The sequence below is a fragment of the Enterobacter cloacae complex sp. 342H5 genome (genome assembly GCF_050030905.1).
Lineage (GTDB): Bacteria > Pseudomonadota > Gammaproteobacteria > Enterobacterales > Enterobacteriaceae > Enterobacter > Enterobacter intestinihominis.
In genome coordinates this window covers 4,462,712-4,520,019 of record NZ_JBLGVB010000001.1, presented here as the reverse complement: position 1 = coordinate 4,520,019, position 57,308 = coordinate 4,462,712, and the positions used below count along the sequence as shown (strand labels likewise).

Below are 57,308 nucleotides of genomic sequence, written 5' to 3'. Positions count from 1 at the left end.
GTTGAAAAATTAGCGGATGACCTGTGGCTGGGGGTGAAAGGCCAATCAAACCGGGAGATAGCTGGTTCTCCCCGAAAGCTATTTAGGTAGCGCCTCGTGAACTCATCTTCGGGGGTAGAGCACTGTTTCGGCTAGGGGGCCATCCCGGCTTACCAACCCGATGCAAACTACGAATACCGAAGAATGTTATCACGGGAGACACACGGCGGGTGCTAACGTCCGTCGTGAAGAGGGAAACAACCCAGACCGCCAGCTAAGGTCCCAAAGTCATGGTTAAGTGGGAAACGATGTGGGAAGGCACAGACAGCCAGGATGTTGGCTTAGAAGCAGCCATCATTTAAAGAAAGCGTAATAGCTCACTGGTCGAGTCGGCCTGCGCGGAAGATGTAACGGGGCTAAACCATGCACCGAAGCTGCGGCAGCGACACTATGTGTTGTTGGGTAGGGGAGCGTTCTGTAAGCCGTTGAAGGTGTCCTGTGAGGGGTGCTGGAGGTATCAGAAGTGCGAATGCTGACATAAGTAACGATAAAGCGGGTGAAAAGCCCGCTCGCCGGAAGACCAAGGGTTCCTGTCCAACGTTAATCGGGGCAGGGTGAGTCGACCCCTAAGGCGAGGCCGAAAGGCGTAGTCGATGGGAAACAGGTTAATATTCCTGTACTTGGTGTTACTGCGAAGGGGGGACGGAGAAGGCTATGTCAGCCGGGCGACGGTTGTCCCGGTTTAAGCATGTAGGCGGAGGTTCCAGGTAAATCCGGTACCTTGTTAACGCTGAGGTGTGATGACGAGGCACTACGGTGCTGAAGTGATAAATGCCCTGCTTCCAGGAAAAGCCTCTAAGCATCAGGTAACACGAAATCGTACCCCAAACCGACACAGGTGGTCAGGTAGAGAATACCAAGGCGCTTGAGAGAACTCGGGTGAAGGAACTAGGCAAAATGGTGCCGTAACTTCGGGAGAAGGCACGCTGATATGTAGGTGAAGTCCCTGCGGACGGAGCTGAAATCAGTCGAAGATACCAGCTGGCTGCAACTGTTTATTAAAAACACAGCACTGTGCAAACACGAAAGTGGACGTATACGGTGTGACGCCTGCCCGGTGCCGGAAGGTTAATTGATGGGGTTAGCGGCAACGCGAAGCTCTTGATCGAAGCCCCGGTAAACGGCGGCCGTAACTATAACGGTCCTAAGGTAGCGAAATTCCTTGTCGGGTAAGTTCCGACCTGCACGAATGGCGTAATGATGGCCAGGCTGTCTCCACCCGAGACTCAGTGAAATTGAACTCGCTGTGAAGATGCAGTGTACCCGCGGCAAGACGGAAAGACCCCGTGAACCTTTACTATAGCTTGACACTGAACACTGGTCCTTGATGTGTAGGATAGGTGGGAGGCTTTGAAGCGTGGACGCCAGTCTGCGTGGAGCCAACCTTGAAATACCACCCTTTAATGGCTGGTGTTCTAACGTAGACCCGTAATCCGGGTTGCGGACAGTGTCTGGTGGGTAGTTTGACTGGGGCGGTCTCCTCCCAAAGAGTAACGGAGGAGCACGAAGGTTGGCTAATCCTGGTCGGACATCAGGAGGTTAGTGCAATGGCATAAGCCAGCTTGACTGCGAGCGTGACGGCGCGAGCAGGTGCGAAAGCAGGTCATAGTGATCCGGTGGTTCTGAATGGAAGGGCCATCGCTCAACGGATAAAAGGTACTCCGGGGATAACAGGCTGATACCGCCCAAGAGTTCATATCGACGGCGGTGTTTGGCACCTCGATGTCGGCTCATCACATCCTGGGGCTGAAGTAGGTCCCAAGGGTATGGCTGTTCGCCATTTAAAGTGGTACGCGAGCTGGGTTTAGAACGTCGTGAGACAGTTCGGTCCCTATCTGCCGTGGGCGCTGGAGAATTGAGGGGGGCTGCTCCTAGTACGAGAGGACCGGAGTGGACGCATCACTGGTGTTCGGGTTGTCATGCCAATGGCACTGCCCGGTAGCTAAATGCGGAAGAGATAAGTGCTGAAAGCATCTAAGCACGAAACTTGCCCCGAGATGAGTTCTCCCTGAGACTTTAAGTCTCCTGAAGGAACGTTGAAGACTACGACGTTGATAGGTCGGGTGTGTAAGCGCAGCGATGCGTTGAGCTAACCGATACTAATGAACCGTGAGGCTTAACCTTACAACGCCGAAGCTGTTTCGGCGAAGAGACAGACAATCAAATTTCAGCCTGATACAGATTAACAGAATTTGCCTGGCGGCTTTAGCGCGGTGGTCCCACCTGACCCCATGCCGAACTCAGAAGTGAAACGCCGTAGCGCCGATGGTAGTGTGGGGTCTCCCCATGTGAGAGTAGGGAACTGCCAGGCATCAAACAAGTGAAGAGGCCATCCGCAAGGATGGCCTTTTTGCGTTTATACGTCGAAAAACGGTAGGCCGGGTAAGGCGAAGCCGTCACCCGGCAGATTTCAGACTGCACACCACGCCAAAATAAACTCTGCAATCCCCTCCACATTATTCAAATCCAGAACCGGTACTTCCAGCGTCAACGCAGCGTCACTGGCCACAGCAATCACATGTTCATCCAGCGTTAACTCACTTACATCATGCCCGGCACCGTTTCTGAACAGCAGGATCTTCGCAACAGCCTCGTGCTTAAACCCCTCAACCAGCACCAGATCCAGCGTGGAATGATCCATCCGGCTGACAAGATAAGCGAGATCCAGCGGTGCTTCATCCGGAGTTTCTGTCATTAACGCCCAGCGCTGGTTACTCGCCACCATCGTTTGTGCAGCGCCAGCCTTACGCAGCTCATAGCTATCTTTCCCCGGCTTATCGACATCCATGTTATGGTGCGTGTGCTTAATCAATCCGGGACGAATACCTTTAGCGCAAAGTGCAGGTATCAGCTTTTTTAGCAGCGTAGTCTTCCCGGTGCCGCTCCAGGCAGAGATCGCTAATACGGGTATCATTTCTTCTCCTGCATCATCTGCAAATCTTCCGTCGTGTTTACATTCACAAACGCCGATTTCATGTCGCTGAAATCAACGGAATGCCCTCCCGACTGGCGCATAAATACCATGACGCGTCGCTCTCCTGCGGCCAGGTAATCTTCCAGCGCAGATATTAACGAGCGATTAATCAATGCGATCGTCGGATGGTCGCGTTCGCCGTCGTGTACCCAGACGACGGGAGCACCCTCGCACCGCTGCACCAGACGTTCAACCAGACAGGACGGGATGAAGGGCGTATCACATGAACAAAAGAGAAACCACTCTCCGTGCGACTGCTGCATAACGGAAAGCATTCCCGCCAGCGGGCCGGGGTAGTCCACAAGCTTATCCTGATAAACCGGATATCCACTGCGCTGATAAATATCAACATGTCGGTTAGCGCTGATCGCCATCGACGACACCTGATTTGCCAGGGTATCAGCAACATGCTGCCATAAGGGGGTGTTGTTCAGGAGCTGAAGACCTTTATCTTTTCCGCCCATTCGCGTTGCCCTGCCTCCGGCTAGAACGACCCCGATGATTTCCTGGCATTGATTCACGAATATCGCCTCTTTTATTGTGGGATTGACCCTGCTAACGTGTCTTTCTAAATGAAAGGAGCACTACCATGAAATGTAAACGTCTTAATGAAGTCATTGAGCTTCTCCAGCCGGCCTGGCAAAAAGAGCCAGAGCTGAATCTGATGCAATTTTTACAGAAACTGGCGAAAGAGTCAGGTTTTGATGGCGAACTGGCAGACCTTTCTGACGACATCCTGATCTACCACCTCAAAATGCGTGACTCGGCTAAAGATGCTGTTATTCCTGGTATTCAGAAAGATTATGAAGAGGATTTTAAAACCGCATTACTGCGCGCCCGAGGCGTAATTAAAGAGTAAAAGCTTGTAAGCGGAGCCACCGAAATCGCCACAAGATGATATCCTGAATCATTCGTATAATTTCCGGATGATCGGATGAACGACCAGGCTTTTACTTTCCAGACACTACACCCGGATACCATTATGGATGCGCTGTTCGAGCAGGGTATTCGGGTGGATTCCGGGTTAACCCCTTTAAACAGCTACGAAAACCGTGTCTACCAATTTCAGGACGAAGAGCGCCAGCGCTTTGTCGTAAAGTTTTACCGGCCACAGCGCTGGTCCGCAGAACAAATTCAGGAAGAGCATCAGTTTGCCCACGATCTGCTGGATGACGATGTTCCCGTTGCGGCACCGCTCAAATTTAATAACCAAACGCTGCTGACCCATCAGGGTTTTTACTACGCGGTATTTCCGAGCCTGGGCGGAAGACAGTTTGAGGCAGATAATATCGATCAGATGGAATGGGTTGCCCGTTATCTGGGGCGCATTCATCAGACGGGACGTAAAAAATCGTTTGTTGCCCGACCGACGATTGGTGTTCAGGAATATCTTATTGAGCCGCGAGAGGTATTCGAAACATCGGCGCTGATCCCAAAGGCGCTTAAGAATAATTTCCTCACGGCGACCGATAAGCTTATTGATGCTGTAAAAGCCTGCTGGCGGGATGATATTACCGCTCTACGCCTGCACGGTGACTGCCACGCCGGGAATATTCTCTGGCGCGACGGCCCGCTATTTGTCGATCTTGATGACGCTCGTATGGGACCTGCGGTGCAGGATCTGTGGATGCTGCTCAACGGTGATAAAGCCGAGCAGCGCATGCAGCTTGAGACCATAATTGAAGCTTATGAAGAATTTAGCCCCTTTAATTCAGACGAAATTGCCCTGATAGAGCCTTTACGTGCGATGCGATTTGTTTATTATCTCGCGTGGTTAATCAGGCGTTGGGAAGACCCGGCTTTTCCCCGAAATTTCCCCTGGCTTACCGGGGAGGATTACTGGCGCAACCAGATATCCACATTTACCGAGCAGGTTAAGGTTCTACAGGAACCCCCTCTGCAATTAACGCCGATGTATTAATTGGACACACCCAGGAGAGAGTTAATCATGAAAAAAATTTGGCTGGCGCTGGCTGGTATGATTCTGGCATTTAGCGCAACTGCTGCGCAGTTTACCGACGGCAAGCAGTACATTACGCTGGACAAGCCTGTAGCTGGCGAGCCTCAGGTGCTGGAGTTCTTCTCCTTCTACTGCCCGCACTGCTACGAGTTTGAGCAGGTACTTCATGTTTCTGACAACGTGAAGAAAAAGCTGCCGGAAGGCACCAAAATGACGAAATACCACGTTGAGTTCCTTGGCCCATTGGGTAAAGATTTGACTCAGGCATGGGCGGTTGCGATTGCGCTGGGTGTGGAAGATAAGATCACCGCGCCTATGTTTGAAGCCGTACAGAAAACCCAGACCGTACAAACTACGGCAGATATCCGTAAAGTGTTTGTTGATGCCGGTGTGAAAGGTGAAGACTACGACGCTGCCTGGAACAGTTTTGTGGTGAAATCTCTCGTGGCACAGCAGGAAAAAGCTGCCGCTGACTTCCAGTTGCAGGGCGTGCCAGCGATGTATGTTAACGGTAAATACCAGGTAAATATGCGTGGTATGGACACCACCAGTATGGATATCTTCGTACAACAGTACGCTGATACCGTGAAACACCTGGTTGAGATGAAGTAACAAACATAAAGAAAACGCCGGTCATTGACCGGCGTTTTTGTATGAAGATTTTAACTCCGCTATCTGTTCGTCTTTCTCTTTCCAGAGTGTATTGAGCCAAAGCTGGAAACGACGTTTGAAGTTTTTATCGTTAACGTAATCACCGTGCAGTTCCGTATCGATGGGCAACAGATCAACGCGGACTACGATACGCGTCAGCTTGCCGCTGAGCATATCGTAGAACGGCGTCCTGTCGTTTTCCGGATAGCAGAGCGTTACGTTCAACAATTTATCAAACTGCTCACCCAGCACGTTGAGGGCCATTGCGATACCCGCTGCCTTTGGCGGCAACAGGTGCTGATACGGAGAGCGAGTCTGCTGGCGCTTCTCTTCGGTAAAGCGCGAACCTTCGACGAAATTAACTATGGTGGTGGGATGCGCGCGAAACTTCTCGCAAGAACGGCGCGTAGTTTCCACGTCCATACCGCGGCGTTCCGGATGACGAATCAGATAGCTGCGTGAATAGCGTTTCATAAACGGCATATCCAGCGCCCAGCAGGCCAGACCAATGAAAGGCACCCATGCCAGTTGCTGTTTCAGAAAGTATTTGTTCATCGGAATATGTTTGCGAAACAGCACGCACAATACAACGATGTCGGCCCAGCTGTGATGATTGCAGATCAGCAGATACCAGTTCTTTTTATTCAGCTTCTCGAGGCCCTGAACGTCCCACTTTAACCAGGGGTTCAGATACAACAGGATCGCCAGCCCTTCACACCAGCAGTACATCATAAAATTACAAAAAGCAGACACTGCACGCCATACCGGAGGGACGGGCAGCAGGAGCTTAATTATTCCGGCAACGATGATTGGCACAGAACAGGCGATGGTAACCAGAATAGTTAAAATGACGCTTAGCAATAAGGTTATCGCAGCGAGTATTTTCGACATAATGAATTTTTTCAGATAGTTAGCTGTAATTAAGCAGCCGGCTATCCGGTGCTGGGCGCCGATCTTATCAGATATTGGCCCAGACCAGGGCGCTTTCACACGAAGAGGCTGCGGCTTTTCCTGCCATGCAGCGAAATTTTCTATATAGACAGGGTGCTTACGTCTTATATCCACATAGACTAAATAACCATCAGCGGGGTGGGATCTTAAGTGATCTAATTTCAACTAATTGATTTTATTTGATAAATAAGTTTTCAGTATCAGTTTTATAGAACTGTTATTCACCTGTATTAAAAATATGCACAAACTTATCCACAGTTTGTTTTTGCGAGCGATCTTCACGATCGCAAAATCTTTTTCTGTATAAAGCGCTAAAACCTGATGTTTTCATCCTTCTGTGGCATCCTTTACCCATAAATTAATTAAAGGCACGGACATTATGGTTCAGATCCCAGAAAACCCACTTATACTCGTCGATGGCTCTTCTTACCTTTATCGGGCGTATCATGCGTTTCCTCCTCTGACCAACAGCGCAGGGGAACCTACCGGCGCAATGTACGGCGTGCTGAATATGCTGCGCAGCCTGATTCTGCAATACCACCCAACCCATGCGGCCGTGGTGTTTGATGCGAAGGGGAAAACCTTCCGCGATGAATTATTTGAGCATTACAAATCTCACCGTCCTCCCATGCCTGACGATCTGCGTGCGCAGATTGAACCGCTGCACGCTATGGTCAAAGCGATGGGGCTGCCTTTGCTGGCTGTCTCGGGCGTTGAGGCTGACGACGTTATTGGCACCCTGGCGCGCGAAGCTGAAAAGGCTGGCCGTCCGGTGCTGATCAGTACCGGTGATAAAGACATGGCGCAGCTGGTAACACCTGGGATCACGCTGATTAATACCATGACCAACACCATTCTTGGCCCGGAAGAAGTGGTTGCCAAATATGGCGTGCCGCCAGAACTCATTATTGATTTCCTCGCCCTGATGGGGGATTCCTCGGATAACATCCCTGGCGTGCCGGGCGTGGGCGAAAAAACAGCTCAGGCGCTGCTGCAAGGGTTAGGTGGGTTGGATACGCTGTACGCTGAGTCCGACAAAATTGCCGGACTTACCTTCCGTGGTGCAAAAACCATGGCCGGAAAGCTCGCCGATAACAAAGAGGTGGCTTACCTCTCTTATCAGTTAGCCACCATCAAAACCGACGTCGAGCTGGAGCTTACCTGCGACCAGCTTGAAGTGCAGGAACCCGCCGCAGAAGAACTGCTTGGCCTGTTCAGAAAATACGAATTTAAACGCTGGACCACGGATGTCGAAGCCGGGAAATGGCTTCAGGCGAAAGGGGCAAAAGCTGCGGCGAAGCCGAAAGAAACTATCGTTGTCGATGCCGAAGAGCAGGCAGAAGAAGAAGCGGCAGCGCTCTCATTCGATAACTATGAAACCATCCTTGAGGAGTCGCAGCTCGTCGCCTGGATTGAAAAGCTGAAAAAAGCACCGGTATTTGCGTTCGATACCGAAACGGACAGTCTCGATAACATATCTGCCAATATGGTGGGCCTGTCATTCGCGACGGAGCCGGGTATGGCAGCCTATGTTCCGGTAGCGCATGACTATCTGGATGCGCCGGAGCAGATCTCGCGCGAGCGCACCTTAGAACTGCTGAAGCCGATTCTGGAAGACGAGAAAGCGCTGAAGGTCGGGCAAAACCTGAAGTACGACCGCGGTATTCTGCAAAACTACGGCATTGAACTGCGTGGTATCGCTTTTGACACCATGCTGGAATCTTACATTCTGGACAGCGTGGCGGGCCGCCATGATATGGATTCCTTATCCGATCGTTGGCTGAAACACAAAACCATCACCTTTGAAGAAATTGCCGGTAAGGGCAAAAATCAGCTGACCTTTAACCAGATCGCGCTGGAAGAAGCAGGCCGCTACGCCGCGGAAGACGCTGATGTTACGCTACAGCTGCATCTCAAAATGTGGCCGAAATTGCAGAAGCACGAAGGGCCGCTGAATGTTTTCCAGAACATTGAGATGCCGCTGGTGCCTGTGCTGTCCCGCATTGAGCGTAACGGCGTCAAAATCGACCCAACGGTGCTGCATAATCACTCTGGCGAGCTGGCGCAGCGCCTGACCGAGCTTGAACAGAAAGCGCATGAACTTGCTGGAGAGGCATTTAACCTGTCGTCACCGAAACAGCTGCAAACCATCCTGTTTGAAAAGCAGGGTATCAAACCGCTGAAGAAAACGCCGGGCGGCGCGCCTTCAACCTCTGAAGAGGTGCTGGAAGAGCTGGCGCTGGACTATCCGCTGCCAAAAGTTATCCTGCAGTACCGTGGTCTGGCCAAGCTGAAATCGACCTATACCGACAAACTGCCGTTGATGATCAACCCGAAAACGGGTCGCGTGCACACCTCCTATCACCAGGCTGTAGCGGCGACCGGGCGGCTTTCGTCAACCGATCCTAACCTGCAAAACATTCCGGTGCGTAATGAAGAGGGCCGCCGTATACGCCAGGCTTTCATTGCGCCAGAGGATTATCTGATTGTCTCCGCAGACTACTCGCAAATCGAACTGCGTATTATGGCGCACCTGTCGCGTGACAAAGGCCTGCTGACGGCATTTGCCGAAGGGAAGGATATCCACCGGGCGACAGCTGCCGAAGTGTTTGGCCTGCCGCTGGACAGCGTGACAAACGAACAGCGTCGTAGCGCTAAAGCGATTAACTTTGGCCTTATTTACGGCATGAGCGCATTTGGCCTTTCACGCCAGCTCAACATTCCGCGTAAAGAGTCGCAGAAGTATATGGATCTCTACTTTGAGCGCTATCCGGGCGTGCTGGAATATATGGAGCGTACCCGCGCGCAGGCGAAAGAGAAAGGCTACGTTGAAACGCTGGATGGCCGTCGTCTTTACCTTCCGGACATCAAATCCAGCAACGCCGCGCGCCGTGCTGGCGCTGAACGTGCTGCTATCAATGCCCCGATGCAGGGCACTGCGGCAGACATCATCAAACGCGCGATGATCGCCGTTGATGCCTGGCTGGAAAAAGAGAAACCGCGCGTGAAAATGATCATGCAGGTACACGATGAACTGGTATTTGAAGTCCATAAAGACGACCTGGAAAAGGTCTCTCAGAAGATCCATGAACTGATGGAAAACAGCATGAAGCTGGACGTTCCGTTGCTGGTGGAAGTGGGTAGCGGCGAAAACTGGGATCAGGCTCACTAAGCGTTATCGGAATAACGCGCGTTTTATGTAAGTAAGCAACATAAGTACGCGCGTTTTGTGACGATCATTAGAATTCCCTATGTAAAGAATGAAAAAAAACTACAAAAAGTGCTTTTTCAAGAGACAAAAAAAGAGTAGAGTTAACGACGTAGGGTACAGAGGTAAGATGTTCTATCTTTCAGACCTTTTACTTCACGTAATCGGATTTGGCTGAATATTTTAGCCGCCCCAGTCAGTAATGACTGGGGCGTTTTTTATTGCGGGAAGGAAAGTTCCGGGCGAAAAAAACGCGGTCATCGCCGCGCCTGTTGTTACTCTGCTTCCGCTTCTGTCGCCGGTTCCAGATCGTTAAACCAGCTGTCTAGCTTCTGTCGCAGTTTGTCCACACCCTGCTTTTTCAGCGAGGAGAACGGTTCAACCTGTACATCACCGTTGAATGCCAGCACCGCTTCACGCACCTTGTTCACCTGCGCCTTGCGCGCGCCGCTCGCCAGCTTATCCGCTTTTGTCAGCAGCACCAGCACCGCAATATCGCTTGCCACCGCCCAGTCAATCATCTGCTGGTCGAGATCTTTTAGCGGGTGTCGAATATCCATCAGCACCACCAGACCTTTCAGACACAGGCGTTTTTCCAGGTATTCACCCAGCGCGCGCTGCCATTTGATCTTCATCTCTTCCGGTACCTGCGCGTAACCGTAGCCCGGTAAATCGACCAGGCGTTTGCCTTCAGCCACTTCAAACAGGTTAATCAGCTGAGTACGGCCAGGTGTTTTTGAGGTACGCGCCAGGTTTTTCTTATTGGTCAGCGTATTCAGGGCGCTGGATTTTCCCGCATTGGAGCGGCCAGCAAATGCCACTTCAATCCCTGTGTCTGAGGGCAGGTGGCGAATATCGGGCGCACTGGTGACAAAATGCGTCTGTTGGTAGTTCCAGGTAGTCACGTGGTCGTCTCCAAAAATCGTAATCTGCGGGGGATTATACCTGAATGCGGGCAAAAGGCTTTTCCCTTCGTCATTGACGTGTAAGTGAAAGCCCTACGGAATGTAAGAGATCTGCCCTTAAGCGTATGAGAAATTTAAGAGAAATCGCAGGCGCTAAAAAACTCAAAATATTAAAATTCAAAGAGTTATTAATGAGTAATTATCTGAAAATCCGGTTTAGTACCTTTTCGTTGCTTGTTAGTTTAAGAGAACAAGGTAAAGTGTGCGTCAAGGCGAGGATGCCAGCAGGAAAACGACTTAAGGATAAGGGTCAGGAGCGCCAGGAGGCGAAGACTCAGGATTGTCAGGACGACCGGCGCCTGGAGGCGTTTTTAACAGGAAACGGAACCGTATCACGGACGGTAGTAGCCAAGGGATAAACAGGGTTTGTTGAAGGCAAACAGGGAATGTCTGACCCGTTAAGGGTTGTGAGTCAGGAAAAAAGGCGACAGATTGCTCTGTCGCCTTTTTTCTTTGCTTGCTTTCTGCTAGATTTCGCCGCAATTCTATACTGAAGAAAACGACTTAAAGATAAAACATCATGAAAAAACCGACCTCCGCTGCGGGCGCGAAACGCCCTGCAAAAGCACGCCGCAAAACGCGCGAAGAACTGAATCAGGAAGCGCGCGATCGCAAACGCGATAAAAAGCATCGTGGCCATACTGCGGGTAGCCGTGCTAACGGTGGCGGTGCCGCAGGCGCTTCTGCAAAAGGCAAACAGCAGAAAGATCCTCGTATCGGCAGTAAAACTCCCATTCCACTGGGCGTGACAGACACGCCGGTCACTAAGCAGCACAAACCAAAGAGCGAGAAACCTATGCTTTCACCGCAGGCTGAGCTGGATATGCTGGAGAACGATGAGCGCCTGGATGCGCTGCTGGAACGTCTTGAAGAGGGTGAAACCCTGACCGCTGAAGAGCAGTCCTGGGTAGATGCCAAACTGGATCGCATTGATGAACTGATGCAGAAGCTGGGTCTGTCCTACGATGATGAAGAAGACGAAGAGGAAGACGAAAAGCAGGAAGATATGATGCGTCTGCTGAAAGGTGGAAACTAACATTTGCACCCGGCAGGTACACTCGTCCTGCTTATAACCCTTCCGGTTATATGTTATCTGGTGTGGTTATTCGTTAAACTACGGCGGTTGTCGCGGCGACAGAAGTGGCTGCGCACCCGAATGATGGCCCGCAACGGGACCAGAACGGGCCGCCGTATACGAACGCGACACCAACGGAAGGAGTGAGCATGTCTGTACCATCTATCGACTGGGATTTGGCCCTGATCCAGAAATATAACTATTCCGGGCCGCGTTATACCTCATACCCCACCGCGCTGGAGTTTTCTGACGCTTTCGGCGAGGCGGATTTTCAGCAAGCTGTGGCGCGCTATCCCGAGCGCCCGCTGTCGCTCTACGTCCATATTCCGTTCTGCCACAAGCTCTGCTACTTCTGCGGCTGCAATAAGATCGTTACCCGCCAGCAGCACAAAGCCGATCAATACCTCGATGCGCTTGAACAGGAAATTCTGCACCGCGCACCGCTGTTTAAAGGCCGTCACGTCAGCCAGCTTCACTGGGGCGGCGGTACGCCAACTTATCTGAACAAAGCGCAGATCAGCCGCCTGATGGCGCTTCTGCGCGGCAGTTTCAGTTTTAACGACGACGCTGAAATTTCGATCGAGGTCGATCCGCGTGAAATCGAGCTGGATGTGCTGGATCATTTACGCGCCGAAGGCTTCAACCGCCTGAGTATGGGCGTACAGGACTTCAACAAAGAAGTGCAGCGCCTGGTCAACCGGGAGCAGGACGAAGCGTTTATCTTTGCCTTACTCAACCATGCGCGTGAGATCGGCTTTACCTCAACGAATATAGACCTGATTTACGGCCTGCCGAAGCAGACGCCGGAGAGCTTCGCCTACACGCTTAAACGCGTGGCTGAGCTCAACCCGGACCGTCTGAGCGTCTTTAACTATGCGCACCTGCCGTCGCTGTTCGCCGCGCAGCGCAAAATCAAAGATGCGGATCTGCCTTCCGCCCAGCAGAAGCTGGACATTTTGCAGGAGACCATCGCCTCGCTGACCGAAACCGGCTATCAGTTTATCGGGATGGATCACTTTGCCCGCCCTGACGACGAACTGGCGATTGCCCAGCGCGAAGGTGTTCTCCATCGTAACTTCCAGGGATACACCACCCAGGGAGATACCGATCTGTTCGGAATGGGTGTCTCCGCTATCAGCATGATTGGCGACTGCTACGCCCAGAACCAAAAAGAGCTGAAGCTGTATTACCAGCAGGTTGATGAAACGGGCAACGCGCTGTGGCGCGGCATTGCGTTAACGCGCGACGACTGCATCCGTCGTGATGTGATTAAGGCGCTTATCTGCAACTTCCGTCTCGAATTCCGCGAGGTGGAGTCGCAATGGGATCTGCAATTCAGCGATTACTTTGCCGAAGACCTGAAGCTTCTGGCGCCGCTGGCGAAGGACGGGCTGGTGGATGTGTCGGAGAGCGCGGTGGTCGTCACGCCGAAGGGGCGTCTGTTGATTCGTAATATCTGCATGTGCTTCGATGCCTATCTGCGCCAGAAAGCGCGTTTACAGCAGTTCTCGCGCGTGATTTAAGTTGCAATGCCGGGAGGCGCTTCGCTTACCCGGCCTACAACTCGCACTTATGTAGGCCGGGTAAGGCGAAGCCGCCACCCGGCTTTTCATCGACAGCTCGTTAGCTAAACAGCCCAACCAGTGCCGCACACAATACCGCCGCAACGGCAGTTTGTGGCGTGTGGCTTTCTGCTGCACCGCTCGAAAGCAAGGTCACTAATGATTCCAGCATGATGCACCCCTCCAGTTTCCGGGCACGATCATACAAAACTCATCGGAACAGTAAAGCGCAAAATAACGGCACTTTGCGCTCAATTAGTAACCTTTACACAGCGGAGTAAGATCACTCCATTCCCAGCTCTTTCAGCTTGCGCGTCAGGGTGTTTCGACCCCATCCCAACAGGCGAGCCGCTTCCTGTTTGTGGCCCTGGGTATGACGAAGCGCGGTGGTCAACAGCGTGCGCTCCATTTCAGGCTGGGCTTCAGAGAGCAAGTTTTGATGACCGGAACGCAGAGCGCGATCTGCCCACTGCGCCAGCAGCGTTGCCCAACTGTCCGGCAACGTATGTCCTGCGGTGCTCTCGGGCACGGTGGCTTCAAACAGTTCTGCCGGTAAATCCTGAATCAGCACTTCCTGGCCGGCGGCCATCACCGTCAGCCAGCGACAGGTGTTTTCCAGCTGACGCACGTTGCCCGGCCACGCCAGACGGGTGAGGGCGGCATCCGTTTCCGGATGAAGCTGCTTGGCTTCCACGCCCAGCTCGCGGGCCGCCACCTGCAGGAAATGGCGCGCCAGACGCGGGATATCTTCCCGACGCTCGCGCAGCGGCGGCAGGTGGACGCGGATCACGTTCAGACGATGGAATAAATCCTCACGGAATTTCCCCTCCTGTACGCGCAGCTCCAGGTTCTGGTGCGTCGCGGCGATAATGCGTACGTCCACCTTCACCGGCGCATACCCTCCCACGCGGTAAAACTGTCCATCTGCCAGCACGCGCAACAGTCGGGTCTGTACATCCAGCGGCATATCGCCGATTTCATCCAGGAAAAGCGTGCCGCCGTCAGCCTGTTCAAAGCGTCCCTGACGAATGGTATTGGCTCCGGTAAACGCCCCTTTTTCGTGGCCGAACAGCTCAGATTCAATTAAATCCTTAGGGATCGCTGCCATGTTCAGGGCGATAAAGGGGGCTTTCGCCCGCGGGCTGTGGCGATGCAGGGCGTGTGCGACCAACTCTTTACCGGTCCCTGATTCACCGTTAATCAAGACGCTGATAGACGAACGCGACAGACGCCCGATGATGCGAAACACGTCCTGCATGGCCGGCGCTTCACCGATGATGTCCGTCGTCGGTCCAAAGTCGGGGGCATTGCGGGGCTGCTGTTGCTCCTGATAGTGGCTGATAGCGCGCTCAACCAGCGCAACGGCTTCGTCGATATCAAACGGTTTTGGCAGGTAATCAAACGCGCCCTGCTGGTACGCGCTGACGGCAGCATCCAGGTCGGAGTGGGCGGTCATTATGATGACCGGAAGCATAGGGTGGCGCTGTTTGATCTGCTTTAAGAGCGCCAGTCCGTCCATACCCGGCATGCGAATATCCGAGAGCAGAACGTCCGGCGTTTTGGTGGTGAGCGCGTCGAGCACCTCGCTGCCACTCTCAAACGTCGTGCAGCTTAATCCCGCTCCTGTGAGCGCGCGTTCAAGCACCCAACGGATGGAGCTATCGTCATCGACTACCCAGACTATCCCTCGTTGCATAAACGTCACCTTTATTTTTTAATCGGCAGGAAAACCGAAAACTCGGTATGTCCCGGCCAACTGGTAAATTCAATTTTGCCGGAGTGTTGGTCAATCAAATTTCGGGCTATGGATAACCCCAGCCCGGTGCCGCCTTCGCGACCGCTGACCATCGGGTAGAACAGGGTGTCCTGGAGATGCGGCGGGATCCCCGGTCCGTTATCTTCCACATCAATACGTGCTGCCAGACGATAACGTACGCCGTGCAGCGTCAGCTGGAACGCGGTGCGGGTACGCAGAATAATTTCGCCACCCTCCGGGCCCAGCGCCTGCAACGCGTTACGCACAATGTTCAACAGCACCTGTTCAATCTGGTCCGGATCGTGCGCCAGCTCCGGCAGGCTTGGGTCATAGTCACGCACCAGCGTGACGTTATCCGGCAGCTCCATCGAGACGAGTTTCACCACCCGCTCCGCGACCTTGTGAATGCTTTCTGAAACGTGCATCCCTGGCTGCTGCGGCCCGAGCAGGCGATCGACCAGATTACGCAGACGGTCCGCCTGCTCAATAATGACGTTGGTATACTCCGCCAGGGCAGGGTCAGGCAGCGCTTTGGTCAAAAGCTGTGCCGCACCGCGTAAGCCGCCCAGCGGGTTTTTGATCTCATGGGCCAGCCCGCGCACCAGGTCGCGCGCCGCAATCTGCTGCGCATGCTGAAGCTGCTCCTGGCTGAGACGACGCTGGTTATCCATCGGCGCCATTTCCAGCAGAATCATGCCATCTGGCAGGCGCTGTGCGGTGAGGGACAAAATATGCGAGCGTCCGTCAATCACCAGCGTCACTTCGTTATCGGTGAAGCCCTGACCCGCCTGCAAACTCTCCTGCATCAGGCCAATATTCAGCGAGAAATAGCTCAGCAGTTCTGGCAGCGGCGTGCCAAATAGTTTACGGGCGCTTTGGGCGAGCAGCTGCTGCGCCGCCGGGTTGGCGTAATGCACCGCCAGCTCGTCGTCGACCAGCAAAATACTGTTAATTAAAGAATTGAGGATCTGCCCAGCATCGGGCAGCGTGCCAGTTGCCATTCAGCAGTCTCCTGGAGTCGTTGCACTATTTTAGTGCAGTATAGCGTTTTAGAGGTAAAAAGCGCGTGAGATCAGGTTGTTGGTGGAGAAAAAAGCCCATCCGAAGATGGGCTAAAGTTTCCACGGCAACGACTCCCGACGCGTATGCGCCGGGTAAAACAAATCAATTAAACGCTGTAGTACAGTTCGAACTCAACCGGGTGCGGCGTCATGCGAACGCGGTCGTTTTCTTCGGTACGCAGCGCGATGTAAGCGTCGATAGCTTCATCGGTGAACACGCCGCCAGCGGTCAGGAACTCGCGGTCTGCGTCCAGCGCCTGGAGGGCTTCTTCCAGAGAGCCGGCAACCTGTGGGATCTCTTTCGCTTCTTCTGGCGGCAGGTCGTACAGGTTTTTGTCCATGGCTTCGCCCGGGTGGATCTTGTTCTTGATACCGTCCAGACCGGCCATCAGCAGTGCTGCGAAGCACAGGTATGGGTTAGCCGCCGGGTCCGGGAAGCGCACTTCGATACGACGCGCTTTCGGAGACGCAACCACCGGGATACGGATAGAAGCAGAACGGTTACGGGCAGAGTACGCCAGCATTACTGGTGCTTCGTAGCCAGGGACCAGACGCTTGTAGGAGTTAGTGGTTGGGTTCGCCAGGGCGTTGATCGCTTTAGCGTGTTTGATAACACCACCGATGTAGTGCAGCGCCTGCTCAGACAGACCCGCGTATTTGTCGCCAGAGAACAGGTTGGTGCCGTTCCTGGACAGGGACATGTGGCAGTGCATGCCGGAACCGTTGTCGCCAAACATTGGTTTTGGCATGAAGGTCGCGGTTTTACCGAAACGGTGCGCAACGTTGTGTACAACGTATTTGTAGATCTGAATCTCATCCGCTTTTTTGGTCATGGTGTTGAAGCGGGTAGCGATCTCGTTCTGGCCAGCCGTTGCCACTTCGTGGTGGTGCGCTTCAACAACCAGGCCCATCTCTTCCATGATCAGACACATGGTAGAACGGATGTCCTGAGAAGAATCGACCGGAGGAACCGGGAAGTAACCGCCTTTCACGCCCGGACGGTGACCTTTGTTACCACCTTCGTACTTGGTGGAAGAGTTCCATGCGCCTTCGATGTCATCGATAGCGACGTGGGAACCAGAAATGGAAGCACCAAAACGGATGTCGTCGAACAGGAAGAACTCTGGCTCTGGCCCGAACAGAACGGTGTCTGCAATACCGGTAGAACGCAGGTACTCTTCAGCGCGTTTTGCGATGGAGCGTGGGTCACGGTCATAGCCTTGCAGCGTGCCAGGTTCCAGGATATCGCAGCGGATGATCAGCGTAGGTTCTTCGTAGAACGGGTCAATGAGCGCAGTGGTTGCATCTGGCATCAGAACCATGTCGGATTCGTTAATGCCTTTCCAGCCGCCAATGGAGGAGCCGTCAAACATTTTGCCTTCTTCAAAGAATTCGGCGTTCACCTGATGAGCAGGGATCGTGACGTGCTGTTCTTTACCTTTGGTATCGGTGAAGCGCAGATCAACAAACTTCACTTCATGTTCGTTCAGCATCGTCAAAACGTGTTCAGCGGACATACTTAACTCTCCAGATTGGTCATTGTCGTCGTGGTAACGAGGTCTTCAAATCGGCTGGGCTGCCATATTTTTACTGTATTTCTGTAAAGCGAAATCTGTGCCAACTTTTAAAACACCCCAAAAAGGCGTTATCATGCGCACCATAGTGCAGAAGGGCTGCACCACATTGGATTCGTTGCACCATTATAGTGCTTCAGTGTGAACATTGAGCACCATATTGGTGCAATTTACGTTAAAGTGCCCTTTTACCGCTCCGTGAAAGCGATCACAAAGCATCTCTGCAATACTTGTTTGCGGGGGATGTTTGTGATCCTGTTTTGTAGTGCGATTAATCCGTGTACAATAACGCGCTATTTCTAAATGCCTGAGGCAAAGTTGTGATCGAAAAATTGCGTAATATCGCCATCATCGCGCACGTCGACCATGGTAAAACTACCCTGGTTGACAAGCTGCTACAGCAGTCCGGTACGTTTGATGCTCGTGCCGAAACTCAAGAGCGTGTGATGGACTCCAACGATTTGGAGAAAGAGCGTGGGATTACCATCCTCGCCAAAAACACCGCTATCAAATGGAATGACTACCGTATCAACATCGTTGATACCCCAGGGCACGCCGACTTCGGTGGTGAAGTTGAGCGCGTGATGTCCATGGTGGATTCCGTGCTGCTGGTGGTTGACGCATTTGATGGCCCTATGCCGCAAACGCGCTTCGTGACCAAAAAAGCATTTGCCCACGGCCTGAAACCTATCGTTGTGATCAACAAGGTTGACCGTCCTGGCGCGCGTCCTGACTGGGTTGTTGACCAGGTCTTCGACCTGTTCGTTAACCTCGACGCGACTGACGAACAGCTGGACTTCCCTATCGTTTATGCGTCTGCGCTGAACGGTATCGCCGGTCTGGATCACGAAGACATGGCGGAAGACATGACTCCGCTGTACCAGACGATTGTTGACCGCGTTCCTGCGCCAAACGTTGACCTGGAAGGCACCCTGCAAATGCAGATCTCCCAGCTCGACTACAACAACTATGTTGGCGTAATCGGCATTGGTCGTATCAAGCGCGGTAAAGTGAAGCCTAACCAGCAGGTCACTATCATCGATAGCGAAGGCAAAACCCGTAACGGTAAAGTCGGTAAAGTTCTGACTCACCTGGGTCTTGAGCGTATCGAGAGCGACATCGCTGAAGCGGGCGACATCATCGCTATTACCGGTCTGGGTGAACTGAACATCTCCGACACCATCTGCGATCCGCAGAACGTCGAAGCGCTGCCAGCCCTGTCCGTTGATGAACCAACCGTATCCATGTTCTTCAACGTCAACACCTCTCCGTTCTGTGGTAAAGAAGGTAAGTTCGTTACCTCTCGTCAGATCCTTGACCGCCTGAACAAAGAGCTGGTGCATAACGTTGCGCTGCGCGTTGAAGAAACCGAAGACGCTGATGCATTCCGCGTTTCCGGTCGTGGTGAGCTGCACCTGTCTGTTCTGATTGAGAACATGCGTCGTGAAGGTTTCGAGATGGCGGTATCCCGTCCGAAAGTTATCTTCCGCGAAATCGATGGCCGTAAACAAGAGCCGTTCGAAAACGTAACGCTGGACGTTGAAGAGCAGCACCAGGGTTCTGTCATGCAGGCACTGGGTGAGCGTAAAGGCGACCTGAAAAACATGAATCCAGATGGCAAAGGCCGCGTACGTCTCGACTACGTGATCCCAAGCCGTGGCCTGATCGGCTTCCGTTCTGAGTTCATGACCATGACCTCCGGTACCGGCCTGCTGTACTCCACCTTCAGCCACTATGACGACATCCGTCCGGGCGAAGTGGGCCAGCGTAACAACGGCGTACTGATCTCCAACGGTCAGGGTAAAGCGGTAGCGTTTGCGCTGTTCGGTCTGCAGGATCGCGGTAAGCTGTTCCTGGGTCACGGTGCTGAAGTTTACGAAGGCCAGATCATCGGTATTCACAGCCGTTCTAACGACCTGACGGTAAACTGCCTGACCGGTAAGAAACTGACCAACATGCGTGCGTCCGGTACTGACGAAGCAACGGTTCTGGTTCCACCGATCAAGATGACGCTGGAGCAGGCTCTGGAATTCATCGATGATGACGAACTGGTCGAAGTGACGCCTCAGTCAATTCGTATCCGTAAACGTCACCTGACCGAGAACGATCGTAAACGTGCTATGCGCGGTGCGAAAGAAGAGTAATTCGGTTATGCCGTAGGCCGGGTAAAGCGTAAGCGCCACCTGGCAACGAAAAGCCGCTGAGCGATCAGCGGCTTTTTTATTAGAAGGAATAACGTAACCCTAACCGAATCCGGTACTGCTCGCGGTTGTAATCATTCCATCGGTCCAGCCACTGGAGTTCGAGGTACGGCAGCCAGTTTCTGTCGATTTTATAACTGAACTTGTTGGTAATTTCCCAGTGATGATCTTTGCCATTTTTGCTGTGGTAATCATTCACCCGCTGGAAAAAGTGCGGCTCAAAGGTGTAGAAAAACGCATCCGTCACTTTGAAATTCCAGTAGTTGGCGAATTCGTGCGTGTCGTTTTTATCCATCTGCCCGTTATAGTCCGGCGTATCGTAATTGTTATGGTTATAGCGATAGCGGAACGTCAGATTGAACCAGTCCGTAAATTTATAGTTAGTATCTAAATAGAGTGCTCCACCCGATCCTGCGCTGCTGTCATTGATCAAGCCGCCGGGCTGGAAGGTGAGTTTGTCGGTCGGTTTGAAGAGCGGATACCAACCCTCGATTTCGTTATAGCTGTGCTTCAGTTCGTCCCATTTCCCCACGTTATAAGCGTTGGTGAACATCAGCCCCGCGCCCATATCGAAGTTATAGCCCGCACGCAGGATCACCTCGTGCAGCTCAGAGGCCGTATTGTACGCTTCGCGCGTTTCGACATAGGCCCCGGCAAAAACCGGGCAAGACACAGACGACACGATCAGTACGGTGATGATTCTATTCATAATTTGTCCATGTATCAGGTACAGAAAGGCCTCCCTCCTGATTAACAGGAAGGACATATTGGCCGGATTTATAGTTATAAAGTGACTGCTGACGCTTTATTGTTGGTGGTTATCTCAGGGGTATTTGCTGTCTGTTTTTTCCGTTTTCCAATCTCCTCGATAATAAAGGCGAAGCGCGCTTCGTTGAGTTTATAAAACAGCCCCATGGTCACGGCAGCAACGATCGCCAGGCCGCACGGCCAGAGGAAAATCAGCTGACGCAAACCCAGCAGCGTGCCCGCGCTCTGCACGGCATGAGGAACGTAGCCAATCTGGGTCAGCATGATGCCGGGCAGAAAACCGGCGAGCGCCGCGGAGATTTTGCGCGAGAAGGTATAGCCGGTATACACCGACCCTTCGGCGCGAATCCCGGTTTTCCACTCGCCGTAATCAACCGTATCCGGCACCAGCGCCCAGTTCAGGCTGTTCACAAACGCCGTGCCAAAGAAGGCCATGCAGGAAAAGAGCACGAACAGCAGGGAGCTGGTCCCCCAGAAGAAATTCAGCACGTCGCCCACCGCCCACAGCGCCAGCCCGCCCAGATAGACCGGTTTCTTGCCAAAGCGCTTTACCGCACCGGGCACCAGAAACACGCCAATCAGAATGCAGCCCATGCTGAAAAAGCCCATCCACGACAGGAGATGCAGATCGTTCAGCACGTACTGGGTGTAGTAGACCTGAATCGCCAGCTTGATGTTAAACGCGGCGAGGGTACAGAGGTTGGCGATGCACAGCACCAGCAGCGGCGGATTGCGGAAAATTGCGCAGAATGATTTCAGAATGCCGGGCTTATGGTGATCGGGCGTAAGCTCGACGTAGCGCTCTTTCACCCCGCTGTAGCACCACCACATGCAGAACAGCCCCCCGGTGACGAACACCAGCGCGGCCACCAGATAGCCGAGTGAGGGCTGGCTGACGAACAGCGCCTGAATCGGCATAAAGCCGACGGTGCAGAGCAACAGTCCTACCGTTGCGCCGCCCTGACGCCACGCCGCAAGCTGCGCGCGCTCGTTCGGGTTTTTGGTGATGGCCGGAACCATTGCACCGTAGGCGCAGTTCATCAGGCTGTAGCAGAGGCCAAACATCATGAAGAGCACGGTGGCGAGGGCCGTTTTCACTGTCAGGCTAAAGTCGTTGGCCATAAACTGCGCCGTGGCCACCAGCGCCACCGGGACGGAGGCGTAGAGAATGAATGGCCGGAATTTCCCCCGCGCGCCGATATTACGCCGGGAGTCCAGCAGCACCCCGGTCAGCATGTCGGTAAACGCGGTAAAGAACTTGGCGACCAGAAAAATGATGCCGCCGTAGAACGCGGGCATGCCCAGCTCGTCCGTGTAAAACTTCAGCAGATACAGCGTGCCAATACACAGCATCAGGTTCGAGCCAAAATCGCCCATCCCGTAGGCGCACTTCTCTCGCAGGCTCAATTTGAGGGTTAACGGATCAGTATTGTGTGTCATGGTCGATCCTCAAAGCGCCCCGCAGGGCGCTCAATCACGTCATTTATGCCGTACGTTTGCGCAGCTCAATTTCTTCCACGATGCGCACATACATCTTCTCGTTGAGGTTGTAGAAGCAGCCCATCGCCACGATGGTGATGACCGCCAGCAGGCTCGGGTAGATAAATATCAGCTGCCGCAGCCCTTCAACCGTGCCGGCGGATTGCACCACGTTGGGCACATAGCCAATCTGCGTAAGCATGATCCCCGGGAAGAAGCCCGCCAGCGCCTGCGATACCTTGCGGAAGAAGGTAAAGCCGGTATAGACCGTCCCCTCGGAGCGTACGCCGGTGCGCCACTCGCCGTACTCCACGGTATCGGAGACCAGCGCCCAGTTCAGGCTGTTCACGAACGCGGAACCGAAGAACGCCAGACAGGAGAACGCCACAAAGCTCACCGAGCCGCCGCCGAAGAAGTAGTTAAGCAGATCGCCTGCCACCCAAATTGCCAGCCCGCTGATATAGACCTTTTTCTTACCAAAGCGCCGCACCGCGCCAGGCATCATAAAGACGCCGATAAAAATACAGCCCATGCTGAAGAAGCCCATGTACGACAGCAGGATCGGGTCGTTCAGCACGTACTGCGTGTAGTAGACCTGAATGGCGAGTTTGACGTTAAAGGCACCCAGCGTGCACAGGTTAGCGATGCACAGGATAAACAGCGGACGGTTCCCGGCGATGGCGCGAAACGACTGCAACAGCCCCGGTTTCTGCGCCGGGTTAGCAGGCTGCGTCTCGACGTAACGCTCGGTTACGCCCTTATAGCACCACCACATAAAGAACAACCCGAACAGCGAGAAGAGGGTGGCGGCAAAGATGTAGCCAAGCTGGTCATTGCCCTCAATGAGGTTCATCACCGGTACAAAGCCCACCGTACAGAGCAGCAGGCCGAGCGTGGCGCCGCCCTGACGCCAGGCCGCCAGCGAGGCTCGCTCGTCCGGGTTTTTGGTAATGGCGGGCACCATCGCGCCGTAAGAGCAGTTCATCATGCTGAAGAACAGGCCGTACAGCATGAACAGCACCGTTGCCATCACCGTTTTGCCGGTCATCTCAAACGGTGTGCCTACGAAGTTGGCAATCGCCAGCAGCGTCACAGGGAAGGCTGCATACAGCACGAACGGGCGGAATTTCCCTTTCGGGCCAATCTTGCGCCGGGAGTCGAGCATGATCCCGGTGCCCATATCGGTGAAGGCGGTAAAAAACTTCGCAATCAGGAAGATAATCCCCCCGTAGGTACCGGGCAGTCCCAGCACGTCGGTGTAGAACTTCAGCAGATACAGCGTGCCGATATCCAGCAGGATGTTAGAGCCGAGATCGCCCATCCCGTAGGCGAGTTTTTCTTTAAACGGCAGGCGCAGGGTTGCCGGGTCAGAAGTATGTTGACTCATTATTGTTCTCCGTCTGCCCGCAGGTTTCCCCGCGGGCGAGCCTTATCAGATATGACGTAAGGTGCTAAACAGATCTGCCCATTCGCTTTGCTGGCGATAGAAGACCGGCGGTTTGCCGAGCGGGGCATCAACGGTCACGTCACCGCCCTGGCAGGTTTCCCCCGTCCACGCATTGACCCAGCTGTCCTGCGGCAGATAGAGCGACCAGTCGCGGCGTCCCTCTTCATGAACCGGGGCCACCAGCAGATCGCGGCCAAACAGGTACTGGTATTTCAGCGTGTAGGCGCGCGCGTCGTCCTCGTAGTGCAGGAACAGCGGACGCATCACCGGCAGGCCGCTTTTCGCGTTCTGCGCAACCGCAGCTTTGATATACGGCTTCAGGGTGGTGAACACGGTGGTCATGCGCGCGAAGTGCGCGATGGTTTCGGCGTCGCCGTCGAACTGCCAGTTGTCGCCAGGGCGATTGCCCTCGTGGGTACGCATCATCGGCGTAAAGGCGCTGAAATCGCACCAGCGCAGCAGCAGCTCTTTGCTGCGCTTCATCTCGAACAGCGTCGTATAGCCGCCAATGTCGCTGTGGTGCAGCCCGTGCCCGGTCATCGCCAGAGACAGCGCCGCCGGTACGACGGACGCCAGACCGTCGTCCAGGCTCCAGTCGACGTTCTGATCCCCCGCCCACATCATCACCGAGTGCTTCTGGCTGCCGGTGTAGCCCGCGCGCATGAAGAACAGGATCTCCCCGAGCTTGCCGGTCTCCTCCAGTGCTTCGTAGTTACATTTCGCCCACAGGGCAGGCCAGGCGTTATGCATGATCTCCGCGCTAACGCCGTTGTGCAGGAAGGTATCGGTCGGCAGATATTCCCCGAAATCGGCCATCCAGCCGCCGCAGCCCAGTTCGATCAGGTTCTTTTTGATGACCTCTTTGTACCAGTCGTAGGCTGCCGGGTTGGTCAGGTCGATAACGCCCGCGTAGAACTCGCCGAACTCAACGTGGTAATCCTCGCCGTTGGCGTTTTTGGTCAGATAGCCGCGTTTCGCCGCCTCTTCGCAGAGATCTTTATCGCTGGCGACGTACGGGTTGATATAGGAGAGGAACTGTACGCCCTCCTGCTTCCACTGCCCGATCCGCTCGTCAAGCTGCGGATAAAGCTCGCTGTTCCACTTCCAGTTCCACATCACGCGTTTGCCGAAGGAGGTCATCCGGATGCCGGACCAGTCCTGCGCCCAGATGCCGTTCACCTTCACGCCGCCCTCGCGCATGGCGTCGAGCTTCTGCTGACACACCTCGGTGCCACCCTGAATACCCAGCGTCACGCCGTCGTAAACCCAGTCCGGCAGTTCAGGCTGACGCCCCAGCAGGCCGGTCAGTTTTTCCAGCAGATCGACGTAGGTTTCTGCGCATTCGAAGCGCAGCGTGGCGTTATCTTCCCAGAACGCCAGCTCGTGGAAGTCCGGCGCGCTGAAGTCGAAGTTCATATAACAGCTGTTATCCACGTGGCAGTAGTACTTCTGGGTGCTCACGAAGGTAGGCTGCGGGAAGAAGGTCCAGTAGTAATCGCCGCCCGCGTTCTCTTTGCAGTCGGCCTGCCAGGTGACATAGGTCTGCTTATTGCGGCCCACGCCCTGCTCGCTGGTCCACAGCGGAAACGGCTTGCCGCGCAGATCGAAATACGAGAACTGCTCTCCGCAGCCGTAGATATGATCGTCAGGCTGAGCTGCCAGCCGCAGCCAGATGCGGTTATGGCTGGCGGCGTCATTTTTCAGCTTCAGCTCCAGACGGCCTTCAGCATCTACGCCCACCAGCAGTGTCGCGCTCACCGCGTCGCCGCGGGTAAAGCGGATTGCCCAGCCCGCGCTTTGCTGCGTAACGGTCGCGTTCGTCAGGGCAATCTTTTCGTTGAGCTTGTCTTTGATGCTGAAGTTGCCGCGAAACATCTCGATATCCGCCTCACCTGCGCCGATCCACAGGCAAGGGGCATCCGCAGAGTGGGATAAAATCAGACGGTCCTGCCAGCGCAGGGTAAAACCACTTTCGTTATTTTTCAGGTCAATATTGTGTAGGGTACGCATAAAAACTCCGTCTTTATTATTTGGCCAGGCTATCCAGTAATCCGGCGGCTACGGCAGGCGCTAAGCCCGGCGCCAGCGGCAGGCGGGGGATCACCAGGCAGTGCAGCAGATGGTAAATATCCTGCTTGCCGTCCCAGACTTTGGTGGTCACTTCGTTATTGGTGTCCAGCTCCTGCCACCATGAACCGTTTTCGTAATCCATCAGGTACTTGATGCAGTAATCCCACCACTTCTGATACCAGGCTTCGTACTGCGCCTCACCGGTGACGGTGTAGAGCGCGTAAGCCGTACCCATCGCTTCGACGATTGGCCAGCGCACGCGTTCGCGGACGATAGGTTTACCGTCCCAGCCCACGGAGTAGACAAATCCATCGGCCCCGTCGGGTGCCCAGGCGTCCCGGATGGTGGCGTGGAACAGGCCTTTCACATCTTCCAGCAGCCATTCCGGCGGGGTTTCAAAGCGCGCTTCCAGGGCGGCGCGCAGGTGCAGCATCAGGCGACCCCACTCAATCCAGTGCCCCGGCGTGCCGCCGTAGGCGCGGAAGCGGTGGGCGGGGTTATCGATGTTGTAGTCGCGGATCGGGTTCCAGTTGGTGTCGAAATGCTCGTTAACGCGGTACTCCCCTTTGCGCGCCACGTCGTGAATAATCACCGAGGCGATGCGCAGGGCGCGGTCGAGCCATTTACGGTCGTGGGTCACGTCATAAACGATCAGGAAGGCTTCCACGGCGTGCATGTTGGCGTTACCGCCGCGGTAATCTTCCGTTTTGCTGAAGGCTTCATCCCAGGACTCCAGGCACATCTGCTCCTGTTCGCTCCAGAAGTAGCGCTCAATCACCTCGATGGCGTCGTCCAGCAACTTGCGTGCCTGCGGATGGCCGGTGGTGACGGCGCTCGCCGCGCCCAGCAGGACGAAGAAATGCTGATAGCCCTGCTTGGACGCATCAATCACGCCTTCATCGTTTACGCAGGCGTACCAGCCACCGTGCTGCTTGTCGCGCAGCGGACCGTTCAGGGCATTAATGCCGTGCTCAACCAGGGCGTACGCACCAGGACGTCCCATGTTCGCCGCCACCGCGTAAACGTGCAGCATGCGGGCGGTGATCCACAGATGGGTGCCCATATCGCTACGCACCTGCCCGTTATTGCCCAGCCAGCCAAAGCCGGTCGGTACGGCGGCGTTTTTACCGAAATCGAGAATGCGGTCGGTCTCTTGTTCGAGCCAGCGGTTATGGCTCAGGGTATTAAACCATTTCATGTTCGGATCCTTTCTTAACGGCGAGCCATCATTTCGTCGACGATCTCACCCAGACGCTGAAGTTTTGGTACGGAAATATCACGCAGCATCAGCTCGGTGTCCGGCAGGCCAATCACAGAGGACCAGACGGCGCGACCGGCTAAAAAGCCCGATGCCCCCGCCTGCATCGCCACGCTCACCGCGCGCGGGAATAACTTATCGTCCACGCCGGAGGAGAGGATCACCCACGGCATGGCGATGTTCTCGTTCAGCTTCTGCGAGGCCGCCAGCAGCTCCTGCTGCGTGCCCTTACCAAACAGCGGCATTTCCACTTTGTAGAGGTCGGCACCGCTGTCGCCCAGCTCTTTGGCCGCATCGATAATCGCCTGCTCGCGGTCAAACGCGGCGCCGCGGCGCGGTGGACGCACAACCGGCTCGATAATGCTCAACAGCCCGTTGTCGTGGCACAGCGTATTGAACGCTTTCACCATCTCCAGGCGCTGCTGCGGATCTTCATCGCTGCGCCACAGCACCAGCAGCTTCAGCGCCTTGCCGCCGTCGCGTTTGACCGCCTGCGCGTCAATGCTCTTGTCGATCACCACGCTGTCGACCGGAATACCGTTCCCCGGAATAAACTCGTCGGCTGCCACAATCATCGCGCAGCTTTTGGCCACGGCCCGCTGCTCGACAATCTGGCGATAGCAGAACTGCTGGTCGACGAGAATGGCAGAGGCGTACGGCGACAGAATTTTTGCCGCGTTGACTTTAAAATCCGTCAGGTGCTGGTCGGTTACCGGTACCGGCGCGCCTGCCGCCGCAAACATCAGGCGCATCGCTTCGCGCTGATCCACGGCCAGCATCGCAAAACCGCCGGAAGGTCGGGTGATATCTTTCAGGGTGTACATCGTCATTCCTCAGTCCTTTCGTATCAGTGTGATTTTTTCAGCCCGGCAGATGCGCGAACCTGTTCAAGAATGGCTGTCCAGTCTTCGCGCCCGCGCCCGGCGGCGCGTGCCTGGTTGTAAACTTCGCGGGAAGCCGCGCCCAGCGGCATTGGGACATGCAGCTGGTTGGCCACGTCGAGGGCGATCCCCAGATCCTTATGCGCAAGGTCGATCATGAAGGCGGGTGAAAGATCCCCTTTCAGCACCTTGTTCGGCCATGACGTGGTGAAGTGGCCTTTGCCCGCAGGTGTGCCGCTCATCACCTTGAGCGCCACGTCAAAGGAGAGGCCAAGCGCTTCGCACAGTACGGCGGCCTCGGCGGAAAGGGCGTTCAGGGCGATGCTCATGTAGTTATTGATGAGCTTCACGCGGATGCCCATTCCCGGCCCGCCGGCGTTAATCAGTTCATTACCCATCGCCATTAAGACGGGGGTGGCGCGCTCAACCTGCTCTGCCGTGCCGCCTGCCAGCAGGAGTAGCGTACCGGCGATGGCATGATCAGAGGTGCGCCCGACGGGCACGTCCATCAGGCTGAAGCCTTGCTCTGCCATGTCGCGGATCAGCGCGTCGGTTTGCAGCGGGTGAATGGTGGACATATCAATGACCAGCGCGTCGCGGGATAATCCTTCGCACACGCCGTGCTCGCCGAACAGCACGCTGCGCACCAGGTCGCCGTTTGGCAGCATAGTGATCACGAATTCGGCATCCGTTGCTGCCTGTGCGGGCGTTGCCGCCGCCCGGGCGCCGCTCTCTACCAGCGCCTGAACCGCCTGCGGGTTCACATCAAAAACGTTAAGCTGGTGGCCCTGTTTCAACAGATTCTTCGCCATGGGCGCGCCCATCTGTCCTAAGCCGATAAATGCGATTGCTGACATGCCTCTCTCCTGTCACATCGTGTCAATTTTTGCGCGTTTGTGGTGTCTGTTTTTGATCGTATTTGTAATTTATAGTCAAAAAATTGACACGGGTCACTTTTTAAACATTTGGTGAAATTAAAATGAAGGCATCAGAAATCGCAGAAGGAATCACCATGACTCGCATCGTTTGTGTCGGCATTACCGTGCTGGATCGCATCTGGTATCTCGATGATTTACCAAAAGAAGGTGGGAAATATGTCGCAAAAGACTACACGGAAGTGGGCGGTGGCCCGGCGGCAACGGCGGCAGTGGCAGCCGCGAAGCTGGGCGCGGAAGTGGATTTTATTGGTCGGGTGGGGGACGACGATACCGGCAGACGGTTGCTTGCGGAGCTGGAATCCCTGGGGGTGAACACTCGCTATATGCGCGTAGTTAAGGGGGCCCGATCGTCGCAATCGGCGGTGCTGGTGGATGCAGGTGGGGAAAGAGTGATTGCTAACTACCCCAGCCCCGATCTGCCCGCCGAGGCAGGCTGGCTGCATGAAATCGACTTCTCTCAGTGGGACATTGTCTTAGCCGACGTGCGCTGGCATGACGGGGCAAAACAGGCATTTACCCTGGCCCGTCAGCAGGGCGTTCCGACGTTGCTGGATGCGGATGTTACCCCGCAGGATATCGCGGAGCTGATCGCCTTAAGCGATCACGCGGCCTTCTCTGCGCCTGGGCTGCGGCGTTTAACGCAGTTGGATGAAACAGAAGACGCATTAAAAAAAGCACAAATGCTCACAAATGGACATGTGTATGTCACGCAGGGGCGAGACGGCTGTTTCTGGCTGGAAAACGGCGCGCGATGTCATCAGCCTGGATTTGAAGTGAAAGTCATTGATACCACCGGCGCGGGCGACGTGTTCCACGGTGCGCTGGCGGTCAGCCTGGGGCAGAAATTGCCCGCCGCAGACGCCGTGCGTTTTGCCAGCGCCGTCGCAGCACTGAAATGCACAAAGCCCGGCGGGCGCGCGGGTATACCCGACTGTGATCAAACCCGCTCTTTTTTGTCACTTTTTGTATAAAATGCGGGGCGTGATGGTTTTCAGAGGACAGCCCATGAGCCTTACCGAACTGACCGGCAACCCGCGTCACGATCAGCTGCTGACGCTGATTGCCGATCGCGGCTATATGAACATTGATGAACTGGCGCAGCTGCTGGATGTGTCGACGCAAACCGTGCGCCGGGATATCCGTAAGCTTAGCGAGCAGGGGCTGATCACCCGTCATCACGGCGGTGCGGGCAGGGCATCCAGCGTGGTCAATACGGCGTTCGAACAGCGTGAAGTTTCGCTTACCGAAGAGAAACGGGCGATTGCCGAAGCGATTGCGGACTATATCCCGGATGGCTCGACCATCTTTATCACTATCGGGACGACCGTGGAGCACGTTGCCCGGGCACTGCTTAATCATAATCATCTGCGCATCATCACCAACAGCCTGCGGGTGGCGCACATTCTTTATAAGAACCCGCGTTTTGAGGTGATGGTACCTGGCGGTACGCTGCGCCCGCATAACGGCGGCATTATCGGGCCTGCGGCAACGGCGTTTGTGTCTGGCTTCCGGGCGGACTACCTCGTGACCAGCGTGGGGGCGATAGAGCACGACGGCGCGATGATGGAATTTGACGTTAACGAAGCCAGCGTGGTGAAAACCATGATTGCCCACTCCCGTCACATTTTACTGGCGGCCGATCATACGAAATACCACGCCTCCGCGGCGGTTGAAATTGGCAACGTGGCGCAGGTGACGGCGCTGTTCACCGATGAGCTGCCCGGCCCGGCGCTGCAAAGTCACCTAAAATCCAGCAAGGTTGAGGTTGTCGAAGTGAATTCCGGAGAAGAGCAGCAGGCTGGCTGATCGTCTTATGGCCCGATATTGCGATTCGGGCCTTTCCTTTCTCTAAGCTGAATCTGGCGCATAGCTAAACTTTCTCTTTCCCGCTACAGTTACTTTTCCACGGCGAAAGGAGATAAACATGCTTTATATCTTTGACTTAGGAAATGTAATCGTCGATATCGATTTTAACCGGGTGCTGGGCGCATGGAGCGATTTTAGCCGTGTTCCGCTGGCGACGTTAAAGCAGAATTTCGCGATGGGTGAGACTTTCCATTTGCACGAGCGCGGTGAGATCAGCGACGAAGCGTTCGCAGAGCGTTTCTGTCAGGAAATGGGTCTCTCGTTAAGCTACGAGCAATTTTCCCACGGTTGGCAGGCTATATTTGTCGCGATCCGCCCCGAAGTGATCGACATCATGCACAAGCTGCGCGAGCAGGGGCATCGCGTTGTCGTGCTGTCTAATACCAACCGCCTGCATACCACCTTCTGGCCGGATGAATACCCTGAAATTCACGCGGCGGCAGATAAAGTGTATCTCTCCCAGGAGATGGGGATGCGTAAACCTGAGGCGCGCATCTATCAGGCGGTATTGCAGGAAGAAGGATTCACGGCAGCGGATGCGGTCTTTTTTGACGACAACGCCGATAATATAGAAGGGGCTAATCAGTTAGGTATCACCTCCATTCTGGTGACCGGAAAAGAGACGATACCGAACTACTTTGCGAAGCAGTTATGCTAAAAACCGTTCATCAAAAAGCCAATCACCACACGCGCCCGCTGAGGGCGTGGCTGAAACTCCTCTGGCATCGCATTGATGAGGACAACATGACCACGCTGGCGGGCAATCTCGCTTACGTGTCCTTGCTTTCGCTGGTTCCGCTGGTGGCGGTGATTTTTGCGCTTTTTTCGGCGTTTCCGATGTTTGCCGATGTGAGCATGCAGCTTCGCCATTTTGTTTTCGCAAACTTTATTCCTGCCACCGGCGATGTGATCCAGAACTACATTGAACAGTTTGTCGCTAACTCCAGCAAGATGACGGCGGTGGGGGCGTGTGGGCTTATTGTTACCGCGCTGCTGCTGATGTACTCCATCGACAGTGCGCTCAACACTATCTGGCGGAGCAAAAAAGTCCGCCCAAAGGTCTATTCCTTTGCCGTCTACTGGATGATTTTAACCCTCGGCCCCTTGCTGGCGGGGGCTAGCCTGGCGATCAGCTCCTACCTTCTTTCGCTGCGCTGGGCGAGCGATTTAAACAGCGTGATCGATAACGTGCTGCGCATCTTCCCGCTGATTTTATCGTGGCTTTCGTTCTGGCTGCTTTATAGCGTGGTGCCAACTACGCGTGTACCCAACCGGGATGCCGTGGTGGGTGCGCTGGTCGCGGCGTTGCTCTTTGAGTTGGGCAAGAAAGGATTCGCGCTTTATATCACCATGTTCCCCTCTTATCAGCTGATTTACGGCGTACTGGCGGTGATCCCCATTTTGTTTGTCTGGGTCTACTGGACGTGGTGCATCGTCTTGCTTGGCGCCGAAATAACTGTCACTCTCGGGGTCTACCGCGAACTTAAAAAAGCAGCAGAAGCTGAAAAACAACAAGAAGCAGACCAACCATGATTGCATTGATTCAGCGCGTAACCCGTGCCAGCGTCACCGTGGCGGATGAGGTGACGGGTGAAATCGGCCCAGGACTTTTGGTGCTCCTGGGTGTCGAAAAGGATGACGACGAACAAAAAGCCAACCGCTTGTGTGAGCGCGTGCTGGGCTACCGCATTTTCAGCGATGCGGAAGGCAAGATGAACCTGAACGTTCAGCAGGCGGGCGGCAGCGTGCTGGTGGTGTCCCAGTTTACGCTGGCTGCGGATACCGAACGCGGCATGCGGCCGAGTTTTTCGAAGGGCGCGGCACCGGATCGCGCAGAAGCCCTTTACGAGTACTTTGTTGAGCGCTGTCGCCAACAGGACATGAATACACAAACCGGACGATTCGCTGCGGATATGCAGGTTTCGCTGGTGAACGATGGCCCCGTCACATTCTGGCTCCAGGTATGAGCCAACTGGCGGCCTGGCCGCGGGTAACAAGAGAGAGTACAGCTATGTATCACCTTCGAGTACCGCAAACGGAAGAAGAGTTAGAGGTTTATTACCATTTCCGCTGGGAAATGCTGCGCAAGCCACTGCATCAACCTAAAGGGTCTGAACGCGACGCCTGGGACGCGATGGCGCACCACCAGATGGTGGTTGATGAAGAGGGCAATCTGGTTGCCGTGGGGCGTTTGTATATCAATGCCGACAACGAAGCTTCAATCCGCTTTATGGCCGTTCACCCCTCCGTGCAGGACAAAGGCCTCGGAACGCTGATGGCAATGACGCTGGAATCCGTCGCCCGTCAGGAAGGGGTCAAGCGCGTCACCTGTAGCGCCCGTGAAGATGCCGTTGAGTTCTTTGCCAAGCTTGGTTTCGTGAATCAGGGGGAAATCACCGCCCCGCAAACTACGCCGATTCGTCACTTTTTGATGATCAAACCCATCGCCACCCTGGACGATATTCTCCATCGTGCCGACTGGTGCGGGCAGCTCCAGCAGGCGTGGTATCAGCACATTCCGCTCAGTGAAAAAATGGGCGTGCGTATTCAGCAATATACCGGGCAAAAATTTATTACCACCATGCCGGAAACCGGAAACCAGAACCCACACCATACCCTGTTTGCCGGTAGCCTGTTTTCACTCGCCACGCTCACCGGCTGGGGACTGATCTGGCTGATGCTGCGCGAACGTCATCTCGGCGGCACCATTATTCTGGCCGATGCCCATATCCGCTACAGCGCGCCGATCAGCGGCAAGCCGAGCGCGGTAGCTGACCTGGGCGCACTGGGCGGCGATCTCGACCGTCTGGCGCGTGGGCGTAAAGCACGCGTACAAATGCAGGTTGAGCTGTTCGGCGATGAAACGCCGGGCGCGGTGTTTGAAGGCACCTATATCGTTCTGCCTGCGAAGCCGTATGGCGCGTATGAAGAGGGCGGGAACGAGGAGGAGTAGCAGTCGTCTGGAAAGCGGCTCGCAAATACACAACGTAGCAGGAATTATACTTCGCTTTATTCAGCGTATCCCATTAACGTAATCAGCTAGGGGTACGTCATTGACGTACATTGGATGTTTGCTACTATAAGCCAATGGCGTATGATTTATGCTATTCATTGAAACGGATATTTTTACAGAAGACGTCAAAACGTTACTGGATGACGACGAATATCATAGGTTCCAAATATTCCTGGCAACGCAACCGGATTACGGCGATCTGATCCAGAATACGGGAGGCTTGCGAAAGATTCGCTGGCTTGCTGGCGGTAAGGGAAAGCGTAGTGGAGTCAGAGTTATCTATTTTCACCGTACGCGTGAGTGTGAAATCAGGTTGCTGCTCATCTATCGCAAAGGGATCAAAGATGACCTCTCCGCGGGTGAAAAAGCCATACTGAAAAAGATGATTGAGAGGTGGTAAATGGATAAGGCGCTGTTTGAGCGATTAACCCAAAGCATTGCGCAAATCAACGAAATTGCCGAGGGCCAACGAGAGCCGTCGCGTACGTTTCAAATTGATGCGATGAAAATAAAAGAAATTCGTCAGGCGTCCGGGTTGTCGCAGAGTAAATTCGCGAACTTAATCTCAGTTAGCGTTGATACGTTGCGTAACTGGGAACAAGGCAGACGCTCACCTACAGGCCCCGCTAAAGCGCTATTGCGCGCCATTGCTAACGACCCTCAACATGTCATCCCAGCCCTATCGCAGTAAATAGCCCGGTTGCACAGAGGCTCGCCGGGCTTTAGTGGAGATTACTCCCCTTCCCCCGGGAACAGGAACGGGTTGATCGAGCTACGGGCAAAGCCCTCCTGCTCCATCTTCGCGTCCAGGATCAGCGAGGCGAGATCGTCGGCTACCGCTTCGACTTTCGGGTCTTTTTCCTGATACAGAATCTTCAGGTAGGTCCCGCAGTCGCCGCAGCTTTCGGCTTTCACCGCCGCGTCTTCGTTTTCCAGCGACCAATAGTTCAGATCGCGGGTCTGTTCGCAGTTGCTGCACTTGATGCGCACCACGTGCCACTCGGTTTCACACAGGTTGCAGTGCAAGTAGCGCAGCCCCTGCGTCGTACCAATCTGTACCATGCTGGAGACCGGCATTGAGCCGCACACCGGGCAAAACTGGCGCGCTTCGCCATATTCAGCGCGGGCTTTACCCGGGATCAGGCTCGCCATTTGCGCCCAGTAGAGCGACAGCGCAGCCCAGATGAACGGCGCTTTATCGCTGCTCACCAGCGAGAAGTCGGAGGCAAACAGCGCGCTCGCCATCTCTTCCAGCTCTTGCTCTGAGGCTTTTTCCAGGTTCTCAATGACCGCCAGCGCCGTGCCGCTCATTTCGGGCTTCAGCTCGGCAATCAGCGAATGCAGCAGCTTATGCCAGTGCTTGTCGCGCGGCAGAACGTGAATGTCCAGCGGCGGCTTGCCCTGCGCGTTGGCTTCTTTGATGCGTGCGGTCAGATCCATTTGCAGCGGGTGGTCGTATAGCACCACTTCCTGCGCATGGGCGACCAGCGCGGCAAAACGCAGAAAATCGCCCAGCGGGTTGTTCTCTGCCAGCTCGCGCAGACGCTCTGCGCGGCGGTTGTAGAGGTTCTTGAGTCTGGGGAACAACAACGGCGGAATATAATCCGCCGTGCGTTTCTCGCTCGACCCCAGCTCATCTTGCGGGATTATGCGAATACTCATTCAGATGACTTTTCCTGTTTCTGGCGGACTTCACGGTACCAGCGCGGGTGATGTTTCTTCGCCCACGTACTGGTTACCCATCCTTCCACCATCGCGGTAATGGTGCCTTTCACCCAAAGGGCGGCGTAGATATGCACCATGATAACCACAATTAACGCCACTGCGGCAAATGAATGCAGCATCAGCGCAAATCGGATCACCGGGATTGAGAAAGCAGGCGCAAAGTACGGACGCCAGATGATCACGCCGCTCACCAGCAACAGGACCAGGAAGATAATCGCCGCCCAGAATACGCATTTCTGGCCGAAGTTATAACGCCCGGTATCACCCACTTCCTCGTTGACGACGATCTTACGAATATTCTTCGCCCAAAAGATATCATCCCGATTGATTAGGTTATGGTGCCAGTAGCGGAAAAACATGATGATAAACGAGGCAAACATCACCACACCCACGAACGGGTGCAGGATGCGCGCCAGCTGCGGCGTGCCCAGTATCTGCATCAGCCAGTTGAAGGAGGGGAAGAAGAACCCCAGCCCGCTTATCGCCGCCAGCATGAAGCAGAAGGCGGTGACCCAGTGGTTGATGCGTTCCGGCGCGGTGTAGCGCACGATGGTGTCACGTTTTCTCATTTGCGCACCTCGTCTTTCTCTTCATGCAGGTTATCGTCTTCCTCTTCCGCGCGGTTCGGACCAACGCCGACGTAGTGGAAGATGCTCGCTGCAAAGGTGGCCGCAAAACCGACCGCGGCCAGCGGTTTCCAGATACCTTTCCAGAACTTCACGGTGGCGCTGATTTCCGGGTTCTCCGGCAGGCCATGGTACAGATTCGGCTTGTCGGCGTGGTGCAGCACGTACATCACGTGCGTACCGCCAACCCCGGCCGGATCGTACAGGCCCGCGTTATCGTAACCACGGGTTTTCAGCTCGCCCACGCGCTCTGCCGCCAGCGTTTTCATATCCTCTTTAGAGCCAAAGTGGATAGCGCCGGTTGGGCAGGTCTTCACGCAGGCTGGCTCCTGACCGACATTTACGCGGTCAACGCACAGCGTACATTTGTAGACGCGGTTGTCTTCCGGGTTCATGCGCGGCACGTCGAACGGACAGCCCGCGATGCAGTAGCCGCAGCCAATACACTGCTCAGACTGGAAGTCGACGATGCCGTTGGCATACTGAATGATAGCCCCTTCTGACGGACATGCCTTCAGGCAGCCCGGATCCGCACAGTGCATACAGCCGTCTTTGCGGATAAGCCATTCCAGTTTGTCGTTCTGTTCCACTTCCGAGAAACGCATTACCGTCCAGGACTTGGCGGTCAGGTCCGCCGGGTTGTCGTACACCCCGACGTTGTGACCCACTTCGTCACGGATGTCGTTCCACTCTGAACAAGCCACCTGACAGGCTTTACAGCCGATACAGGTGGTCACGTCGATAAGTTTCGCCACTTCCTGCTGGTGGTCCCGCGCCTGAGGCGCGGGCGTGAAACCGTTAGTCGCGGAACGACGGATAATGTCTTGAGATTGATAAGCCATAAGTCGTCTCCGTTACACCTTTTCCACGTTCACGAGGAAGGCCTTAAACTCCGGCGTCTGCGTGTTCGCATCACCGACGAACGGCGTCAGGGTATTCGCAATGAACCCTTTCTTCGCCACGCCCTCATAACCCCAGTGAATTGGGATGCCGATGGTATCCACCTGCTGACCATGAACGTTCAGCGTGCGAATACGCTTGGTCACCACCGCCTTGGCTTTGATGTAGCCGCGGTTAGAGGAGACCTTCACGGTATCGCCATGGGCGATGCCGAGCTTGCCCGCCAGCTTCTCGCCGATCTCCACAAACTGTTCCGGCTGCGCGATGGCGTTAAGCAGCGCGTGCTTGGTCCAGTAGTGGAAGTGTTCGGTCAGACGGTAGGTGGTGCCGACATACGGGAACTTGTCCTTTTTACCCAGCGCTTCAAAATCGCCCTTGAAGATACGGGCTGCCGGGTTAGAGACCACGTTCGGGTGCAGCGGGTTAGTACCCAGCGGCGTCTCAAACGGCTCATAGTGTTCCGGGAACGGACCTTCCGCCATCTTATCGATAGCAAACAGGCGCCCCATCCCTTCAGGCTGCATGATAAACGGCCCGACATCGCTGCCTGGTGCGGCAGTGCTGTAGTCCGGAATATCCACGCCGCCCCATTTCGCGCCGTCCCACTTGAGTAGCTGACGCTTCGGATCCCACGGGTTGCCCTGCGGGTCAGCAGAGGCACGGTTATAGAGGATGCGGCGGTTAAGCGGCCATGCCCATGCCCAGCCCAGCGTATTACCGAGGCCCGACGGGTCGGCGTTATCGCGGTTGGCCATCTGGTTGCCTTTCGGCGTCCAGCTACCGGCAAAGATCCAGCAGCCGCTTGACGTCGTACCGTCGTCACGCAGGTGTGCGAAGGTGCTGAGCTGATCGCCTTTCTTCGCCAGCACGGTGCCGGTCGCCGGGTCGATAACGTCCGCCAGCGCCTTACCGTTGCTCTCCATGGCCACTTCTTCCGGCGCAGGGTTTTCCGGCGTCGAATAGTTCCAGGTCATGTTCAGCACCGGCTCAGGCGTTGCGCCGCCTTCAGCCGCGTACATTTTACGCAGGCGTAAGAAGATACCGGCCAGGATCTCGCCGTCGTTCAGGGCGATGCCCGGGGCGTCCGCGCCTTTCCAGTGCCACTGCAACCAGCGGCCAGAGTTGACGATAGAGCCGTTCTCTTCCGCGAAGCAGGTGGACGGCAGACGGAACACTTCGGTCTGAATCTTCGACGGGTCGACATCGTTCGACTCACCGTGGTTCTGCCAGAACGTCGAGGTTTCGGTATTGAGCGGGTCAATTGTCACCAGGTACTTCAGTTTCGACAGAGACTCGACAACCTTGTTCTTGTTCGGGAACGACGCCACCGGGTTAAAGCCCTGGCAGATATAGCCGTTGACCTGGCCCTGGTGCATCATTTCGAAGTACTGGAGGACGTCGTACCCTTTGTCCCACTTCGGCAGCCAGTCAAAGCCCCAGCTGTTTTCCGCCGTCGCCTTGTCGCCGTAGAAAGCTTTCATCAGCGAGACGAAGAACTTCGGATAGTTGCCCCAGTAGTTTACCTGGCCTTCGAGCAGCGGTTTTGGCGTGCTGGCCGTCAGATAGGTTTGCAGGTCGGTCTGTTTCTCGCTCGGCAGGTTCATGTAACCCGTCAGGCTCTGAGACAGCAGGCCAAGGTCGGTCAGACCCTGAATGTTGGAGTGACCGCGCAGGGCGTTAACGCCGCCGCCTGCCATCCCCATGTTGCCGAGCAGCAACTGAACCATCGCCATGGTGCGGATGTTCTGCGCGCCGATGGAGTGCTGCGTCCAGCCGAGTGCATACAGGAACGACGCGGTTTTATCTTTCGCGCTGGTTTCCGCAATCAACTCGCACACCTTCAGGAAGTCCGCCTTCGGCGTCCCACAGATGTTTTCGACAACCTCTGGCGTATAGCGGGACACGTGCTCTTTCAGCAGGTTCCACACGCAGCGCGGGTGTTGCAGGGTGGTGTCGCGCTTCGCAAAGCCGTTTTCGTCCAGCTCGTAGTTCCAGCTGGTTTTGTCGTACCTGCGTTTTTCGGCGTCATAACCGCTGAACAGGCCATCTTCGAAGTGGTAATCCTCACGCACGATCAGGCTGGCGTTGGTATAGGCTTCGGTGTACTCGCGGTTATATTTTTCGTTGGTCATCAGGTACAGCAATACGCCTGACAGGAAAGTGATGTCAGTACCTGAACGAATAGGGGTGTAGAAATCCGCCACTGACGCTGTACGCGTAAAGCGGGGATCGATCACAATCAGCTTCGCGCCGTTGTGGATTTTGGCTTCCATCGCCCAGCGGAACCCGACAGGGTGCGCTTCAGCGGCGTTACCGCCCATCACCACAATAAGGTTGGCGTTCTTGATGTCGACCCAGTGGTTGGTCATCGCACCGCGACCAAATGTTGGAGCAAGACTTGCTACCGTTGGTCCGTGTCAGACACGCGCCTGGTTGTCGACCGCGAGCATACCGAGTGCGCGCGTAAATTTCTGGGTTAAATAGCCGGTTTCGTTACTGGACGCTGAAGCACACAGCATGCCGGTGGAGAGCCAGCGGTTAACGGTGGTGCCTTCGGCATTCTTCGCAATAAAGTTGGCATCGCGGTCTTCTTTCATCAGCTTAGCGATGCGATCGAACGCCTCTTCCCAGCTGATTTGTTGCCATTTGTCAGAGCCGGGAGCGCGGTACTCAGGAAACTTCAGGCGGCTTTCGGAGTGGATAAAATCTACCAGACCGGCCCCTTTCGGACACAGCGCACCACGGTTGACCGGATGATCCGGATCGCCTTCGATGTGGAAAATAGATGCTTTGGCGTTTTTCGCACCGTCGCCGAGGCTATACATTAACAGCCCACAGCCGACGGAGCAGTACGTACAGGTGTTACGGGTTTCGCGGGTGCGCAGCAGTTTATACTGCCGAGTTTCCGCCAGCGCTACGCCGGGCGCAAAGCCCAGTGCCGCCGCCGTGGTGCCTGCCATACCGCCAGCGCAGATCTTAAAGAACTGCCTTCTGCTGACCTGCATGGGTCACTCCTTGGTTCATTACGACATTGCTATGTAGTTTTACTTTGCGGTTGAGAATTAACCGCAAAGGAGAAAAATTTGCGTTAATCCCTCATTTCTCCGAGGGATAAGCCCAGAATACCACAATGTCGGTACGCCTGTTCCAACGGCGTTAAAACAAAGTGAACGTATTATCACGGCATTGATTATAAAGTGTGATATCAATCACATTTCTCTCTGCGGATGTTAAGGGTGTGTAGCAGATGACCGGTTGCACCCCTCCGAATTGAGTAGGAGAATGGATGCTGAAAAGTTGATCCATACTATGCGTAAGGTCCGCTGTTTGTGGTGCAATTGCAGGCTCACTTCCGTGGTTGTTCAGGAATACCGTCGTGTTTAAACAAAACCGTGCTACCCACGCGTCGCCACTGCCTGCGGGCATTGTGGAACTGTCGGTACACAGACCGCCTCACATTTCACATGCCACGCCGGATTTTCTGGCGGAAGAGGTCCCCGTTGCCCTGGTTTACAACGGGATTTCGCATGTGGTGATGATGGCCTCGCCGAAAGATCTCGAGCTGTTCGCCATCGGTTTCTCCCTCTCGGAAGGCATCATTGCGCATCCGCAGGAGATCTACGGCATGGACGTCGTACCGGCCTGTAACGGTCTCGAAGTGCAAATCGAACTCTCCAGCCGCCGCTTTATGGGGCTGAAAGAGCGCCGCCGGGCGCTGGCCGGACGTACCGGCTGCGGCGTGTGCGGTGTTGAACAGCTTAACGATATCGGCAAACCCATTATCCCGCTGCCGTTCACCCAGACGTTCAATCTGGCGCATCTTGATCGGGCGCTTGAGCACCTGAATGACGTTCAGCCCATCGGCCAGCTCAGCGGTTGTACGCATGCGGCGGCGTGGGTATTGCCGTCGGGGAGCATTGCAGGCGGGCATGAAGATGTTGGCCGCCACGTCGCGCTGGATAAGCTGCTGGGCCGTCGCGCTCGGGAAAACAACGTCTGGCAGCAAGGGGCCGCGCTCGTTTCCAGCCGCGCCAGCTACGAGATGGTGCAAAAATCCGCCATGTGCGGCGTGGAAATTTTGTTTGCGGTGTCAGCGGCAACCACGCTGGCGGTTGAAGTGGCGGAGCGCTGCAACCTGACGCTGGTGGGGTTCTGCAAGCCAGGCAGGGCGACAATTTACACCCATCCGCAGCGATTAATTGTTAATCAGTAATTTTGAATGAGTATAGCAAATCCTTCCGCTTTTAGTTGTTCATGATGAGGTCTAGTATTTATCTCATCAAGGCACGGTGCCTTATCTAAACAACTTAACGAAAGGGTTTATCTCATGAAAAGCATCAAAACTTTTGTCGCAGTAATCGCTCTGGCTACATCTTTCGGTTCTTTCGCTGCGCAGACTGTGACCGCATCCGCCTCTACGCTGGACGGTGCAGAAGCTAAAATCGCCGCACAGGCTCAGGAAGCGGGCGCGTCATCCTACAAAATTACTCAGGCATTCACCGGTAACCGCGTACACATGACCGCTGAACTGAACAAATAATTTCGCAGTACCGTCGAAAGAGCGCCCCTGGGGCGCTTTTTTAGTTTATGCCCACCAGACGCAGCAGCGCCGTCACCACCGCCGCCGCGACGATCACCACAATTAACGGCATTTTGCGCCAGGCCAGAAACACCGCGAACCCCACCCCCAGCACGCGCGCCATCCCGGCAAAATGGTCCCCTTCATAAAACGTTGTCGCCAGCGCGACGGAGAACAACAAAACGGTAGCCGCATCTGAAAGCAGCGCCTGCGACCGTTCAGAAAGCGCCAGCCGGCTGCCGAGTTTTGCCCCGCCGAGACGCATCAGATAGGTTCCGGCAGAAAGAATGGCGATGCCGAGAATAAAGACCGTCATGTTTTCCATTATTTTTTCCTCGCGGCAAGGCCGAGCAAAGAGAGCAGCACCGGCAGGCCCACCGGTGCGAACGGCACGGCTGCCAGCGACAACAACGCGCCGCTACAGGCGCGGATCAGCGTGGTACGGTTTTTAAATGCCGGCACCACTAACGCCAGCAGGATCGCCGGGAACACCGCGTCCAGCCCGATGGTTTCCGGGTCTGGCAGTAGCTTGCCGACCATCGCCCCCAGCACCGCGCCCAGCGGCCAGATGATTGCCACGCCTAACCCGCACAGCCAGTAGGCCGCTTTACGCTGCTCGGCGGATTTTTGCGACAGGCCAAACACCACGCTTTCATCGTTCATGATATGACAGCCCAGAAAGCTCAGGCCGCGCTTGCCCACCAGGTCACGCACCGTCACGCCGAACGGCACATGGCGCGCGTTTACCAGTAAACCGGCTGCGGCCGCCGCCAGCGGATTGCCGCCGCTCGCCACGATGCCGATGAACATAAACTCGGATGCGCCTGCCAGCACCGTGAGGGAGAGAACAAACGGCACCCACAGCGGGAAGCCGTAGGCCATCGCCAGTGAGCCATAAGACATGCCGACCACGCCCACCGCGAGGCAGACCAGGACGATCGCTTTTATCGTGTCGCCTTTCAGGCAAGAGAGGTGATTCTTCATACCATTTTAGCCATATCGAACGTATTTCCATTATAATGAACGCATCAAAAACGTTTTACAAGGCGAACGATTCGTTCGTTATAGAGAGTATGAGGCCGTTATTATGACGCAGCCAATCAGCGTAATCGCCAGAAGCCTGGTGCGAGAACGCCTGCGAACCGGACTTTCGCTGGCGGAGATCGCCCGCCGTGCCGGGATCGCCAAATCCACGCTTTCACAACTGGAGTCTGGCAACGGCAACCCTAGCCTGGAAACGCTCTGGTCGCTTTGCGTGGCGCTGGATATTCCGTTTGCCCGGTTACTGGAGCCACAGCAGCCCGTCACGCAGGTGATCCGCCGCGGCGAGGGCACAAAAGTTGTCGCCGGGCAGGCGAACTACGAGGCGATTTTACTCGCGGCGTGTCCGCCGGGGGCGCGTCGTGATATCTACCTGCTGCTGACTCAGCCGGGGGCAGACCGTATTTCCCAGCCGCATCCGCCAGGGTCGGTTGAGCATATTATCGTGACCCAGGGGCGGGCGATGGTCGGCCTGATCGACGCGGCGGAAGAGCTCGGCCCGGGAGATTACATTTGCTACCCTGCTGACCAGCCGCATATCTTTAAGGCGCTGGAGCCAGATACGCACGCGCTGCTGGTGGCGGAACAAAACTAACGAAGATACGGAAAATCATGTCGCTTAAAGCCATTGCCAAAGAACTGGGGCTGTCTGTTACCACCGTCAGCCGCGCCCTCAACGGGTATGACGACGTTTCTGCTGAGACGCGCGCCCGCGTGGAAGCGGAGGCCCAGCGCCGTGGCTACCGACCAAACACCTTTGCCCGCCGCCTGAAGATGGGCAAAATCGACGCCGTCGGGCTGGTGTTTCCGGTGCATCCTGTTCCGCTCAATAATAGCGTCTTTATGGACATGGTCGGCGAAATTAGCCACGAACTGGCGCGACATGAGATTGACCTGCTGCTCATCGCTGACGACGATCTGGCGGACAAACACAGCTATATGCGCATGATGCAGAGCCGACGCGTGGATGCGCTGATTGTCGCTCATACGCTGGATCACGATCCGCGTCTTGAGCAGCTTCAGGCCGCCGGGTTCCCCTTTCTGGCGCTCGGCCGCAGCCAGCTGCCGCAGCCGTACGCGTGGTTCGATTTCGACAACTATGCCGGTACGTATCAGGCCACCCGCTGGCTGATCGAGAAAGGCCATCAGCGCATTGCGCTGCTGGGCGAAAGCAACAACCAGGCATTCATCACCCAGCGTCGCCAGGGCTTCCTGAACGCGCTGCGGGAAGCCGGTCTTTCCAGCGAATGGCTGCGCGCCTTGCCCCCTTCGCGCCGCGTGGGGTATGCCACCACGCAAGAACTTCTCTCCCTGCCGCAGCCGCCCACGGCCATCATTACCGACTGCAACACTCACGGCGACGGTGCAGCGATGGCTCTGGCGCAGATGGGGCGCTTAACCGGTGAAAATGCCGTCTCGCTGGTGGTCTATGACGGTTTACCGCAGGACAGCATTGTCGATATCGACGTCGCGGCGGTGATCCAGTCTACCCGTCAGGGCGTCGGGAAACAGATTGCCGATATGGTGCGCCAGCTGATTAACGGCGACGACATTGATACGCTTCAGGTGCTCTGGCAGCCGGAATTTTCCCCAGGCCAGACGGCCTGATTACACCAAAAATTCAAAACTCGATCACAGATCCGAAACGTTGTGGTTTATATCCGAAACGTTTCGGATCAACACTCAGGACATCCCGATGACAGGAGATGTCCGATGCAAGATGCCATTTTTCGACTTGAAAGCAATACGGTTGACGTGGTGCTAAAAACCCATCCGTTCGCCGAAATTCTCTACTGGGGACCGCACCTTCACCACTTTTCGCCGCAGGATGTCGCTACGCTGGCGCGGCCGGTTGCTAACGGCAGGCTGGACGTCGACTCGCCCGTCACGCTGATGGCAGAGCTGGGGCACGGCCTGTTTGGTTCGCCCGGCATCGAGGGGCATCGCCAGGGGCTGGACGGTTCGCCTGTCTTCACCACCACAGGCGTACAACAGCAGGGGCAAACCCTGACGGTAACGGCGGAAGATAAACAGGCGGGCCTGCGCCTGACCAGCGAGCTGGTGCTGGATGCCAGCGGCGTATTAGTGGTGCGCCATGGGTTAACCAACCTGAAAACGCAGGCGTGGCAGGTGGATCGCTTTGCCGTGACGCTCCCGATTGCCGAGCGCGCGCTGGAGGTGATGGCCTTCCACGGACGCTGGATCAGGGAGTTTCAGCCGCACCGCGTGATGCTTGAACATGACAGCTTTGTGATTGAAAACCGCCGGGGTAAAACCTCCCACGAACATTTCCCGGCGCTGATCGCCGGTACGCCATCGTTCAGCGAAATGCAGGGCGACGTCTGGGGTGTGCATCTGGGCTGGAGCGGCAACCACCGCCTGCGCGCAGAGGTGAAAACCGATGGCCGCCGCTATATGCAGGCCGAAGCGCTCTACCTGCCGGGTGAAATGGCGATTGAAGAGGGGGAAACGCTCTGGACGCCGCGCCTGTATGCCAGCCACTCCCCGCACGGGCTGAATGGCATGAGCCAGCAGTTCCACCGCTACCTGCGCGATAACGTTATCCGCTTCCCGGAAGATAAACCGCGCCCGGTGCATCTCAACACCTGGGAGGGGATCTACTTCGACCACGATCCGGACTACATCATGCGCATGGCCGACGAGGCCGCAGCGCTGGGCGTGGAGCGCTTTATCATTGACGACGGCTGGTTCAAAGGCCGCAACGACGACCACGCCGCGCTGGGCGACTGGTATCTGGACGAGAAAAAATACCCGAACGGCCTTAAGCCGGTAATCGATCACGTTAAACAGCTCGGCATGGAGTTTGGTATCTGGGTTGAGCCGGAGATGATTAACCCGGATTCCGATCTGTACCGCGCGCACCCTGACTGGGTGCTGGCGCTGCCGGGCTACGCCCAGGCGACCGGGCGACATCAGCTGGTGCTCAATCTTAATATTCCGCAGGCCTTTGATTATCTGGTCGAGCGCATGAGCTGGCTGCTGGGCGAACACGCGGTCGACTACGTGAAATGGGACATGAACCGCGAGCTGGTGCAGCCCGGGAACAAGGGCAAAGCCGCAGCCGATGCCCAGACGCGCCAGTTTTATCGCCTGCTGGACGTGCTGGGCGAGCGTTTCCCGCACATTGAGTTTGAATCCTGCTCCTCCGGCGGCGGGCGAATCGATTATGAAGTGCTGACCCGCTGCCACCGCTTCTGGGCGTCCGACAATAACGACGCGCTGGAGCGCAACACTATCCAGCGCGGCATGAGCTACTTCTTCCCGCCGGAGGTGATGGGGGCGCATATCGGTCATCATAAATGTCACGCTACCTTCCGCCAGCACAGCATTCAGTTCCGCGGACTGACGGCGCTGTTTGGTCACATGGGGCTGGAGCTGGATCCGCTCACCGTCGACGCGCAGGAGCGTGAAGGCTATCGACATTACGCCGCGCTGTATAAGCGGTGGCGCGAGGTCATTCATCACGGCACCCAGTGGCGCGTGGATATGCCGGACGCCACCACCCTGGCGCAGGGTATAGTGAGCGAAGACAAGACGCAGGGGCTGTTTTTGGTCAGCCAGCTCGCGATGCCGGATTACACCCTGATGATGCCGCTGCGCATGCCGGGGTTAGACGCCAGCGCGCAGTACCGCATCACGCTGCTCGATCACCCGAACATTCAGATTACGGGCGAGGGCGGGCACACCATGCGCAAGCTGCCGGCGTGGATGGACGCGCCGCAAACGGTAAGCGGTGAATGGCTGATGCAGGCGGGTATTGCGCTGCCAATTCTGGATCCGGAAACCGCCATTCTGATTGGTGTGGAACGCGTGTAAGGGTGACGGGCCGGGCAACCGGCCCTCCGTTGAGGATAAAAATAATGAACACAACAACCTGTACCCACAAAGACAACCCTAACTTCTGGATCTTCGGGCTGTTCTTCTTTCTCTACTTCTTCATCATGGCCACCTGTTTTCCGTTCCTGCCGATCTGGCTGTCGGACATCATCGGCCTGAACAAAACACATACGGGGATTGTTTTCTCCTGCATCTCGCTGTCGGCCATTGCCTTCCAGCCGGTGCTGGGGGTCATTTCGGACAAGCTGGGGCTGAAAAAACACCTGCTGTGGATAATCTCGGTGCTGCTGTTCCTGTTCGCGCCGTTCTTCCTGTACGTCTTCGCCCCGCTGCTGAAAGCCAATATCTGGCTGGGGGCGCTGAGCGGTGGGTTGTATATCGGCTTTGTCTTCTCAGCGGGTTCGGGGGCGATTGAGGCCTACATTGAACGCGTGAGCCGCAACAGCTTTTTTGAGTACGGCAAGGCGCGCATGTTCGGCTGTCTCGGCTGGGGGCTGTGCGCCTCAACGGGCGGCATCCTGTTCGGCATCGATCCGTCGTATGTTTTCTGGATGGGGTCGGCGGCGGCGCTGTTGCTGATGCTGCTGCTGATGGTCGCGAAACCGAAGCCCAACCAGACGGCGCAGGTCATGAACGCCCTGGGCGCGAACCAGCGGCAGATCACTGCTAAAACCGTGTTCAACCTGTTCCGCCAGCGCAGAATGTGGATGTTCATCCTGTACGTGATTGGCGTGGCCTGCGTATATGACGTCTTCGACCAGCAGTTTGCTACCTTCTTCAAAACCTTCTTCGCCACGCCGCAGGAGGGGACCCGCGCCTTTGGTTTCGCCACCACAGCGGGGGAAATCTGTAACGCGATCATCATGTTCTGCTCGCCGTGGATCATTAACCGCATCGGTGCGAAAAACACGCTGCTGATTGCCGGGGTGATCATGGCGACGCGCATTATCGGATCGTCGTTTGCCACAACCGCCGTGGAGGTGATTGCCCTGAAGATGCTGCACGCGCTGGAAGTCCCGTTCCTGCTGGTGGGGGCATTCAAGTACATCACCGGGGTGTTTGATACGCGCCTGTCGGCCACCATCTACCTGATTGGCTTCCAGTTTGCCAAACAGTCGGCGGCGATTTTCCTCTCCGCCTTTGCCGGGAATATGTATGACCGGGTCGGCTTCCAGGAGACGTACCTGATGCTGGGCTGCTTCGTGCTGGCGATTACGGTTGTGTCGGCGTTTACGCTGAGTGGCAGGCGGGAGATAGCTGCTACCGCAGGGGCAGCAGCGTTAACACATCAGTCCAGGTAAAACACCTCGTTCAGCTCCGTGCTCACCGGGCTGTTATCCGGGTTCGACGGCATGACGTCACCCATATGCTTCCACCAGCGCTGGCAGACGTCGGTATTCGCTACCGCGTTCCAGCGCTCTTCCGATTCAATCTCCACTGTCGCAAACAGCAGGTTGCGGGCTTTGTCGAGGTAAATGGCGTAGTGGTGCGCGCCGTGGGCTTTCAGTACCGCTTCCAGCTCAGGCCAGATCGGGTTGTGGCGGCGCGCATACTCCTCGTGCGCATCCGGGTTTACCTGCATCACAAACGCTTTGCGGATCATAATGCCTCCAGGTACAGCTCGCGGACCTCATCGCGGCTGGCGGTACGTGGGTTGCACGGCGCGCACGGGTCAGCGAGCGCTTTATCCAGCCAGCCTTCAATATCGGCTTTGGTCACGCCGAGCTGGCTAAATCCGGACGGAATGCCGACCCGGGCGCTCAGATCGCGAATCGCCTGAATGGCGGACATGCTGGCCGCTTCGTCGCTCATGCCGCGCGTGTCAACGCCCATCGCCTGCGCCACACGGGCGAATCGGGCGACCGCGTTCGGGCGGTTAAAGTTTTCGATGATCGGCAGCAGGATGGCGTTGCACACGCCGTGCGGCAGGTTGTGCGTCGCGCCCGGCTGGTGCGCCAGAGCATGCACCAGCCCCAGCCCGGCGCTGTTAAACGCCATGCCCGCCAGATACTGCCCAAAAGCCATCTGCTCGCGCGCTTCCAGGTTGTGACCGTCGTCGACCGCTTTCGGCAGCCAGAGGTTGATCAGACGAATGGCTTCCAGCGCGTTGGCATCGGTCAGTGGGTGTGCGCCCACGGAGACGTAAGCTTCAATGGCGTGGGTTAGCGCGTCCATGCCGGTTGCGGCGGTCACGGAGGCCGGAATATCGAGCATCACGCTGGCATCGTCCACGGCGATATCCGGGATGATGTTCGGGTCGATAATCACCTCTTTAACCTGACGCGCGGAGTCGATGATCACCGCGTTGCTGGTCATCTCCGCTGCCGTGCCTGCGGTGGTGTTGATCGCCACCAGCGGCACGCCCGCGTTTTTTACTTTGCCGACGCCGGAGTAATCGGTTGACGGACCGGGGTTGGCGGTGAGGATTTTGATTGCCTTGGCGGTATCAATCGGGCTGCCGCCGCCAAAGGCAATCAGGTAATCACACTCCGCATCCTGATATGCCGCATAGCCTTTTTGCACCAGCGCTTCCGTCGGATTCGGGAATACTTCATCGAACAGGTGATACGACATCTGATGGGCGTCGAGCGCGGAAAACAAACTGTCGAGCAGGCCCAGCTTCACCAACTGGCCGTCGGTGACAATCAGCGCTTTTCCCCACTGTTTGTTTGCCACCAGATTGACCATATCGCCGATCGCGCCCGCGCCGTGCAGGCTGATTTTGGGGAGTGCCAACATAAAGCTCATGATAATTCTCCTTAATATGCTTTTGAGGTAATCCGTTCCCCTCACCCTAACCCTCTCCCCGGAGGGGAGAGGGGACTGCTTGGTGCGGCTTTTCACCCTCTCCCCTCAGGGGAGAGGGCAGGGGTGAGGGGCAATTTAATTCCGTCTTCGCTGCATCATCCGGCGGGTAATAATCGGCAGCGAAATCACCACGATCAGCATCGCGCCGATAATCACCGACATCACAATGCCGGGCACGTTGAGCAGGCTCAGGCCGAAGGTCACCAGCCCCATCAGGAAGGCGGCGATAATCACGCCCACCATGCTGCCGGACCCACCGAGAATATTGACGCCGCCGAGCACCGCCATCGTCACCACCGCCAGCTCCCAGCCCATCGCGATGGTCGGGCGGGTGCTGCCCAGACGCGAGGTAAGCAGCACCGACGCCAGGCCGGACATCAGCCCAACCAGTGCGAAGAGGATCAGGTTGTGGCGCTTCACGTTGATGCCGGAGTACCACGCGCCGGTCGGGTTGTTGCCGATGGCGTAGGTGCGGCGGCCAAAGTTGGTGCGGTGCAGCACAAAGGCAAACAGAGCGGCCAGCACGATAAACAGCGCGAATTCAAACGACAGCGCGCCCCAGACGTAGCCCTGGCCGAACCAGGCGAAGCTCTCAGGGTAGCTGTTCAGCGCCTGGTCCCCGAGCAGAATGTAGGTGATCCCGCGGTACAGGCTCATCGTGCCGATGGTGATGACGATGGACGACAGGTTAAAGCGCGTCACCAGAATGCCGTTGAACAGCCCGCACAGTAGCCCGACGCCTAATCCGACGCAGACCAGCAGCGGCGTATCGACGCCCGCCGCCGCGCAAAAGCCCATCACCGTGGAGCTGAGCGCGATGGTGGAGGCTACCGACAGGTCAATTTCCCTGGCGATAATCAGCATCGCCATCGGCAACACGATGATCGCTTTTTCGGTGAAGTTGAACGTCGCGTCGGAGAGGTTCCAGATATTGAGAAAGTAGGGTGAGGCGAGCGCGTTCACCAAGAACACCGCCAGCGTCACCGCCAGCAGGAACCCCTCCCAGCACAGCAGACGCTGGAAGATGCCCGGCGCAGAAGTGGGTTTGATTGCTTCAGATGTCATCATTTTGCTCATGATTTCACCGCCAGTTTCTGACGTGCCAGCGCCGCATCGCGCAGTATCAATCGGCCTTTACGTTTATTGCCGCGCTCGTTCAGCAGCACCGCTATCACAATTACCGTGCCGGAAATCGCCATCTGCCAGAACGGTGAGACGCCGATCACCGGCAGGGCGTTGTTAATCACCCCGAGGAACAGTGCGCCAAACAGACAGCCGAGCACGCGCCCGGTGCCGCCCATGGTGCTGATCCCCCCAATCACACAGGCTGCCACCACCTGCAATTCAAAACCGTTAGCGACGTCAACATACGCAACGGCAAAGCGCGATATCCACAGGTAGCCGCAGAACCCGGCCAGCAGACCGGAAAGGCAGAAACTAATGAACTGCATTTTTCCGGCGTTGATCCCGGTGTAGTACGCTGCCGTGGCATTACCGCCTGCGGTGTAGAGCGCTCGTCCGGTGCGGCTGTAGCGCAGGAAGTAGCCCACCAGCAGCAGCGCGGCGATGGCGCACCAGCTCAGCACCGGCAAGCCCAGCACTGACGCACGTGGCAGGCCGAGGAAATCTGTACCCATCTGGTTTGAGTTCACCCAGCCGCCGCCGGAGAGCAAAAAGATTATTCCGCGGTAGATGCTCATGGTGCCGAGCGTTACCACAATCGCCGGAATGCCCAGCTTCCACACCAGCAGGCCGTTTATCGCGCCCATCAGCAGCCCAAGCACGCTGGCAAGGATCAGCAGCGCCCAGACGGGCACGTCCGGGTAATGGAAATTAATCAGGGCGACAATCATCCCGGTCAGGGCCAGATTGGCCGCCATCGACAGGTCGATGCCTTTCGTGAGCAGCACCATCATCTGCCCGAGCGCGAGGACGATCAGAATGGCGGTGTCGTTAAACATCTCCACCAGGTTGCCCGGCGCGATAAACGATGGCACGCGGCTGCCAATGGCGACGATCATCAGGATAATCACCGCGCCCAGCAGGGCTTCGCGGTGTTTTAAGAGTGAGCTAAGCATTATGCCGCCTCCTGTTTTGCACCGCTGGCGGCGCTGACGATGGTTTCCGCCGTCGCGTCTCCCGCCTGGTACTCGGCCACCATCAGCCCCTCGTGCATGACGATAATGCGATCCGCCATGCCCATCACTTCCGGCAGTTCGGACGAGACCATAATTACCGCCAGCCCCTGACTGACCAGCTCGGACATAAACTGATGCACGGCTGCTTTTGAGCCGATATCGATGCCTTTTGTCGGCTCATCGAGGATAATCACGTCAGGGTGCGTCGCCAGCCATTTGCCGATCACGACCTTTTGCTGGTTGCCGCCAGAGAGGGTCTCCACCGCCTGCTTCCAGCTGAAGGCTTTCACTTGCAGGCGTTTGGCGTACTCGTCCGCCAGCTTCCATTCACGGTCGTCATGCAGCACACCGTTCGGATTGAGCTTGCTGAGCTGAGGCAGGCTGATGTTCTGGGCAATCGGCAGGGCGATAATCGCCCCCTGTTTCTGTCTTTCTTCCGGCACGCAGACGATACCGGCTTTGATCGCATCCGCAGGCTGGCGGAAGCGCCGGGGCTGTCCGTTGAGGATAATTTCCCCGGACGATGGCCGCGTGACGCCGGAAAGCGCCTGCATCAGCTCGGTACGCCCGGCCCCCACCAGCCCGTAAAAGCCGAGGATTTCCCCTTTACGCAGGGAGAACGAGATATGCGCAAACTCGGTCGGATGGCAGAGGTTTTTCACCTCCAGCACCGTCTCGCCTTTTTCGCAGTCGATTTTAGGGAAAGTTTGGGTAATGGCGCGCCCGACCATCATCGACACCATCCGCTCCTCGGTGATCTCATTTATTGCACCTGCACCGACGAACGCGCCGTCGCGCAAAATAGTGTAGTGATCGGCCAGCTCAAAAATCTCGTCGAACTTGTGGGAAATAAACAGGATGGCTTTGCCCTCCTGCTTTAAGCGCTCCACAATCTGGTAAAACTCGAGGATTTCATGCTGCGACAGCGCCGCCGTGGGTTCATCGAGGATCACCACCTGCGCCTCAAACGACAGCGCGCGGGCAATCGCCACCATGTGACGCTGGGCGATGCTCAGGGTTTTCAGCGTCGCGCGCGGGTCGATTTGCACTTCCAGTCGCGTGAGGATCGCCTGCGCCCGGCGGTGCATTTCCGGCCAGTCGAGCTTTTTCAGGAAGCCTTTGTGAAGGTACTGACCGACAAAAATATTCTCGGTGACCGAGAGTTCATCAAACAGCACGGTTTCCTGGTGAATGGCGGTGATGCCCATTTTATGCGCCGACTCCGGCGTCGGGAGATGAACGGGGATCGCTTTATAGAGAATTTCGCCCTCGTCGGGCTGGTAAATGCCGGTCATCACTTTGACCAGCGTCGACTTGCCCGCGCCGTTTTCGCCGATAAGCGCCGTCACTTTGCCGGGCCACAGCGCAAGCTGCACGTTCTCAAGGGCACGCACGCCGGGGAACACCTTGGTGATGCCAGAAAGCTGTAGCAATGGGGTCATGATAGTTCTCCTGGACAGAGGAATTTGTAGGGCGGGTAAGCGGCAGCGCCACCCGCCTTTTGCCGGATGGCGCTACGCTTATCCGGCCTACAAATTGCATCAAAAGATTTTCGAGAACTTATCAATATTGCTGGCATCGTAGACGAACGGCTCGGCCATCGCGCCGTTGCCGTCAGCATCCAGCTTCACTTTGCCCAGTCTGCCCATGCTGGCCTCACCTTTCGTGGCCGTGCCTTTCACCAGGTCATCCGCCAGGTAGGTTGCCGCATAGCCGAGGTCAATCGGGTTCCAGATGGCAAAGCTCTTGCTCGCGCCGGACTTCACCGCGCCCGCCATCTCGGACGGCAGGCCTAAACCGGTGACGTACACTTTGCCAATCTTGCCCTGGTCCTTCACCGCCTGCGCAGCGGCCACGATGCCCACGGACGATGGCGAAACAATCACTTTCAGTTCGGGGTAGGTTTTCAGCAAGCCGACCGCTTCGCGGTAGCTTTTGTCAGAGAGATCGTCTCCGTAGGCCACGGTCACCAGATTGACGGACGGGTACTTCGGCAGCACCTTTTTCATCTCCGCAATCCATGTATTCTGGTTGGTGGAGGTTGGCGTGGCGCTCAGCACCGCCACGTCGCCCTTCTCCACGTTCAGCGCTTTCAGCGCGTCGGCGGCGAGCTTCACGTTGGTTTCGCCAATCAGGGCATTATTGGACGGGTTGAGGTGGATCTGGCGTCCGGCTTTCGCCACCCCGGAGTCCCACGACACAACCTTAATGCCGCGCTGCATCGCTTTTTTCAGCACCGGCACGACGGCGTCCGGATCGTTCGCGGAAATCGCGATCGCATCCACGCCCTGGGCGATCAACCCGTTCAGCACCTCGATCTGCGCTTCCGCCGTGGTGGTAGTCGGGCCGGTATAAATCACTTTCACATCGCCTAACTCTTTGGCCGCCTCCTGCGCGCCGACGTTCGCTGCCTCGAAGAATCCATTTCCTAAGGACTTCGCCACCAGGGCGATTTTCACTTCTGCTAAAGCGGAACCGGACAACGCCAGAGCGGCAACGGTGAGGATCAAGCTTGCTTTTATTTTCATTGCTTTTACTCCACTGACTTGAGTTAGTTGTAGGTATTGCAGGTGGTTTTCGCCCCGTCTCAATGAGCGGGGCGCGATGTTGTTATTGGTACAGATCTAACGCCGACTGCATGGGGGTGACGCCAAAGCGTTTGCCCAGGGCGATCAGCTCTTCCCGGGTGATGGTCTGCTTCATGCCGCCCATGGAATAGACCTTCACCAGCACTTCCGCGGATTTCTCAGCGGTGTCGATCAGGCCGAAGGTTTCATCCAGCGTCGGGCCGCTGCCGAAGACGCCGTGGAACGGCCACAGCACCAGTGAGTGCTTCTGCATGTCCGTTGCGGTTGCCTGACCGATTTCGTCGGTGCCCGGCACCATCCACGGCAGAATGCCGACGCCGTCCGGGAACACCACCAGACACTCGGTACTGCCTTCCCACAGTTTGCGGGTGAAGAAATCAGAATTATTTTCCAGCACGTAGGTCAGGGCGATCAGGTTGGTGGCGTGGCAGTGCATGATCACGCGGTCCTTGCCATTGGTCGCCTTGATGCGCTCGCAGTGGGAGAGGAAGTGCGCCGGGAGTTCGGATGTCGGTACCGCGTCGTCCGTCAGACCCCAGAGAATGTGGTAGCCCGCACCGTCGCTGTCCACTTTCACCACGCCAAGGTTGGCCTGCGGATCGAGCTGGACGTTGCGGAAGAACTTCCCGGAACCGGTGACGATAAACGGCGTGTTGGCGAGCAGCGGCATCGGCTGGCTCAGGGCGATATAGCGCGGCTTCTGGTGGAAATCGGCGGCAAATGGCTCGATATCCGCGTCGTCCAGGCGTAGCGTCAGGTTGCCGCCGTTGCGCTCATCCCAGCCTTTGAGCCAGGCGTCAGAGGTGGCTTTGATCATGCCCTGGACGAACCAGGAAGTGGTGATGGTCTGCATAGTTTTCATTTCCAGTTATCGCGGTGAGGTTGAACCCCTCACCCTAACCCTCTCCCCAAAGGGGAGAGGGGATGGTTTGCTCCCTCTCCCCTTTGGGGAGAGGACAGGGGTGAGGGGGCAGTTACCCGCGCTGACTCAACACGTCTTCCTCATATGCCCGCACGTTGTCCAGCCACTGGCTGCCCGCAGGCGCATCGTGACGCTGGCAGTACATCTCCCACACCGCCTGCCACGGCAGGGATTTCTGCTCTTCCAGCAGCGCCAGGCGCGCGGTGTAGTCGCCGTTTTCTTCCAGCTGTTTCAGGGCGGCGACAGGCTCCAGCAGCGCGCGCAGCAGGGCTTTCTTCATGTTGCGGGTGCCGATAACCCACGCCGCGATGCGGTTGATGGAGGCGTCGAAGAAGTCGAGGCCAATGTGTACGCGGTCAAAGAGGTCGTGGCGGATGATTTCGCTGGCAATGGCCTGGGTTTCGTCATCCAGCAGCACCACGTGGTCGCTGTCCCAGCGAACCGGGCGGCTGACGTGCAGCAGCAGACGCGGCACGTAGAGCATGGCGGCGGAGATTTTGTCGGAGATCACCTCGGTTGGGTGGAAGTGGCCGGCATCCAGGCACAGCGCGGTCTGGCGGCTGGTGGCGTAACCCATGTAGAACTCGTTTGAGCCCACGGTGTAGCTCTCTGCGCCAATGCCGAACAGCTTGCTTTCGACGGCGTCGATGTGGTGCGCCGGGTCCAGTTTTTCGCTGATAGCTTCATCCAGCGCGGCCAGCAGACGCTGACGCGGGGCCAGTCGGTCTACGGTGATGTCTTTCATGCCGTCCGGGATCCAGATATTCATTACCGATGGCGTGCCAAGCTGCTCGCCGAAATACGCCGAGACGCGGCGGCTGGCTTTGACATGGTCGATCCAGAACTGGCGGATTTCGTCGTTGGCGTGCGCAAGGGTAAACCCGTCCGCGCTCAGCGGGTGCGAGAAGCAGGACGGGTTAAAATCCAGACCCAGCCGGTTGGCCTTCGCCCACTCCACCCAGTTCTTAAAGTGTTCCGGTTTGATTTCGTTACGCGCGACCGGCTCGTCGGATTCGAGATAAATGGCGTGCAGGTTCAGGCGCTTTGGCCCGGGGATCAGGCTCAGCGCCAGCTCCAGATCCGCACGCAGTTCGGTGGCGTTGCGCGCTTTGCCCGGGTAGTTACCCGTGGCCTGAATACCCCCCGTCAGGGAACCGCCCGGGTTCTCGAAACCGGCGACGTCATCACCCTGCCAACAGTGCATGGAGACGGGCAGACGGTCGAGCTGGCGCAGCGCCTCTTCGACATCCACGCCGACGGCGGCGAAACGCTGTTTAGCCAGGTCCCAGGCTTGTTCAAGTTGAGTGGTCATGCGCAAAGCTCCTTAGTCAGTCGTTTTTGCTGAAACTGCGCCCGGTATCGGGCAATTTCATGGCAGGGATGGGGGGTGAAGGTGGTCAGGCTGTTATTCGCCGTCACCACCGAACGGAAATCGTCGACGTTTGAAAGTTCGTCCAGGGTCATCAGCTGAATGCCGATATTGCCGAGCGTGGAGGCTTCAATCGGACCTGCCACCACGGTAATGCCGCAGGCATCCGCGCAGAGCTGGTTCAGCAGCTGGTTCTGGCAGCCGCCGCCCACGATATGCAGTTGTGTGAACGGTTTGCCGCGAAGGTCAGCCAGCTCGCTCAGGATGTCGGCATACAGCAGGGCGAGGCTGTCAAAAATGCAGCGTGCCAGCTCGGCGGAGCGGGAAGGTACCGGCTGCCCCGCTTCAAAACAGGCGGCCTGGATTTCGGCGCTCATGTGCACCGGGTTGATAAAGCGATCGTCGTTCGGGTTGATCAGGAAGGTGCAGGCCTTCAGCGTTTCGGTTTCCGCGATAAGCGCGGGCAGGTCGGTGATGGCCTGCTCTTTCAGCACCCGCTGGAGCAGCCACAGCCCCATGATGTTCTTCAGCACCCGGTAGCGGCCTTCGGCACCGCCTTCGTTGGTGATGTTCGCCGCCATCGCGGCATCGCTGGTGTACGGGGTTTTGCTCTCGAAGCCCATCAGCGACCAGGTGCCGGAAGAGAGATAGGCCGCATCTTTGTCGGCGAGCGGCGAGGCAATGACCGCGCTCGCGGTGTCGTGACTGGCGACGGCGACAACAGGGATTTCATTCCCCTGCGGGCAAAGCCAGTGACCGATCACATTGCCCGGATGGGTTGGCGCGCCGAACCAGGACGGCGAGGCGCCCGTCCAGGCCAGCAGATGTTCATCCCAGTTATCGGTGTTGATGTTGACCAGCTGCGTGGTGGTGGCGTTGGTGTATTCCCAGTTCATATTGCCGGTCAGACGGTAGCTTAAGTAGTCCGGGATCAGCAGCGCATGCGCCACCTTTTCGACCAGCTCAGGCTGTTGCTCAACCAGCGCACGTAGCTGATACAGCGTGTTAAACGGCAGGAACTGGATGCCACTGCGACCATAGATGTTCTCCTTGCCAA

Annotated in this window: 52 protein-coding genes and 2 rRNA genes (2 of these 54 running past the window's edge); 24 read left to right on the top strand and 30 right to left on the bottom strand. The window is 56.3% G+C overall.

Going from position 1 to position 57,308, the window contains the following annotated elements; genetic code table 11:
- Both ACQG03_RS21560 and rrf read left to right on the top strand, forming a co-directional pair.
- Window positions 1-2,163 (top strand): 23S ribosomal RNA (locus tag ACQG03_RS21560); it begins 742 nt to the left of the window's first position.
- 71 nt (window positions 2,164-2,234) lie between these two features.
- A 5S ribosomal RNA gene (rrf, locus tag ACQG03_RS21555) occupies window positions 2,235-2,350 on the top strand.
- Window positions 2,351-2,449: 99 nt separating this feature from the next.
- Here rrf and mobB read toward each other — a convergent pair.
- Window positions 2,450-2,953 (bottom strand): molybdopterin-guanine dinucleotide biosynthesis protein MobB, encoded by a 504-nt coding sequence (gene mobB / locus ACQG03_RS21550; protein WP_022649861.1) that lies wholly within the window; start codon window positions 2,951-2,953, stop codon window positions 2,450-2,452.
- Window positions 2,950-3,534 carry a molybdenum cofactor guanylyltransferase MobA gene (mobA, locus tag ACQG03_RS21545; protein WP_022649860.1) on the bottom strand — a complete coding sequence of 195 codons (585 nt, stop codon included), beginning with the start codon at window positions 3,532-3,534 and terminating at the stop codon, window positions 2,950-2,952. Before mobA ends, mobB begins: the two co-directional genes overlap by 4 nt.
- Window positions 3,535-3,602: 68 nt before the next feature.
- On the opposite strand from mobA, the gene ACQG03_RS21540 reads away from it, so the two are divergent.
- The 3 genes from ACQG03_RS21540 (at window position 3,603) to dsbA (ending at window position 5,585) form a co-directional block, all read left to right on the top strand.
- The gene (locus ACQG03_RS21540; RefSeq protein ID WP_003861904.1) at window positions 3,603-3,872 is read left to right on the top strand and encodes a YihD family protein; all 270 of its coding nucleotides are present in this window, start codon (window positions 3,603-3,605) and stop codon (window positions 3,870-3,872) included.
- A 75-nt stretch (window positions 3,873-3,947) separates the two neighbouring features.
- Entirely contained in the window at window positions 3,948-4,934 is a 987-nt protein-coding gene (locus ACQG03_RS21535; RefSeq protein WP_063163776.1) for a serine/threonine protein kinase, read from the top strand.
- 27 nt (window positions 4,935-4,961) lie between these two features.
- The gene (dsbA, locus tag ACQG03_RS21530) at window positions 4,962-5,585 is read left to right on the top strand and encodes a thiol:disulfide interchange protein DsbA (RefSeq protein WP_022649858.1); all 624 of its coding nucleotides are present in this window, start codon (window positions 4,962-4,964) and stop codon (window positions 5,583-5,585) included.
- A gap of 21 nt (window positions 5,586-5,606) precedes the next feature.
- Here dsbA and ACQG03_RS21525 read toward each other — a convergent pair whose 3' ends face one another.
- Window positions 5,607-6,515 (bottom strand): acyltransferase, encoded by a 909-nt coding sequence (locus tag ACQG03_RS21525; RefSeq protein ID WP_022649857.1) that lies wholly within the window; start codon window positions 6,513-6,515, stop codon window positions 5,607-5,609.
- Between the two features lie 439 nt (window positions 6,516-6,954).
- On the opposite strand from ACQG03_RS21525, the gene polA reads away from it, so the two are divergent.
- Window positions 6,955-9,747, top strand: coding sequence for a DNA polymerase I (gene polA, locus ACQG03_RS21520; protein WP_022649856.1), 2,793 nt, complete (start codon window positions 6,955-6,957; stop codon window positions 9,745-9,747).
- A gap of 311 nt (window positions 9,748-10,058) precedes the next feature.
- Here the strand turns inward: polA and yihA are convergent, their stop codons facing one another.
- Window positions 10,059-10,688, bottom strand: a complete 630-nt coding sequence (gene yihA, locus ACQG03_RS21515; protein WP_063163778.1) for a ribosome biogenesis GTP-binding protein YihA/YsxC — start codon at window positions 10,686-10,688, stop codon at window positions 10,059-10,061.
- Window positions 10,689-10,813: 125 nt separating this feature from the next.
- Here yihA and ACQG03_RS21510 point away from each other — a divergent pair, with 125 nt between their 5' ends.
- The 3 genes from ACQG03_RS21510 to hemN all read left to right on the top strand — a co-directional run bounded on the left by ACQG03_RS21510 (window position 10,814) and on the right by hemN (window position 13,346).
- Window positions 10,814-11,107 carry a hypothetical protein gene (locus tag ACQG03_RS21510; protein WP_100248969.1) on the top strand — a complete coding sequence of 98 codons (294 nt, stop codon included), beginning with the start codon at window positions 10,814-10,816 and terminating at the stop codon, window positions 11,105-11,107.
- 161 nt (window positions 11,108-11,268) lie between these two features.
- Window positions 11,269-11,784 (top strand): Der GTPase-activating protein YihI, encoded by a 516-nt coding sequence (yihI, locus tag ACQG03_RS21505; protein WP_022649854.1) that lies wholly within the window; start codon window positions 11,269-11,271, stop codon window positions 11,782-11,784.
- A gap of 188 nt (window positions 11,785-11,972) precedes the next feature.
- Entirely contained in the window at window positions 11,973-13,346 is a 1,374-nt protein-coding gene (gene hemN / locus ACQG03_RS21500; RefSeq protein ID WP_063163775.1) for an oxygen-independent coproporphyrinogen III oxidase, read from the top strand.
- A gap of 100 nt (window positions 13,347-13,446) precedes the next feature.
- On the opposite strand, the gene ACQG03_RS21495 is transcribed toward hemN, so the two are convergent.
- From ACQG03_RS21495 to glnA, 4 genes are all read right to left on the bottom strand, one after another.
- A complete protein-coding gene (locus ACQG03_RS21495; protein ID WP_017382667.1) occupies window positions 13,447-13,557 on the bottom strand; it encodes a YshB family small membrane protein in 111 nt (36 codons plus the stop codon).
- 111 nt (window positions 13,558-13,668) lie between these two features.
- Entirely contained in the window at window positions 13,669-15,081 is a 1,413-nt protein-coding gene (gene glnG, locus ACQG03_RS21490; protein ID WP_022649852.1) for a nitrogen regulation protein NR(I), read from the bottom strand.
- 11 nt (window positions 15,082-15,092) lie between these two features.
- Window positions 15,093-16,142, bottom strand: coding sequence for a nitrogen regulation protein NR(II) (gene glnL, locus ACQG03_RS21485; protein ID WP_003861923.1), 1,050 nt, complete (start codon window positions 16,140-16,142; stop codon window positions 15,093-15,095).
- A 167-nt stretch (window positions 16,143-16,309) separates the two neighbouring features.
- Complete coding sequence (gene glnA / locus ACQG03_RS21480; protein ID WP_023298930.1) at window positions 16,310-17,719, bottom strand: glutamate--ammonia ligase; 1,410 nt, start codon at window positions 17,717-17,719, stop codon at window positions 16,310-16,312.
- Window positions 17,720-18,096: 377 nt separating this feature from the next.
- Between glnA and typA the strand changes: the two genes are divergently transcribed.
- A complete protein-coding gene (gene typA, locus ACQG03_RS21475) occupies window positions 18,097-19,920 on the top strand; it encodes a ribosome-dependent GTPase TypA (RefSeq protein ID WP_022649851.1) in 1,824 nt (607 codons plus the stop codon).
- A 79-nt stretch (window positions 19,921-19,999) separates the two neighbouring features.
- Here the strand turns inward: typA and ompL are convergent, their stop codons facing one another.
- The 7 genes from ompL to yihU form a co-directional block, all read right to left on the bottom strand.
- Window positions 20,000-20,686 (bottom strand): porin OmpL, encoded by a 687-nt coding sequence (gene ompL / locus ACQG03_RS21470; protein WP_032626918.1) that lies wholly within the window; start codon window positions 20,684-20,686, stop codon window positions 20,000-20,002.
- Between the two features lie 74 nt (window positions 20,687-20,760).
- A complete protein-coding gene (locus tag ACQG03_RS21465) occupies window positions 20,761-22,185 on the bottom strand; it encodes an MFS transporter (protein ID WP_022649849.1) in 1,425 nt (474 codons plus the stop codon).
- A 43-nt stretch (window positions 22,186-22,228) separates the two neighbouring features.
- Window positions 22,229-23,611, bottom strand: a complete 1,383-nt coding sequence (locus ACQG03_RS21460; protein ID WP_022649848.1) for an MFS transporter — start codon at window positions 23,609-23,611, stop codon at window positions 22,229-22,231.
- Window positions 23,612-23,656: 45 nt separating this feature from the next.
- Window positions 23,657-25,681: an alpha-glucosidase gene (locus tag ACQG03_RS21455; RefSeq protein ID WP_063163774.1), complete on the bottom strand. Its 2,025-nt coding sequence runs from the start codon at window positions 25,679-25,681 to the stop codon at window positions 23,657-23,659.
- A gap of 16 nt (window positions 25,682-25,697) precedes the next feature.
- The gene (gene yihS / locus ACQG03_RS21450) at window positions 25,698-26,939 is read right to left on the bottom strand and encodes a sulfoquinovose isomerase (RefSeq protein ID WP_063163773.1); all 1,242 of its coding nucleotides are present in this window, start codon (window positions 26,937-26,939) and stop codon (window positions 25,698-25,700) included.
- Window positions 26,940-26,953: 14 nt separating this feature from the next.
- Entirely contained in the window at window positions 26,954-27,829 is an 876-nt protein-coding gene (yihT, locus tag ACQG03_RS21445) for a sulfofructosephosphate aldolase (protein ID WP_023298926.1), read from the bottom strand.
- Between the two features lie 17 nt (window positions 27,830-27,846).
- Window positions 27,847-28,737: a sulfolactaldehyde 3-reductase gene (gene yihU, locus ACQG03_RS21440; protein ID WP_022649844.1), complete on the bottom strand. Its 891-nt coding sequence runs from the start codon at window positions 28,735-28,737 to the stop codon at window positions 27,847-27,849.
- A gap of 155 nt (window positions 28,738-28,892) precedes the next feature.
- Here yihU and ACQG03_RS21435 point away from each other — a divergent pair, with 155 nt between their 5' ends.
- The 8 genes from ACQG03_RS21435 to nadS all read left to right on the top strand — a co-directional run bounded on the left by ACQG03_RS21435 (window position 28,893) and on the right by nadS (window position 34,388).
- A complete protein-coding gene (locus tag ACQG03_RS21435) occupies window positions 28,893-29,789 on the top strand; it encodes a sugar kinase (protein WP_063163772.1) in 897 nt (298 codons plus the stop codon).
- Window positions 29,790-29,823: 34 nt separating this feature from the next.
- Window positions 29,824-30,624 carry a DeoR/GlpR family DNA-binding transcription regulator gene (locus ACQG03_RS21430; protein WP_022649842.1) on the top strand — a complete coding sequence of 267 codons (801 nt, stop codon included), beginning with the start codon at window positions 29,824-29,826 and terminating at the stop codon, window positions 30,622-30,624.
- Between the two features lie 118 nt (window positions 30,625-30,742).
- Window positions 30,743-31,342 (top strand): glucose-1-phosphatase, encoded by a 600-nt coding sequence (gene yihX, locus ACQG03_RS21425; RefSeq protein ID WP_003861947.1) that lies wholly within the window; start codon window positions 30,743-30,745, stop codon window positions 31,340-31,342.
- Window positions 31,336-32,217, top strand: coding sequence for a virulence factor BrkB family protein (locus tag ACQG03_RS21420; protein ID WP_023298923.1), 882 nt, complete (start codon window positions 31,336-31,338; stop codon window positions 32,215-32,217). The genes yihX and ACQG03_RS21420 overlap by 7 nt, the downstream gene beginning before the upstream one ends.
- A complete protein-coding gene (gene dtd / locus ACQG03_RS21415; RefSeq protein WP_015569909.1) occupies window positions 32,214-32,651 on the top strand; it encodes a D-aminoacyl-tRNA deacylase in 438 nt (145 codons plus the stop codon). The genes ACQG03_RS21420 and dtd overlap by 4 nt, the downstream gene beginning before the upstream one ends.
- Before the next feature lie 44 nt (window positions 32,652-32,695).
- Window positions 32,696-33,637: a fatty acid biosynthesis protein FabY gene (gene fabY / locus ACQG03_RS21410; RefSeq protein ID WP_022649838.1), complete on the top strand. Its 942-nt coding sequence runs from the start codon at window positions 32,696-32,698 to the stop codon at window positions 33,635-33,637.
- 148 nt (window positions 33,638-33,785) lie between these two features.
- Window positions 33,786-34,097 carry a hypothetical protein gene (locus ACQG03_RS21405; protein WP_022649837.1) on the top strand — a complete coding sequence of 104 codons (312 nt, stop codon included), beginning with the start codon at window positions 33,786-33,788 and terminating at the stop codon, window positions 34,095-34,097.
- On the top strand, window positions 34,098-34,388 hold the full coding sequence (nadS, locus tag ACQG03_RS21400) for a NadS family protein (protein ID WP_032626927.1): 291 nt from the start codon (window positions 34,098-34,100) through the stop codon (window positions 34,386-34,388). It abuts the gene before it with no gap.
- A 41-nt stretch (window positions 34,389-34,429) separates the two neighbouring features.
- Here the strand turns inward: nadS and fdhE are convergent, their stop codons facing one another.
- The 4 genes from fdhE to fdnG are packed head-to-tail and all read right to left on the bottom strand — an operon-like array spanning window position 34,430 to window position 39,953.
- Window positions 34,430-35,359: a formate dehydrogenase accessory protein FdhE gene (fdhE, locus tag ACQG03_RS21395; protein ID WP_022649835.1), complete on the bottom strand. Its 930-nt coding sequence runs from the start codon at window positions 35,357-35,359 to the stop codon at window positions 34,430-34,432.
- On the bottom strand, window positions 35,356-35,991 hold the full coding sequence (gene fdoI / locus ACQG03_RS21390) for a formate dehydrogenase cytochrome b556 subunit (protein WP_006808711.1): 636 nt from the start codon (window positions 35,989-35,991) through the stop codon (window positions 35,356-35,358). Before fdoI ends, fdhE begins: the two co-directional genes overlap by 4 nt.
- The gene (fdxH, locus tag ACQG03_RS21385) at window positions 35,988-36,890 is read right to left on the bottom strand and encodes a formate dehydrogenase subunit beta (RefSeq protein WP_003861960.1); all 903 of its coding nucleotides are present in this window, start codon (window positions 36,888-36,890) and stop codon (window positions 35,988-35,990) included. The genes fdoI and fdxH overlap by 4 nt, the downstream gene beginning before the upstream one ends.
- Before the next feature lie 12 nt (window positions 36,891-36,902).
- Window positions 36,903-39,953 (bottom strand): formate dehydrogenase-N subunit alpha, encoded by a 3,051-nt coding sequence (fdnG, locus tag ACQG03_RS21380; protein WP_087878250.1) that lies wholly within the window; start codon window positions 39,951-39,953, stop codon window positions 36,903-36,905.
- A 371-nt stretch (window positions 39,954-40,324) separates the two neighbouring features.
- Here fdnG and fdhD point away from each other — a divergent pair, with 371 nt between their 5' ends.
- Together fdhD and ACQG03_RS21370 are read left to right on the top strand one after the other, a co-directional pair.
- Entirely contained in the window at window positions 40,325-41,161 is an 837-nt protein-coding gene (gene fdhD / locus ACQG03_RS21375; RefSeq protein WP_032626930.1) for a formate dehydrogenase accessory sulfurtransferase FdhD, read from the top strand.
- Between the two features lie 114 nt (window positions 41,162-41,275).
- Window positions 41,276-41,488 (top strand): DUF1471 domain-containing protein, encoded by a 213-nt coding sequence (locus tag ACQG03_RS21370; protein ID WP_003861966.1) that lies wholly within the window; start codon window positions 41,276-41,278, stop codon window positions 41,486-41,488.
- Window positions 41,489-41,528: 40 nt separating this feature from the next.
- On the opposite strand, the gene ACQG03_RS21365 is transcribed toward ACQG03_RS21370, so the two are convergent.
- A complete protein-coding gene (locus ACQG03_RS21365) occupies window positions 41,529-41,852 on the bottom strand; it encodes an AzlD domain-containing protein (RefSeq protein WP_063163771.1) in 324 nt (107 codons plus the stop codon).
- Window positions 41,852-42,511, bottom strand: coding sequence for an AzlC family ABC transporter permease (locus ACQG03_RS21360; protein ID WP_063163770.1), 660 nt, complete (start codon window positions 42,509-42,511; stop codon window positions 41,852-41,854). Before ACQG03_RS21360 ends, ACQG03_RS21365 begins: the two co-directional genes overlap by 1 nt.
- Before the next feature lie 103 nt (window positions 42,512-42,614).
- On the opposite strand from ACQG03_RS21360, the gene ACQG03_RS21355 reads away from it, so the two are divergent.
- From ACQG03_RS21355 to ACQG03_RS21340, 4 genes are all read left to right on the top strand, one after another.
- Window positions 42,615-43,163, top strand: a complete 549-nt coding sequence (locus ACQG03_RS21355) for a helix-turn-helix domain-containing protein (RefSeq protein WP_023305101.1) — start codon at window positions 42,615-42,617, stop codon at window positions 43,161-43,163.
- A gap of 17 nt (window positions 43,164-43,180) precedes the next feature.
- Complete coding sequence (locus ACQG03_RS21350; protein WP_063163769.1) at window positions 43,181-44,176, top strand: LacI family DNA-binding transcriptional regulator; 996 nt, start codon at window positions 43,181-43,183, stop codon at window positions 44,174-44,176.
- Between the two features lie 105 nt (window positions 44,177-44,281).
- Window positions 44,282-46,405 (top strand): alpha-galactosidase, encoded by a 2,124-nt coding sequence (locus tag ACQG03_RS21345; protein WP_063163768.1) that lies wholly within the window; start codon window positions 44,282-44,284, stop codon window positions 46,403-46,405.
- A gap of 44 nt (window positions 46,406-46,449) precedes the next feature.
- Window positions 46,450-47,727, top strand: a complete 1,278-nt coding sequence (locus ACQG03_RS21340; RefSeq protein WP_063163767.1) for an MFS transporter — start codon at window positions 46,450-46,452, stop codon at window positions 47,725-47,727.
- On the opposite strand, the gene rhaM is transcribed toward ACQG03_RS21340, so the two are convergent.
- The 9 genes from rhaM to rhaB all read right to left on the bottom strand — a co-directional run.
- Window positions 47,715-48,029, bottom strand: coding sequence for an L-rhamnose mutarotase (rhaM, locus tag ACQG03_RS21335; RefSeq protein WP_063163766.1), 315 nt, complete (start codon window positions 48,027-48,029; stop codon window positions 47,715-47,717). The two genes, ACQG03_RS21340 and rhaM, sit on opposite strands and share 13 nt — an antisense overlap.
- Window positions 48,026-49,174 carry a lactaldehyde reductase gene (gene fucO / locus ACQG03_RS21330; protein WP_022649823.1) on the bottom strand — a complete coding sequence of 383 codons (1,149 nt, stop codon included), beginning with the start codon at window positions 49,172-49,174 and terminating at the stop codon, window positions 48,026-48,028. The genes rhaM and fucO overlap by 4 nt, the downstream gene beginning before the upstream one ends.
- 135 nt (window positions 49,175-49,309) lie before the next feature.
- Window positions 49,310-50,311, bottom strand: coding sequence for an ABC transporter permease (locus ACQG03_RS21325; protein ID WP_032622004.1), 1,002 nt, complete (start codon window positions 50,309-50,311; stop codon window positions 49,310-49,312).
- Window positions 50,308-51,312 carry an ABC transporter permease gene (locus ACQG03_RS21320; protein WP_063163765.1) on the bottom strand — a complete coding sequence of 335 codons (1,005 nt, stop codon included), beginning with the start codon at window positions 51,310-51,312 and terminating at the stop codon, window positions 50,308-50,310. Before ACQG03_RS21320 ends, ACQG03_RS21325 begins: the two co-directional genes overlap by 4 nt.
- Complete coding sequence (locus ACQG03_RS21315) at window positions 51,312-52,814, bottom strand: sugar ABC transporter ATP-binding protein (RefSeq protein ID WP_023305095.1); 1,503 nt, start codon at window positions 52,812-52,814, stop codon at window positions 51,312-51,314. The genes ACQG03_RS21320 and ACQG03_RS21315 overlap by 1 nt, the downstream gene beginning before the upstream one ends.
- 99 nt (window positions 52,815-52,913) lie before the next feature.
- Window positions 52,914-53,900 (bottom strand): rhamnose ABC transporter substrate-binding protein, encoded by a 987-nt coding sequence (gene rhaS, locus ACQG03_RS21310; RefSeq protein ID WP_023298909.1) that lies wholly within the window; start codon window positions 53,898-53,900, stop codon window positions 52,914-52,916.
- An 82-nt stretch (window positions 53,901-53,982) separates the two neighbouring features.
- On the bottom strand, window positions 53,983-54,813 hold the full coding sequence (gene rhaD, locus ACQG03_RS21305; protein WP_022649818.1) for a rhamnulose-1-phosphate aldolase: 831 nt from the start codon (window positions 54,811-54,813) through the stop codon (window positions 53,983-53,985).
- A 121-nt stretch (window positions 54,814-54,934) separates the two neighbouring features.
- The gene (gene rhaA, locus ACQG03_RS21300; protein WP_022649817.1) at window positions 54,935-56,194 is read right to left on the bottom strand and encodes an L-rhamnose isomerase; all 1,260 of its coding nucleotides are present in this window, start codon (window positions 56,192-56,194) and stop codon (window positions 54,935-54,937) included.
- Window positions 56,191-57,308, bottom strand: the 3' portion of a protein-coding gene (gene rhaB, locus ACQG03_RS21295; protein ID WP_048965903.1) for a rhamnulokinase. Its footprint extends 352 nt past the window's final position; the window shows 1,118 of its 1,470 coding nt (coding positions 353-1,470); its start codon lies off the right edge, out of view — the gene reads right to left on this strand; the stop codon is at window positions 56,191-56,193. The genes rhaA and rhaB overlap by 4 nt, the downstream gene beginning before the upstream one ends.

Excerpts from the sequence above, each read along its gene's own strand:
- mobB (WP_022649861.1), bottom strand. The coding sequence starts at position 2,953 with ATGATACCCGTATTAGCGATCTCTGCCTGGAGCGGCACCGGGAAGACT.
- ACQG03_RS21540 (WP_003861904.1), top strand. The coding sequence starts at position 3,603 with ATGAAATGTAAACGTCTTAATGAAGTCATTGAGCTTCTCCAGCCGGCC.
- ACQG03_RS21535 (WP_063163776.1), top strand. The coding sequence starts at position 3,948 with ATGAACGACCAGGCTTTTACTTTCCAGACACTACACCCGGATACCATT.
- dsbA (WP_022649858.1), top strand. The coding sequence starts at position 4,962 with ATGAAAAAAATTTGGCTGGCGCTGGCTGGTATGATTCTGGCATTTAGC.
- ACQG03_RS21525 (WP_022649857.1), bottom strand. The coding sequence starts at position 6,515 with ATGTCGAAAATACTCGCTGCGATAACCTTATTGCTAAGCGTCATTTTA.
- polA (WP_022649856.1), top strand. The coding sequence starts at position 6,955 with ATGGTTCAGATCCCAGAAAACCCACTTATACTCGTCGATGGCTCTTCT.
- ACQG03_RS21510 (WP_100248969.1), top strand. The coding sequence starts at position 10,814 with ATGAGAAATTTAAGAGAAATCGCAGGCGCTAAAAAACTCAAAATATTA.
- yihI (WP_022649854.1), top strand. The coding sequence starts at position 11,269 with ATGAAAAAACCGACCTCCGCTGCGGGCGCGAAACGCCCTGCAAAAGCA.
- hemN (WP_063163775.1), top strand. The coding sequence starts at position 11,973 with ATGTCTGTACCATCTATCGACTGGGATTTGGCCCTGATCCAGAAATAT.
- ACQG03_RS21495 (WP_017382667.1), bottom strand. The coding sequence starts at position 13,557 with ATGCTGGAATCATTAGTGACCTTGCTTTCGAGCGGTGCAGCAGAAAGC.
- glnG (WP_022649852.1), bottom strand. The coding sequence starts at position 15,081 with ATGCAACGAGGGATAGTCTGGGTAGTCGATGACGATAGCTCCATCCGT.
- glnL (WP_003861923.1), bottom strand. The coding sequence starts at position 16,142 with ATGGCAACTGGCACGCTGCCCGATGCTGGGCAGATCCTCAATTCTTTA.
- glnA (WP_023298930.1), bottom strand. The coding sequence starts at position 17,719 with ATGTCCGCTGAACACGTTTTGACGATGCTGAACGAACATGAAGTGAAG.
- ompL (WP_032626918.1), bottom strand. The coding sequence starts at position 20,686 with ATGAATAGAATCATCACCGTACTGATCGTGTCGTCTGTGTCTTGCCCG.
- ACQG03_RS21465 (WP_022649849.1), bottom strand. The coding sequence starts at position 22,185 with ATGACACACAATACTGATCCGTTAACCCTCAAATTGAGCCTGCGAGAG.
- ACQG03_RS21460 (WP_022649848.1), bottom strand. The coding sequence starts at position 23,611 with ATGAGTCAACATACTTCTGACCCGGCAACCCTGCGCCTGCCGTTTAAA.
- ACQG03_RS21455 (WP_063163774.1), bottom strand. The coding sequence starts at position 25,681 with ATGCGTACCCTACACAATATTGACCTGAAAAATAACGAAAGTGGTTTT.
- yihS (WP_063163773.1), bottom strand. The coding sequence starts at position 26,939 with ATGAAATGGTTTAATACCCTGAGCCATAACCGCTGGCTCGAACAAGAG.
- yihT (WP_023298926.1), bottom strand. The coding sequence starts at position 27,829 with ATGACGATGTACACCCTGAAAGATATCACCCGACCTTCCGGCGGTTTT.
- yihU (WP_022649844.1), bottom strand. The coding sequence starts at position 28,737 with ATGTCAGCAATCGCATTTATCGGCTTAGGACAGATGGGCGCGCCCATG.
- ACQG03_RS21435 (WP_063163772.1), top strand. The coding sequence starts at position 28,893 with ATGACTCGCATCGTTTGTGTCGGCATTACCGTGCTGGATCGCATCTGG.
- ACQG03_RS21430 (WP_022649842.1), top strand. The coding sequence starts at position 29,824 with ATGAGCCTTACCGAACTGACCGGCAACCCGCGTCACGATCAGCTGCTG.
- yihX (WP_003861947.1), top strand. The coding sequence starts at position 30,743 with ATGCTTTATATCTTTGACTTAGGAAATGTAATCGTCGATATCGATTTT.
- ACQG03_RS21420 (WP_023298923.1), top strand. The coding sequence starts at position 31,336 with ATGCTAAAAACCGTTCATCAAAAAGCCAATCACCACACGCGCCCGCTG.
- dtd (WP_015569909.1), top strand. The coding sequence starts at position 32,214 with ATGATTGCATTGATTCAGCGCGTAACCCGTGCCAGCGTCACCGTGGCG.
- fabY (WP_022649838.1), top strand. The coding sequence starts at position 32,696 with ATGTATCACCTTCGAGTACCGCAAACGGAAGAAGAGTTAGAGGTTTAT.
- ACQG03_RS21405 (WP_022649837.1), top strand. The coding sequence starts at position 33,786 with ATGCTATTCATTGAAACGGATATTTTTACAGAAGACGTCAAAACGTTA.
- nadS (WP_032626927.1), top strand. The coding sequence starts at position 34,098 with ATGGATAAGGCGCTGTTTGAGCGATTAACCCAAAGCATTGCGCAAATC.
- fdhE (WP_022649835.1), bottom strand. The coding sequence starts at position 35,359 with ATGAGTATTCGCATAATCCCGCAAGATGAGCTGGGGTCGAGCGAGAAA.
- fdoI (WP_006808711.1), bottom strand. The coding sequence starts at position 35,991 with ATGAGAAAACGTGACACCATCGTGCGCTACACCGCGCCGGAACGCATC.
- fdxH (WP_003861960.1), bottom strand. The coding sequence starts at position 36,890 with ATGGCTTATCAATCTCAAGACATTATCCGTCGTTCCGCGACTAACGGT.
- ACQG03_RS21370 (WP_003861966.1), top strand. The coding sequence starts at position 41,276 with ATGAAAAGCATCAAAACTTTTGTCGCAGTAATCGCTCTGGCTACATCT.
- ACQG03_RS21365 (WP_063163771.1), bottom strand. The coding sequence starts at position 41,852 with ATGGAAAACATGACGGTCTTTATTCTCGGCATCGCCATTCTTTCTGCC.
- ACQG03_RS21360 (WP_063163770.1), bottom strand. The coding sequence starts at position 42,511 with ATGAAGAATCACCTCTCTTGCCTGAAAGGCGACACGATAAAAGCGATC.
- ACQG03_RS21355 (WP_023305101.1), top strand. The coding sequence starts at position 42,615 with ATGACGCAGCCAATCAGCGTAATCGCCAGAAGCCTGGTGCGAGAACGC.
- ACQG03_RS21350 (WP_063163769.1), top strand. The coding sequence starts at position 43,181 with ATGTCGCTTAAAGCCATTGCCAAAGAACTGGGGCTGTCTGTTACCACC.
- ACQG03_RS21345 (WP_063163768.1), top strand. The coding sequence starts at position 44,282 with ATGCAAGATGCCATTTTTCGACTTGAAAGCAATACGGTTGACGTGGTG.
- ACQG03_RS21340 (WP_063163767.1), top strand. The coding sequence starts at position 46,450 with ATGAACACAACAACCTGTACCCACAAAGACAACCCTAACTTCTGGATC.
- rhaM (WP_063163766.1), bottom strand. The coding sequence starts at position 48,029 with ATGATCCGCAAAGCGTTTGTGATGCAGGTAAACCCGGATGCGCACGAG.
- fucO (WP_022649823.1), bottom strand. The coding sequence starts at position 49,174 with ATGAGCTTTATGTTGGCACTCCCCAAAATCAGCCTGCACGGCGCGGGC.
- ACQG03_RS21325 (WP_032622004.1), bottom strand. The coding sequence starts at position 50,311 with ATGAGCAAAATGATGACATCTGAAGCAATCAAACCCACTTCTGCGCCG.
- ACQG03_RS21320 (WP_063163765.1), bottom strand. The coding sequence starts at position 51,312 with ATGCTTAGCTCACTCTTAAAACACCGCGAAGCCCTGCTGGGCGCGGTG.
- ACQG03_RS21315 (WP_023305095.1), bottom strand. The coding sequence starts at position 52,814 with ATGACCCCATTGCTACAGCTTTCTGGCATCACCAAGGTGTTCCCCGGC.
- rhaS (WP_023298909.1), bottom strand. The coding sequence starts at position 53,900 with ATGAAAATAAAAGCAAGCTTGATCCTCACCGTTGCCGCTCTGGCGTTG.
- rhaD (WP_022649818.1), bottom strand. The coding sequence starts at position 54,813 with ATGCAGACCATCACCACTTCCTGGTTCGTCCAGGGCATGATCAAAGCC.
- rhaA (WP_022649817.1), bottom strand. The coding sequence starts at position 56,194 with ATGACCACTCAACTTGAACAAGCCTGGGACCTGGCTAAACAGCGTTTC.